The sequence below is a fragment of the Aestuariivivens sediminis genome, from assembly GCF_022662105.1.
Lineage (GTDB): Bacteria > Bacteroidota > Bacteroidia > Flavobacteriales > Flavobacteriaceae > Aestuariivivens > Aestuariivivens sediminis.
Genome location: NZ_JAKMCP010000002.1, coordinates 576,714 through 634,384, shown reverse-complemented (window position 1 = coordinate 634,384; position 57,671 = coordinate 576,714). Strand labels below are relative to the sequence as shown.

The following is a 57,671-nucleotide window of genomic DNA, read 5'->3' as shown; positions in this document are numbered from 1 at the left end:
TTCTGCAAATATAAGGCATTAAATAGTAATACAAGAATATTTTTATTAAACCGGTGGGACCAGTTATTTTCTTCCGAAATCCGCAGGAATTTCACCCCAGGCTTTGGTTTCCCATTTAACGATTTTAGTCGTGTAAGTGTTATGTTTTAACCAATGAATGGCTCTGTCAACAAGTTCAAAAAGGAATTCGTTAGCCTTATTACGTTCGAGTTTTGTATTACAGGCCTTCTTTTTCACCCAACTCATCGCCGTTTTAGAGTCGGTATAGATAAGTCGGTCGCTTTTATTTTTCTTCAATAAGGCTAAAGCATGCACTATGGCAAGGAATTCGCCTAGATTATTGGTACCCTCTTCAAAAGGACCTTGATAAAAGAGTTGCTTTTTGGTTTTGGTATCAACTCCTCGATATTCCATTTTCCCCGGATTACCACTGGAAGCTGCATCGACAGAAATGGAATGGTAGTTTGGTTTTCCTATTAGGTTCAACTCCGCTTCAGAAAGCTCACTTTTAAACGCTGCCGTTTTCCCAACATAATTCTTATAGTCTTCACCTAACGCTTTTTTTGCTGCATCAAAGGACTCAAAGGCCTTGTATATGGCACCTCGATAGTCTTTTATTTGGGCTTTACAGTCATCCCAGGATTCAAAAACGCCTGTCTTATGCCCTTTCCAAACGGTATAGAATTTTTTCTTTTTTTTAATCATTTTTTACGGTAAAAGTGACATAGGTAAAAGCATCATGTTCCGCACAATGGAAACGGCTATAGTCAACATCCTTCCTCTAATATAGCATAACATTCCATTTAAAATGCCTCATTGGTTAATAGCCCTTCAACAACCTTTGGAAAATGTTCCATTTCCAGTTCATGTATTTTAGCCGCGACATCTTCAGGGGAATCCTGAGGATCTACCTGGCATGATGCCTGAAAAATAATAGCCCCCTCATCATAATTTTCATTTACATAATGTATGGTAATTCCGGTTTCCATTTCATTATGGTCTACAACAGCTTTATGAACATGCATCCCAAACATGCCCTTCCCGCCATATTTCGGTAATAGCGCAGGGTGGATATTAATAATTTTATTTTGAAAAACTTTAATAATAGATTCAGGCATTTTCCATAAAAAGCCTGCCAGAACAATTAAATCTGGGTTACAGTTCTTCAACAGATTAAGGACATCATCGGATTTTGAAAAAGCGATACGGTTAAATGAAAAGGCACTGACATTAAGCTTTTTGGCACGATCCAATACCTTGGCCTGTGGGTTGTTGCTCAGAACATTAGTAACACCAATTTCAGGGTTGTTTTCAAAATACCTAATGAGGTTTTCGGCATTAGTGCCGCTGCCTGAAGCAAAGATGACAATACGTTTCATAAAAGGCCTGCCTTGTTAAGATTACTCGAACAAAAAAAAGAATAATTATTAACAATTAGAAAGGAAAATGCAAATACTTAAAGGTAATTTTAGTAAATTACAGACACATTTTTAAACTAAACATGTGTTTTAAAAATAAAAACCTTTATTTTTGCCAACTAATTAAAACTTAAAAATTAAAGATTATGTCAGACATTGCATCAAGAGTAAAAGCGATTATCGTTGACAAATTAGGTGTTGATGAGAACGAAGTAGTCACTGAAGCTAGCTTCACAAACGATTTAGGAGCAGACTCATTAGACACTGTAGAATTAATCATGGAATTCGAAAAAGAATTCGATATTCAAATACCTGACGACCAAGCTGAAAATATTGCTACCGTAGGTCAAGCTATTTCTTACATAGAAGAAGCAAAATAAGCAAAGTAATTTATGGAATTAAGGCGAGTTGTAGTCACAGGATTAGGGGCTTTAACACCAATTGGCAATACCAAAGACGAATATTGGGATGGCCTGGTTAGTGGTAAAAGCGGTGCTGCGCCTATAACATATTATAATACCGAAAAGTTTAAGACCAAGTTTGCTTGCGAGGTTAAAAACTTTAACGTTACCGATTTCATCGACAGGAAGGAGGCAAGGAAAATGGATAAGTTTGCGCAGTATGCTATGGTAGCTGCCGATGAGGCCATTGCTGATGCCCAGTTGAATTTAGACGAAATCGATAAATTGCGTGTTGGTGTTATATGGGGTGCAGGTATTGGAGGACTGGAAACGTTTCAGCAAGAGGTTTTAAACTATGCTGAGGGTGATGGTTCTCCACGATTTAACCCGTTTTTTATTCCAAAAATGATTGCAGATATTGCGCCGGCGAACATCTCTATTAAGCATGGTTTTATGGGACCTAACTACACCACGGTCTCCGCTTGTGCGTCCTCAGCTAATGCCATATTTGATGCCCTGAATTCTATTCGTTTGGGGCATTGTGATATAGTAGTTACCGGTGGCAGTGAAGCAGCGGTTACCATTGCAGGTATGGGAGGTTTTAATGCCATGCATGCCCTTTCAACACGAAATGATAGTCCCGAAACAGCTTCAAGACCATTTGATGCAACTCGCGATGGGTTTGTATTGGGAGAAGGTGCAGGAGCATTGGTTTTAGAAGATTATGAGCATGCCAAAGCCAGAGGAGCAAAAATCTATGCCGAAATTGCAGGTGGGGGATTGTCATCCGATGCCTATCATATGACGGCGCCTCATCCTGAAGGTATTGGCGTTATTGCCGTAATGCAGAATTGTTTGGATAATGCCGGTCTCAAAGCAGAGGATGTAGACCATATTAATACCCACGGGACATCAACCCCCCTGGGGGATGTTGCCGAACTTAAGGCAATTTCAAAAGTTTTTGGAGATCATGCCAGGCATATTAATATTAATTCGACAAAATCCATGACGGGGCACTTATTAGGTGCCGCTGGAGCCATTGAAGCCATTGCCAGTATTCTGGCCATTGAAAACGGTATAGTCCCTCCTACAATAAATCACAGTGTAGTTGATGAGAACATTGATCCGGAATTGAATTTGACCTTAAATAAGGCTCAAAAAAGAGATGTTAAAGTAGCTATGAGTAATACGTTTGGATTTGGTGGACACAACGCTTGTGTTTTATTCAAAAAAATTGATTAAATCTCGAATGAAATAAACCATAAAGACACATTAAATTTAAACTAAATGAAACATGGTTTTTTACATCTGACATTAAAGTAGACCATTAATAATCAGATGAGTATCATTCGCAACATACTAAATTCCCGTTATAAAGGTAGCGGGAATTTTTTTGTGGAATTAACAAAAATTCTTGGATTTAAGCCAAGGCAAATGAAACATTATGCTATTGCCTTTACACATCGGTCCATGAATATTAAGGATAAAAAAGGCAATGCCATAAATTATGAACGATTAGAGTTTTTGGGAGATGCGATGCTCGGTGCGGTCATTGCATCCCATTTGTATACCGAAGTCCCGAGTGGCGATGAAGGTTATCTAACAAAGATGCGTTCTAAAGTGGTGAGTAGAGAACATTTAAACGAATTAGGAAGAGAGTTAAATTTAATCGGCCTTGTCGAAAGCAAAATTCCAACCGGCCAGTTTGGTGATAATATCCATGGGAACTTATTTGAAGCATTAGTAGGAGCCATATTTTTAGATAAAGGGTATAAGTATTGCGAAAAATTTATTTATAAGCGCATTATAGTTCCTCATGTCGATATCGAAAAACTGGAAGGCAAGGTAATTAGTTACAAAAGTTTGTTGATTGAATGGTGTCAAAAGGAAAAGAAAACATTTGGGTATCATGTTTATGAAGATACAGGAAATGATGATGTGAGACATTTTTCTGTTAAGCTGTCTATAGATAACAAGGTGGTTGCAAAAGCAAGAGCGACTTCAAAGAAAAAAGCTGAAGAAAAAGCCTCAAAACGCGCGTTTTTTGCATTTCAAAAGAGTATTTCAAAGATGATCTAGTTTTTTTCAAATTATGAATTAACTATAACGTTTTAGTTTGCTTTGTTATTAACATTAAACTAAACTAAAGATGAATAAGCGTATTAAATACTATATTTACAGCCTATTAATTTATAGTTATGGCGGTTCACAAGCTTGTTCTTGATACTATTTTCGATGAGGAATTATATACCTTAATAGGAATACATTGTACCCTGGAAGATTACCGAATAGCCTATTTGCTCAATAAATCTTTAGAGATCAATTTGAAAAGGAAACCTATGGATTTGGATTTTAATAATGGGAAATCGGCATATTCTGTTTTTGAATGGAAGGATCATAAACATTTAAGAACCTGGAATTTAGTTTCAAATATCTGTAAAAGAGAGGAATTTCAAGATAGATCTGAAGCCTCCTTGTTCGACATACAGACCCCTATTATTAAAATCTTTAATTTGATCAATGAATTTAAAAAGGTGAATTATTTTTTAAAAATAGAAAATGATTTTAGTGATTCTAAGGAAAAATATATAATAAACCGTATTCTAAGAATACCGCAAGTTGTAACAGCCTATAGTATTGACATGAGTCAATTAAAATCTAAAAACAATTTAATTTTTAGCTAATGCCAACAAGAAAAAAAACCAAAATAGTAGCAACTTTGGGACCAGCGTCAAGCACTAAAGAAGTTCTAAAAGGAATGCTGGATGAAGGAGTGGATGTATTTAGAATTAATTTTTCACACGCTAATTACGAGGATGTAAAAATACGTATAGGCATCATAAGGGAGTTAAATGATGAATTTGGCTACAATGCAGCTATTTTAGGGGACTTACAGGGCCCTAAACTTCGTGTGGGAGTTATGAAGGAGGAAGTTATTGTAGCGCCTGGAGATGAAATTATTTTTGCAACAGGGAAGCCATTTGAAGGCACAAAGGAACGTGTTTATATGACCTATGATCGTTTCCCCCAGGATGCAAAACCGGGAGAACGTATTTTATTGGATGATGGCAAGTTGATCTTTGAAGTAGTCTCTACCAATAGTACCAATGAAGTTATAGCAAAAGTCATACAAGGGGGACCTCTAAAATCTAAAAAAGGCGTCAATCTGCCTAATACGAATATTTCGCAACCGGCACTTACGGAAAAGGATATTGAAGACGCTATTTTTGCCATAGAACAAGATGTGGATTGGATTGCTTTATCATTTGTTCGTCATGCCGAAGACCTCATGCAATTACGGGATTTAATAGCTGAGCATGCAGATCATAAAATTCCTATTATAGCTAAAATTGAAAAGCCCGAAGCTATTGAAAATATTGATAAGATTGTAGCCCATTGCGACGGTATAATGGTAGCTCGTGGGGATTTAGGAGTAGAAATACCTGCTCAGGAAGTACCATTAATTCAAAAGCAATTGGTACTTCGGGCTAAAAAGGCTCGAATCCCGGTGATCATTGCAACACAAATGATGGAGACCATGATTTCAAGTCTGACACCAACCAGAGCCGAAGTAAATGATGTGGCGAATTCGGTAATGGATGGTGCCGATGCTGTAATGCTTTCCGGAGAAACTTCAGTTGGAAGTTACCCGATTCAGGTTATTAAACAAATGTCCAATATATTAAAGAGTGTTGAAGATTCCGAGTTAATCCAAGTCCCTCAACTCCCTCCACATATTAGAACCAACCGTTACATTACAAAATCTATTTGTTATCATGCGGCAACCATGGCAAATGAAATTGATGCCAAAGCCATTTCAACACTGACGAATAGCGGATATACGGCATTTCAAATTTCGGCATGGAGGCCGTCCTGCCATATATTGGTCTTTACATCTAATAAAAATATACTCACCCGGTTGAATTTGTTATGGGGTGTTCGTGTGTTTTACTACGATAAATTTGTAAGTACCGATGAAACTATTGAAGATGTTAATGCCATTGCCTGTAAAAAAGGCTACCTGGGTGTTGGAGATATGTTAATTAGTCTTGCAGCCATGCCAATCCAGGATAAAGGAATGGTCAATACATTACGGGTTACGGAAATAAAGTCATGTAATTTTTAACAGGTTAAATCAACCAATTTGTTGATTCAAATCCTTATTAAGGGGAAGACTACATTTTTAGGGTCATGCTACTTTTAGGATGGCAAGGAATGTTTTAAAATTCAAACTTTAATTGAGCACTCACCATACCTTGATTTTTTTTGGTTTCCATGTCAGTATTTAAATTGGATATGGAAATTCCCAACAGACGTACCGAATTATTCAATTTGTCTTGGTAGAGCAAATCTTTAGCGGTTTCTAAAATAATACTCTTATCACTAATGAAATAGGGCAATGTTTTACTGCGGGTCTGTAATGAAAAATCGCTATACTTTATTTTGAGGGTAACCGTTTTTCCTGCAATTTTACTTTTGCTCAGGCGATGAAACACTTCATCAGCAATGTGATTTAGTTTTTCTAACATGAATATCTCACTGGACAAATTTTCACTAAATGTACGTTCGGCAGCTAAGCTTTTTCGTATACGGTCGGGCTTCACTTCGCTCTCATGAATACCTCTGACCACATGATAATAATATCGGCCGGATTTGCCAAAATTCACCTCCAAATATTCCAAAGATTTTTGTTTTAAATCTTGGCCTGTATAGATACCGAGTTGATACATCTTTTCAGCGGTAACCTTGCCAACACCATAAAATTTTCTTATATCCAATTGCTCTAAAAACTTAAGGACTTCTTCAGGATTTACGGTCTTTTGACCATTAGGTTTATGATAATCACTTGCTACCTTGGCTATGAATTTATTTACCGATATTCCTGCTGAAGCCGTTAATCCAATTTCATTAAAAATACGGGCCCTTATTTCTGTAGCTATTAATGACGCACTAGGATTGCCTTTTTTGTTTTCGGTAACATCGAGATAGGCTTCGTCTAATGAAAGAGGTTCTACCAAATCGGTATAATCGTAAAAGATTCTGCGTATGGTTTTAGAAATTTCTGTGTATCGTTCAAACTTCGGACGAACGAAAATAAGTTCAGGGCAAAGTTTAGAAGCTAAGTTGCCGGCCATGGCACTTTTTACACCAAATTTCCGGGCCTCATAACTTGCTGCACTTACAACTCCACGTTTGCCACCCCCACCAACCGCAATGGGTTTCCCTCTGAGGCCAGGATTATCCAACTGCTCAACAGAAGCATAGAAGGCATCCATATCCACATGGATAATCTTTCTTATTGGAAAATTGTAAACCATATATTGTCAAATTTACAATATAAAGTTTCACCAGGTCGTTCAATTTTTCAATCTTTGGGTATGGCAATAGAAATTGAACGCAAATTTTTGGTGACTCGCGATGTATACAAAAACGAGGCTATTCAAAAATCACGTATTATACAGGGGTTTTTAAACACCCATCCCAACCGAACTGTTCGGGTTAGAATTAAAAATGATCGAGGATTTCTTACCGTAAAGGGACTGTCGTCTCAAAATGGGTTATCGCGTTTTGAGTGGGAAAAGGAAATTTCAAAACAAGAGGCAGAGGCCCTTTTGAAATTATGTGAACCCTTCATTATAGATAAAATACGTTATGAAGTTCAGGTTGGAAATCATATCTTTGAAATAGACGAATTTTTATCTGAAAACCAAGGTTTGGTTGTAGCTGAAATTGAATTGAAACACGAGTCTGAAGTTTTTGAAAAACCGTATTGGCTGGGTGAAGAGGTAACCGGAATCGAAAAATATTATAATTCATGCTTGAGCAGAACCCCCTTTAAACATTGGTAACATAAAAATAAAGAGTTATGAAAAGACTGGGAATTATTTTTTCAATTGGGATGCTATTGTGTGGGTGTAAACAGGAGGCAAAAAAACCAACTGAGCATATTTCTGAAACCCTTAATAATCCTATAGATTCGGTAATTGAGGTTGTAGAAGTGCCTGAAAAAAAATCCATCAAACACATTAAAGAGGCATTAACAGCTAAGGGCTTTAATGTCATGGATTATGTCGACGAGACAACACAAGACACCATTTTGATGCAGCAATATTTTATAGCCTTTCTAAAAAAAGGACCAATTCATGGGCAAAATGAGGAGGAAAACGTCGACTTACAAAAGGCACATTTAGCGCATTTGACCCAAATGTACGATTTGGGCTATGCCGATATTTCTGGACCCTTTGGTGATGACGGCGATATACGCGGTATTACGATTTACAATGTCCCTAATTTAAAAATGGCGGATAGTTTGGCCCATGCAGATCCCATGGTCAAAGCCGGAAGATTGGTTGTAGAAGTTCATCCCTGGTGGGCGGCAAAGGGCTTCTCGCTGCGCTAAGCTTAAGTTCATTACTAAATATTGTAGAAGTATAGCTTCAGAGAGACATTCTTAAACATCTCATTTGAATTCGTATTCATGCTCAACTCTACAAATTTTCACATTATACCAACGGTACCACATTTCACGTCCTTTTTGTTGTGCCAGTAGATGATCGGTGTGTTGTTTCCATTGTTTTATAGCCTCCAGGCTTTCCCAATAGCTTACCGTTATGCCAAACTCATTACGAGCACTATCCATTCCTAAATATCCTGGCTGCTGCTTTGCCAGTCGGACCATTTTATCAGACATTTCCAGATATCCTTCAATAGTTTCCTTTTGGATTGAAGTAAATATAACGGCATAATAAGGAGTTCGTTTCATTTTTAAGGCTATTAATTTCTTTTTTACTAATATAGCGCATTGTTATTATTTTAATTCATCCAAATTCAAATCGCTTAGCTATTAATAAACTTGTAATGATATTGGTTGCAGTGGCTTTCTCCATCCAAGGCGGACAGGCACAGTTGGAATTTTGCAGTGGAAATTCGGGAGACCCTATTTTTACTGAAACTTTTGGATCCGGTGTTGCCAATGTTCAATTACCCAGTGGAACAACCACCTATACGTATGCAACATCATCGCCGAACGATGGCTATTATACCGTGTCGAGTAATTCTGCTTATTTTGACTGGTTCGATATTGTAGATCATACAGCAAATGATACGGACGGGAGAATGTTAATAATCAATGCCGATTTCACCGCAGGGGAATTTTACAGAAGAACCATTGACGGCCTTTGTGAAAATACGAGCTATGAATTTTCATCCTGGATGATTAATCTATTGCCGAGTTCAGGTTGTGGCGGGGCCGGAATTCCTATTAATGTTAAATTTGAAATTTGGGATAGTACAGATATGAATGTGTTGGCCAGTGGGGATACAGGAAGTATTCCCGGCACCTCTAGTCCTAATTGGGAACAATATGCCTTGCTCTTTCAGACTTTGCCTGCTCAAACCTCTGTTATTTTGAAAATGCGCAATAATGGGGTTGGAGGTTGTGGTAACGATTTGGCACTGGACGATATTGTTTTTAAGTCTTGTGGTGATACCGTGATTATCGAAGACACCATTGGAAATAGAAGTGTACATATTTGTGAAGATGATTTGCCATATTCAGCAGAACTTATGGCTATCCCGGATTATACTGTTTTCTCGACCCATTTTTATCAATGGCAATCCAGTAACGATGGAACCACATGGATGGATATAGTAGGTGAAACGAATCAAAACTACGTAACGCCTGCTCTGAGTTCAACCATTTATTATCGGGTTTTGGTTGCTGAAGCCTCAGTTAATGTAACCAATCCATTTTGCAATTCATCTTCGGAGATTTTTACAGTTGAGATCATCCCTTCTCCGAATGAACCTCTGAGTAATGGGAACTTTATACGATGTGAAAATGATATGACACCGCTTTCGGTGACCGTGGGTTCTGATGTCACAGTAAACTGGTTCGATGCTCCGGTAGGGGGCAATTTACTTCAATCCAATAGCTTAACATTTTATCCGAACGCGATTTCGGGGACCTATTATGCAGAGTCTGAAACTTTATTAGGGCAATGTGTCTCCAATGGACGGACGGCTATTCGGATAGATTATGTAGAGGCTCCGCGAGTTGCAAATGAGGTTTTGGAGTTTTGTGAAAATACAAGTCTGGTAATTCATGCAGATACAAATATTTCTACGGCAACATATTTGTGGAGTACAGGTGATACTACTGAACAAATTACGGTTAGTACACCAGGAACATATTCTGTAGAGGTAAGTAATGGAGCTTGTACTGTTATCAAAACCGTTGATCTGAACCAAATAGATAATCCCATCATTGATCAAGTGAGTTCAATCGGCAATGACATTATCGTTAGCACAACTAATACGGGGGATTTTTTGTATTCCTTAGATGGAAATACCTATCAATCAAATAACACTTTTTTTAATGTTAAAGGGGGCTTGTATACCATCTATATCAGGGAACGTAATTGCCAAGAAGTGGTTGCAATGTCTTATCTGCACTTTTATATTCCCAGATTCTTTACACCCAATAATGATGGTATTAATGATACCTTCAATTTAGCCGGAATTGAGTTTTATGATGATTCAAAAGTTTCCATTTTTGACCGTTACGGGAAATTATTGAAAAATGCCGGGAAGGGGCCATTCGAATGGAACGGGACCTACGCAGGAGCACTTCTGCCGGCAGACGATTATTGGTATGTTGTTATTATTGAAGGGCAAAAATTTACAGGACATTTTACCCTGAAGCGTTAAATAAGACCTCCCGACTAATCCATCCTCATCCTATTTATCTGTCCCATTAGGTTCTATAATCATGGTTCCAAATTAATTTTTTGAAGCTAAGATTATTAATTTTTATAAAGTCCTATATATAAGTCGTCTTTATCATTCATGGTGGCTCTGTACATTCCATCGGTATTAAATTCCATGGCCAGGTTACCATTTTTGTCAATAGCAATGACACCCCCTGTTCCTCCAAGTTTGGTAAGTTTACTTTGAATGACTTCTTTTGTTGCTTCTTGTACTGTTAGTTCCTTATATTCCATCAGTGCAGAAATATCATAAGCCACTACACCGCGAATAAAGAACTCACCCCAGCCGGTGCAGGACACAGCACAGGTATTGTTATTGGCGTAAGTCCCTGCGCCTATTATGGGGGAATCACCAATACGCCCCCAACGTTTGTCAGTCATTCCCCCTGTGGATGTGCCGGCCGCTAGATTACCATGTTTGTCTAAGGCAACACAACCTACAGTGCCGAATTTCGAATCATTTATATCACGGTTATAAAATGAATCTTTAATGTTGAATTCTGATTTGCTTATGGCTTTATCCTTTAATTTCTGAAGGGCCTGATATCGTTTTTCAGTGTAAAAGTAATGGGGATCAACAATCGCCAAACCTTGTTCTTGGGCAAAGGATTCGGCACCGCTACCAGAGAGCATGACATGAGGCGAATCCTCCATAATCGCCCTGGCTAGGGTGATTGGATTTTTTACAATTGATGTCCCTGCCGAAGCACCTGCATTTAGTGTTTTGCCATCCATAATGGAAGCGTCGTGTTCGTTGGTACCTTCATGAGTAAAAACAGCGCCTTTTCCTGCATTGAAAAGAGGAGAATTTTCTAAGACATTGATTGTTTTTTCAACAGCATCTAAACTCGTTCCTCCATTTTTTAAAATAGCATGACCTATGCGAATGGCTTCTTCTAATTTTTGACGATACGCGGCTTCTTTTTCTGGAGTCATATACTTTTTCATTATGGTGCCGGCGCCACCATGAATGATAATTGAAAATTTCGATTGCCCACTATCGTTTGGAAGGCTTAAATTTGTTTGTACTTGTGCTTTAGGATTAATTAATTTTTCATTTTTTCGGCAAGAAAACACAAGGGATAAAATGAGAAATAAAAAACATGCCTTTTTCATAATTCATTTTGATTAAATTTTCATTTTAAAGGTAAGGTTTTTAAAAAGGAAATACCATTAAATAATATTATTTTATCATTATATTCGTGTAATATTTGATAATATGTAAAAGATTTACAATTTATGAAAGCAAATACTGTTGATTTCGGAATTAAAGATGCTTTAGCACAATTAGGGATTAGACCTGTTAATGAAGGATCCTCCACCGGGGCCATCAACTTTTCAAATGGGGAAATTATGGAAAGTTACTCCCCAGTTGATGGTCAAATTATTAGTAGTGTAAAATCGACAAGTAGAGCAGATTATGAAGAGGTAATTACGGTGGCCACCGAGGCCTTTAAGAGCTGGCGAACCATCCCGGCGCCACAACGGGGGGAAATTGTAAGGCAATTTGCTGAAAAGCTGCGCGAAAAAAAGGAAGCTTTGGGTAAATTGGTGTCTTATGAAATGGGGAAAAGTTATCAGGAAGGTTTAGGCGAGGTACAGGAAATGATTGATATTTGTGATTTTGCCGTAGGGCTATCACGTCAGCTTCACGGTCTAACCATGCATAGTGAACGCCCGGGGCATCGCATGTATGAACAATATCATCCGTTAGGTGTAGTTGGTATCATTTCGGCGTTTAATTTCCCTGTTGCTGTTTGGTCATGGAATGCGGCATTGGCTTGGGTATGTGGAGATGTATGCATTTGGAAACCCAGTGAAAAAACGCCGCTTTGTGGTGTGGCATGTCAAAATATTGCGGCTGAAGTATTTAAAGCAAATAATTTACCGGAAGGAATTTCCTGTTTGGTAAATGGCGATTATAAAGTCGGGGAGTTTATGTCCAAAGATACCCGAATTCCATTAATTTCGGCAACAGGCTCTACGAGAATGGGTAAAATTGTTGCACAGGAAGTTGCTGCACGATTGGGGAAAAGCCTATTGGAACTCGGAGGAAACAATGCCATTATAGTAACACCCGATGCAGATATAAAAATGACCGTTATTGGTGCAGTCTTTGGTGCTGTTGGTACCGCAGGTCAACGTTGTACGAGTACACGACGTTTAATCATTCATGAGTCCATTTACAACACAGTTAAGGAAGCATTGGTTGAAGCCTATAAACAATTACGAATAGGGAATCCTTTGGATGAAAAAAATCATGTCGGCCCCTTAATTGATATCGACGCCGTTGAAATGTATCGTAAAGCTTTGCACGAGGTTGTTGAAGAGGGCGGTACCATGCTGGTGGAAGGGGGAGTCCTGTCGGGAGAAGGTTTAGAAAGCGGTTGTTATGTAAAACCTGCCATAGCTGAAGCAAAACCGCATTATCGTATTGTACAACATGAAACTTTTGCTCCTATATTGTATGTGTTAAAATATTCCGGCGGCGTTGAAAATGCTATAGCCATTCAAAATAATGTGGTTCAGGGATTGTCGTCTGCAATTATGACCAATAATTTGCGTGAAGCTGAACTCTTCTTATCCGTTGCGGGATCAGATTGTGGTATTGCTAATGTAAACATAGGAACTTCTGGTGCAGAAATTGGTGGGGCTTTTGGCGGTGAGAAGGAAACAGGTGGAGGCCGTGAATCGGGTTCCGATGCCTGGAAAATTTATATGCGTCGCCAAACGAATACCATTAATTACACCACGGATTTACCCCTGGCACAAGGCATTAAATTTGATTTGTAAACTAATAAAAAACCTTGTCTCGAATCCAAAAATATGGTAGAAACAAGGTTCGTATCATAAAAGATTAATAGCATAACAAATGTAGGAAAAATAAATTAACAAAAGTTAATTTAATGAAAACATTTCGTTAAGTTAATTGTATTGTACTTTTCTTAAAACCCGCAAAGATTCTTTGTATAAATCATAAAGATCTGTACTGTAAGACCTTAAATAGGGTTTAGCTTCATTAAGCTTTGCTATGGCTTCAGGGAACATGTTAAAATGACAAATTAAATAGGTTATTGGCAAATTTTTTAAATCAATTTCTTCAAATTTAGTTAGGGTAAGCCCCTTTTTAAGTTTTTCTAAAATGCTGTTATTGTTATTATAAATATGGAAAAGCATTTTTCTGTTAAACTTAGGGGGTTCAAACAAAAGTTTGGTCTCTATATTGTAATTGGCATTTTCTTCAAAATTTATTATGGTTTCTTCCAATTTATAATACTTGTTCGTATTTTGAAGCCCCAAATTGACATATTCAATTATTTTGAAGCTGTTATCATCTAAGGTAATCGATACTTCATCTAATACAGAAAAGAATAGTTTCACCTGCTCATTTATCAACTCTATATCCACTCGCGAGTAAAATGTTTCGTCCTTAACCACTTTTTTTTGCCCGGCCCAGCATACGACAAAATATTCTTTAAAAACTTTATATTTTGGATTATAATCTTTGCGCTTAACCAAAAAATCAAAAACACCATCCAGGGTATGCTCAATGCTATTTTGGGCATTATTTTCTATGGCACTAACAATGGCGGAATTAATATCCTTCACTTCAATGTCAAAAACCTTAGGCATACTCATGCTTCCTTCCCTAAAAAAAACAGACCCACCATAATATTTCCATATGTTTTTTCTAAGTGAAGTAATCTTAGGGTTTGGCCTAATGGTAACCAATCCAACAACCCTGTTGTCTGATAAGTGGGGAAAAGGAATATTTTCATATTGAACGATTGGAGGATTGTTCAAATAAGCGTTTATGAGGTTTTGGATTTTACTGTCATCAAAAAAATCAACGCCTATAATCCGATTATCTTCATCTTCAACCCCGATAACAATATAAGAGTTGTTTTTAGGGTTACTGTTGGAGAGTGCGCAGATATGTTTTAAAAATTTAGCCTTCCCTTCTTTATAGCTTATATCTATTTTTCGTTTTTTATCATAAAAGCTGTTTTCATCATTGTGGGCCAAAAGGTGTTTTATAAGTAAGCGTTTGTTAATCATGAATCTAATCCAGTAAACATTTTTACCATAAAATTAAATGTTATGTTGGAACAGTGCTAATTTTTTAACGAAAATAGATTGAGTTTAGTCGATAAGGTGTACACGTTGCATACTTTTTTTTGTAGTTCACGTACTAAACTTTTAAAGTGGCAGTTATTATCATAATATTGCAATTATAACAGTAAACGAATAATCCAATACTGTTTTTTGTTCGTAAATACTCTTGTAACTAAAAAATTATTCAAACCTATGAAAAAGTTAAAAATTTTTAAATTCATTCTTCCATTATTAGTCTTAACATTTTTATTTTCCTGTAAGGATTCGAACTCTGACGGTGCTAATAGCCTGGCTCCGACAATTTCAGTGAGATTGGTGGATTCCCCGGGCGATTATGAAGCCGTGAACGTGGAAATAGTTGATGTGATGATTAAGATGGATGATGATACTGAAGATGAAGAGGGGTGGATGTCTCTTGAAGCTAATAATGAAATCGTTAATCTATTAGATTTTACCGGGGGAATAAGTAAAGTGCTTGTAGATCGATTTCCAATTCCGGCAGGAACATTGAGTCAAATGCGGTTGGTGCTTGGAGACGGGAATACCATAGTTATGAAAAACGAAAGTGATGAAGACGAAACCTTTGATTTAAAAACACCCAGTGCCCAACAATCAGGTTTAAAAGTTAAAATTGATGCGTTGATTGAAGAAGGGTTTACTTATGACTATGTTTTAGATTTTGATGTGGAAAAATCTATAGTTCATGCTGGAAATTCTGGTAATATTATTTTAAAACCAGTGCTATACGCCAGTGCTGAAGTAAGTTCTGGAATTATTGAAGGTACGGTCGAGCCTATGGAGGCCTTGCCGGCTTTGGTCTCCGTTTTAATTAATGAGGGGATGGAAGATGAGCTTCTTGTTACTGCTCACACCGATGATTCTGGTGCCTTTGCCTTGTGGGGTGTCCCTGCAGGAACCTATGAGGTTATGGCTGAACCAACCGATGAAAATTCCGATTATGCCGCGGGTAGTGCTACGGGAATAGTTGTTGTGAATGGTGAAATTACAACCATGGATCCTATTGTCTTGATGTTGAAACCCGGAACAATTAGCGGTACCATATCTGGAGTTGCCGAGGGTGTTACCATTACCGTTGCAATCAATGATGCAGATGGAACTAGTGTTGAAGCGGATGGTGATGGAAATTATCTCATTGAAGACGTTGCGCCAGGCGATTACACTGTGACCATTTCTGCAGAAGGATATGTGACCCAGGAGTTTGACATAACTATAGATCCTGATGAGGATGAGGTAGTTGATGCAACCTTGGTTGCCGAGGCCTAATACACCTTAAAAACACAATAAATGAAAAGAGCGAAACTTTTTTGTTTCGCTCTTTTTTTTGTATTTCATAAGCCCTAAAATTTGTAATTATATTTTAACCTATTGTTAACAGCGTTTAATGAAATATTTTAACAATTTGCAATGCTCAAATAAGCATGCTATATTCGGGCTTTTAAATATTAAAAAATGATGGAAGATACAAGTACAATTGATATTAAGACGATTAACGAGAAAATTGAAAAGGAAAGTGCTTTTGTTGATTTGCTTATGCTAGAAATGAACAAAGTTATTGTAGGACAAAAACACATGGTGGAGCGGTTGCTCATCGGGTTATTGGGACAAGGCCATATTTTGCTGGAGGGGGTACCCGGTTTGGCAAAGACTCTGGCTATAAATACCCTGGCACAAGCTGTTGACGGTAGTTTCAGTCGTATTCAGTTTACGCCGGATTTATTGCCTGCAGATGTTACGGGAACCCTAATCTATAACATTAAAGCCAATGATTTTTCAATAAAGAAAGGGCCTATTTTCGCAAATTTTGTTTTGGCCGATGAGATTAACAGAGCACCAGCCAAAGTACAATCCGCATTACTTGAGGCCATGCAGGAAAAACAGGTGACTATTGGTGACGAAACTTTTATTTTAGATAAACCATTTTTGGTTATGGCTACGCAAAACCCTGTAGAACAGGAAGGAACTTATCCATTGCCCGAGGCCCAGGTAGACCGTTTCATGCTAAAAACCGTTATTGATTATCCGAAATTGAATGAAGAGCAGTTAATTATTCGTGCCAATTTAAAAGGATCCTGGGACAAGGTGAACCCCGTAGTCTCCCTTAAGCAAATTTTAAATGCACAAAGCGCCGTTAGAGGGGTTTACATGGATGAAAAGATTGAAAAATATATTTTGGATATTATCTTCGCTACACGTTATCCTGAACAATATAAACTTGCCGATTTAAAACCATTAATATCTTTTGGAGCGTCACCTCGCGGAAGTATCAATTTGGCTAATGCCGCTAAATGTTATGCTTTTATTAAACGTCGTGGTTATGTTATCCCTGAGGATGTCCGTGCAGTTGTGCACGATGTATTAAGACACAGAATAGGTATTACGTACGAGGCCGAAGCCGAAAATGTAACTTCGGAAGACATCATTAATAAAATCGTGAATGAAATAGAAGTACCATAGACTTTCAGATTTTAGAATTTTGAAAGGCGATTTATAAATCGTAAATCATAAATCTACTATCGAAAATTAAGACATGGATACTAAAGAATTACTAAAGAAAGTACGAAAAATTGAGATTAAGACACGTCGGTTGTCCGATCATATCTTTGGAGGAGAGTACCACTCGACCTTTAAAGGACGTGGTATGACCTTTAGTGAAGTGAGACAGTATTATTATGGTGACGATGTACGGAATATAGATTGGAACGTCACTGCACGTTATAATGAACCCTTTGTTAAGGTTTTTGAAGAAGAACGGGAGCTGACCATGATGCTTATGGTAGATGTGTCTGGGTCTGAATTATTTGGTACTACAGAGCAGTTTAAGAATGAGGTGGTTACTGAAATAGCAGCAACTCTGGCCTTTTCAGCAACTCAGAACAATGATAAAATAGGGTTAATCCTCTTTTCAGATCAGGTGGAGCTGTATATCCCTCCTAAAAAGGGACGATCACACGTCTTGCGAATTATTCGTGAATTGATTGAGTTTGAACCTATAAGTAAAAAAACCAATTTGACCGAGGCACTTAAGTTCCTGTCTAATGTGATGAAAAAAAAGGCTATTGTTTTTGTATTGTCAGATTTTATGGTTGATGATTATGAGCATACCATGAAAATTGTTTCGGGTAAACATGATGTAACGGGAATACGTGTTTACGATCAACGCGAAGAGGCAATACCCAACCTAGGCATGGTACAAATGCAAGATGAGGAATCTGGAGAATTAATGTTGGTGAATACCGCTTCTAAAAGAGTACGCCTTAACTATGAAAAGTTTTATCGTAATAAAGTCAATTATTTTAAAGACTGTTTTTCGCGTTCTGGGGCAGGAACCATCGATTGTAGAGTAGATGAAAGCTATGTAAAAAAACTGTTGGGTTATTTTAAACAAAGAGGATAAAACGGTTATGAATTACGATTATCGAATTTTTAGAATAAGAACTTCCATCATCGGTCTTTCTCCAGCGGTTTTTTTTGCTAAGACTCTTTTTTTGTTTTCGTTTTTATCTTTTTCGCAAGTAACCTCCTCTATAGATTCCACTGTGGTCAAAATAGGGGAACAGATCACATATGAAATCCAGGTTGAGGTTGATACTTCAAGTTTAGTGGTGTTTTCAGAAGGACAAACGTTTTCACCTTTGGAAATGATCGAGTCTTATAACGCAGATACCATAAGAAGTAATAATAATTATAAGCTGATCAAAAAATATGGATTAACCCAGTTTGATTCGGGAGCTTATACTATTCCAAGACAGAAAATACGGATAGGTGATAAGACCTTTTTCACCGATTCCATAAAGGTTGTTGTGCATAATGTGGCAGTCGACACAACCAAGCAAGGGTTATACGATATTAAGCCCATTATTGATGTCAGGAAAACAGCAGGTGACTGGTGGAAATATGTATTATTAATTATTCTTTTAATTGGTGTAATTGCATTTTTACTGTATTGGTTTATTTGGCGGCAAAAGCCTTTAACCGAAGATGAAAAAATTGCTATGTTGCCACCTTATGACCGTGCAAAACTAGCTCTAAAAAAATTAGATGAAAGCCATTATTTGGAGCAATCTGAATTAAAGGCGTATTATTCCGAACTGACTCTTATCATCAGGAAATACTTGGATGAAAAAGTATATGACCATTCTCTGGAAAGTACAACAGATGAATTGATTGAGAGGTTACGGTTACTTAAGGAAGGCCATCAAATTGATTTGAGCCCGAACACCATAGAAAATATTGAGCGTATTTTAAAACGTGCTGATTTGGTAAAATTTGCCAAATCTGCACCAAATACAGCCTTAGCTGAGTTGGATCGTAATACCATTGATGCTGAGATTGACCATGTCAAGGAAGTGCTGCCTGAACCTACAGAAGAGGAGAAGCTTTTGGATGAAAAATATAGGGAAGCCCTGGAGAAAAGGAAAAAGCGTCGTAAAATTATTATTACTTCTGCAATAGGGATAGTTATTCTCATGCTGACTTTCACCGGATTTTCGCTTAAATATGGATTTACTTATGTTAAGGACACCATTATTGGACATGATAGCAAAGAACTATTGGAAGGGGACTGGGTTACCAGTCAGTATGGATTTCCACCAGTGACCCTATCAACGCCCAAAGTGTTGAGACGTTTTGAATTGCCAATTCCTGAGGATTATAAAGGTTCAGTGAATACAACATCGTTCATATACGGTACATTGATGGATGAGTTTAGTGTAGCAGTGAATACCACATTATATGGCCAGGCACCTGAAGGGGGAATTGATATTGAAAAATCGATTGAAGGCAGCTTAAAGGGGTTAGAGGCGCAAGGCGCAAAAGATATTGTAACATTGAGCGATAAGTTTGTTACCCCCAATGGAGCTGAGGGGATTAAAACCTATGGAACTTTCAGATTTGATGGTCTTAAAACTGGAAATCATGTTGAAGCCAATTATATATTTTTACATTTCACATCAGAAAATGTATTGCAACAAATCATGTTAACCTACCCCGTTAACGATGTTTATGCCGATGCTATAATAGATCGTATTTTAAATTCAGTTGAACTTAAACCGATAACAGAATAATGTTAGAAAACATTGAGTTTGTAAATAAGGAGTTTTTTTGGGTTATGTTAATATTACCATTGGTGATTTTATGGTATATATTAAATCGGAAAAAACAAACTTCTGAACTTAAGATTTCGAGCTTAAAAGGATTTAAAGTTACAAACTCATGGCTTCCAAAATTAAAACATGGTTTGTTCATCCTTAGGCTTTTAGTGTTGATCCTTTTAATCACGGCCTTGGCAAGACCACAAACGGTGGATGTGTCAACAAAAACAAAAACAACCCGTGGAATAGACATTGTTATGGCTATTGATGTATCGGGAAGTATGTTGGCTAAAGACTTATCACCAAATAGATTGGAGGCCTTAAAAAAAGTGGCGGCCAGTTTTATAAAAAACAGGCCAAACGATAGAATTGGGTTAGTAGAATATGCCGGTGAAAGTTATACAAAAACACCAATTACCAGTGATAAAGCCATAGTCCTCCGTTCCTTAAACAGTATAAAATATAACAATGTCATAGAGGATGGAACGGCTATAGGGATGGGATTAGCCACTGCAGTGAACAGATTAAAGGATAGCAAGGCGAAGAGTAAGGTTATCATTTTGCTTACAGATGGCGTGAATAATTCGGGCTTTATAGATCCAAGAATAGCCAGTGAATTGGCGGTAGAATACGGTATTAAAACTTATACTATTGGATTGGGGACCAATGGCATGGCACTCTCACCGGTAGCAAGACTTCCAAATGGGGACTTTCAATACAGTAGGATTCAAGTGGAAATAGATGAGGATCTTTTAAAAGAAATAGCCGATGTTACCGGAGGTAAATATTTTAGGGCAACCAATAACAAGAAATTGGAAGAGATTTATAATGAAATCAATAAACTTGAGAAGACAGAAATTGAAGAATTCAAGTTTTATAATTACGAAGAGAAGTATAGGCCTTTGGTTTTATTGGCCGGACTCATATTATTTATGGAATTATTATTGCGATTTACCATTTTTAGAAGTTTTGTGTAAAAACGGATAAAATAGATTGATTTAAGCGTTTTAAAATTGGAATTTTTATAGGATGCAATTAGAAGAGAAAATATGGTTTTGGATTTTAGGGGTCATTCCTATTATGGTGTTGTGCTTTTTAATTCTACAGATCTGGAAACATAGAGTTCAAAAGAAGTTTGCCGACAGAGCCTTATTAAAAAGGTTAAGCCCCAATAAATCCGTTTTTAAATCGGTATTGAAATTGGTGGTGATTTGCTTTGTCTTTGCCTGTATAGCTATTGCCATGGTAAATCCTAAAGTCGGAACAAAACTGGAGACCGTAAAGCGAGAAGGTGTAGATATTGTTTTTGCTGTAGATGTTTCAAAAAGTATGCTGGCCGAAGATATAGCTCCCAATCGGTTAGAAAAGGCAAAGCAACTGGTAATTCAAATCATTAATAATTTGGCTAGTGACCGCATTGGAATTATTGCTTATGCCGGAAGGGCTTTTCCACAATTACCTATTACCACAGATTATGCTGCAGCAAAAATGTTTTTGCAGAATATGAATACGGATATGCTTTCTTCTCAAGGGACCGCTATTAATGAGGCTATTAAATTGGCTAAGACCTATTATGATGATGAAGAGCAGACCAATCGTGTTTTAATTATTATATCAGATGGAGAGGATCACAGTGAAGAAGCTGCAGCAGTGGCTAGGGAAGCTCATGATGAAGGGATTCGTATTTTTACAATAGGGGTTGGAGATGCAAAAGGCAGTCCTATCCCTGAGAAAAAAAATGGTATTGTGGTGAGTTATAAAAAAAATATTGAAGGAGAAACCGTCATCACAAAATTAAATGAAGAAACCCTCCAAAATATAGCCAGGGAAGCTAATGGGGCTTATATCAATGGCAAAAGCACTAATGATGTTGTTGAAGCTATAAGGGAGATATTAAGCAATATGGATAAAACTGAATTTGAGGCGAAACAGTTTTCAGATTTTAAAGACCAATTTCAGTGGTTTTTAGGGTTTGCTATTTTCTTTTTAGTGTTGGATATTTTTCTTTTGGAGCGAAAAACAGCCTGGTTAAAAAAATTGAATTTATTTAATGAAAACCTTTAGTTTCCTCTAAAATGGAAATCTCAATATATAGATTTAAGAGAATAATTTATAAATATTTTAACTAACAAAGAACAGCGGTTTTATATATTGGTTAAGACGATTTTTAAAAATGAAAAGCGCATTGATAAACTTTAGACCTGTGAAATGCACCATTATGGTGGCTTTTCTGTTTGTTACGGGCATTTTTATTGCTCAAGAAAAAGGAGACCAAGTTGAAAAATTAGCCATGAAAAAGGCTAATAACTATGTTTATGAGGGCAATAAGTTGTATGACGAAGACTTTATTAAGGCCGAGATGGCGTACAGAAAAGCGATTTCAGAACAACCATCAACGGTTATTGGCAATTACAATTTAGGCAATTCATATTATGAAAAGGGGAATTATGAAGAAGCATTATTTCGGCAGCAGCTTGCCATTAAGCATGCTACGTCGAAATTAGAAAAACACCGGGCTTATCATAACATTGGTAACATTTTGATGCAAAATAAAAAATGTCAAGAAGCAGTTGAAGCCTATAAAAATGCTTTGAGAAATGACCCTTCAGACGATGAGACGCGCTACAACCTGGGACTGGCGAAAATTTGTGCCGAGCAACAAAAAGATCAGCAGGACCAAAACGAAGACGATAAAAAGGATCAAGATCAAAACGAAGAAAATAAGGATCAGCAGCAGGATCAACAAGATAAGAAAGATCAAGAGGGAGATAATAAAGACGATAAAAAAGATCAAAACGAAGAAGAAAAGAAAGAGGGTGAAGATCAAAAGGATGAAAGTGGTGAGCCTAAGGATGAAAAACAGGACAAGGGTAAGGAAGGAGACCAAGAACCGCAGGAACAACAGCAGCCAAAACCCCAGCCGGGTCAGTTATCTCCTCAGCAAGTAAAAAGTTTGTTGGAAGCCATGAACAATCAGGAACAAAAAGTTCAGGAAAAAATTAATGAGGAAAAGCAAAAAGGCATAAAGGTTAAAAGTGAAAAAGACTGGTAAATAATGAAAGAGCAATGAAAAGTCCAAAAATATTACGTGATTTTGTCATTGTTTCATTTACCTGAGATCTATTTTGAATAGTGAAATGAAATTTAAAAAGCACATATCCATTTTATTACTACTGTTAGTGGTGTCCTTTGGCTTTTCTCAAGTAAAATTTGAAGCTAAGGTGAGCAAAAAAACACTTGGGGTAAATGAACGTTTACGTGTGGATTTTGAGATGAACCAAGATGGCGATAATTTTAATCCACCCAGTTTTTCTGGATTTGTTGTAGTTGGAGGACCCAATCAATCGGTTAGTAATTCCTGGATTAACGGGAAAAGAACCTATAAAAAAACATATAGCTATTTTTTAGCTCCTAAAAAGCGTGGTGATTTTCTCATAGAACAGGCTTCAATTAATATTGAAGGAGAAACCTATAAAACCATTCCAATAAAAATTACCGTTACTGCTGCAGTCGATAAACCGAGAGATCCAAACGATCCGGATTACCTCGTATCGGAAAATATCCATTTGGTTACGGAGGTATCCAAAACCAGTCCTTATTTAAATGAGGCTATAACGGTTGTTTATAAATTATACGTGTCTCCCAGCATCAATCTCTACGATATTGACGTATTGGATATTCCTAAATTCAATGATTTTTGGAATCAAGAAATTAAAATGAAGGAACTAAAGCTTGAAAATGGGTCTTATCAAGGAGAAGATTATAACTATGTAGTCTATAAAAAGGTGGTACTATATCCCCAAAAAATCGGGAAACTTGATATTGAGCCCTTAAGTTTAAATGTTGTGGCCGCCGTACCGACCAATAGACGGGATATATTTGGAAGCCGCATCATGACACGTGTTAACAGAACAGTTTCAAGTATTAATAGAACCATAAGTGTAAAGGCCTTGCCAGAATCCGGAAAACCTGTAGATTTTACTGGTGCTGTGGGTAGCTTTTCGTTTAAAGTAACCACATCGAAGACGCAATTGGATGCGACCGAATCCTTGCAGGCAAAGATTGAGGTGAGTGGAAAAGGCAATTTAAAATTGTTTAATCTTCCAAAAATTTCCTTACCAAGTTCTTTAGAAGTTTATGAACCGGAGCATACAGAAAATGTAAGAACCAATTTAGATGGAATGCAAGGTAGTATCGCTGATAATTATACCATAGTTCCACAGTACAAAGGTAAATATCCAATACCCAGTATTTCCTTTTCGTATTTCGATTTGGAGACCAATAGTTATAAACGGTTGTCGTCTAGCGAGATTGTTATCGATGTTCAGGAAGGACCTGTAAACTCATCCGAATCCAGTAATAGTGTTGTTTCAAGTGGTGTTAAACAGCGCATTGTTTTAAATAACGATCAGTTTAAATTCATAAAAACAAAGACCGATTTTGTAGCGATTAATGCGGCACATTTCTTTAAGACAAACTTGTTTTGGTCGTTGATCTTGTTTCCTTTTTTAGCCATTCCATTGGCTATGGTCATTAGAAAAAGGAAAGCTAGTAGAGCTGCTGATATTTATGGAAATAGAATTCGGAAAGCCGATAGATTGGCAAGAAAATATTTAAGTAAGGCTAAGAAGGAATTGGGAACCAAGGAAGCCTTTTATATTGCATTGGAGAAAGCCCTGCACAATTATCTAAAAGCCAAGTTACATATAGAAACCAGTGAGTTTAGCAAAGAAAGAATTATGACCTTGTTACACGACAAGGGGGTTGAAGCAGAGGCGATAACCAGTTTTAATTCAATTTTGGAAAGCTGCGAATTGGCACGATATACCCCCATAACGCATGTCACCATGCAAGAGGATTACAATAAGGCAGCAAAAACAATAGCATTAATTGATAAACAAGCACGTTAACATGAAACGTTTTTTATATATCATAACCGTTTTGCTTAGTCTAAGCACTTTAGCCCAAAATGAACAGTTATTTGAAGAAGGCAATACCTTCTATAATGAAGGTCAGTATGCCGAGGCCATAGATATTTACAAACGTATATTGGATACCGGTAAACATTCTGCAGAATTATACTTCAACTTGGCGAATGCACATTATAAGTTGAATAATATAGCACCGAGTATTTACTATTACGAGAAGGCCTTGCAATTATCTCCAAACGATGAGGATATCAAAAACAACTTGGACTTTGCAAAAAATATGACTATTGACGATATTGATGTCATACCTGAAACGGGTTTAACAAAACTGTTAAATACATTTACCCATTATTTGAGTTTTGATAACTGGGCAAAACTGGCAATCCTTTTTGTATTTTGTTCTGTCATATTATTTTTAATTTACTATTTTGCCTACAGTTCGTTTAAAAAACGATTGGCTTTTATTTCCAGTATCTCGTCCTTAATGTTATTTTGCATCAGTTTAGCACTGGCTTTTCACAAATACAATCTAGAGCAAAAGGATAGACCTGCCATAATTTTTGCCTCAGAATGTAAAGTTAAGACTGAACCTAATTCCAGAAGTGAAGAATTGTTCAGATTGCACGAAGGCACTAAAGTTCAGCTTTTGGATACCATAAATGAATGGAAAAAAATAAAGCTTTCTGATGGTAAGACAGGGTGGGTTGCAAACAATGATATTAAGGCACTTTAAACAATCTCATCGGACGTGTGGTGTTCTTCTTCCTCCACATTAATAATGGACGGTAAAATTAAAGGGATAAGGGATTTTATAGGTTCATAAAGGATAGATTCATTAACTTCATCGTCGTCCATAAAAGTTAAGGCCTTATTGGTTTTTTCAAAAATAATCAAGACTACACTTAAAATCAAAGCATACTTTAATCCCCCAAATAATGCGCCAAGCAGTCTATTTACCAGACCCAATGCTGCAAAATCAGCCAGTTTAGTTAAGGCCTTACCGGCAATTGCAATGGCCAACACAATTATAATGAAAGTCATAGCAAACGCTACAATATTTATGGTTTTTTCGGTCCAGTCGACTTTTTCTATTAAAAAGTCTGCCACAAAATTACTGAAATGAATGGCCCCATAAATCCCGGCAATTAGTGCAACAATTGAAGCGACTTCAACAAATAGTCCTTTTATAAAGCCGCGTACAATGCCAAATAAAAGTAATGCACTTAATAGGATATCAATAAGACTCATGTTGTAAATATAGAGATAATTCTCTTTTTTGTTCTTATACATTACTAGCTTTCTTAACTTTGAAATTTAATTAAAATCATGTCTAGGGACCAAAAATTAAAAGAACGCTGGGAATTGATAGTTAGTAAGCTATCGCATCAATTTGCTGAAGGTGATGTAATCGATCTGGATGCCATTATTTATTTAATTGGGGTACAGGAATTAGGGCAACTACATAGAGACTTTAAAAAGGAACAAAAAGTTGATTTGATGCACATAGCGATTTGCAAACTCCTAGCACCATACGGGTATTACGAGCTCGATTTTGTGGATAGTGATGGTTGGCCACATTATAAGGTCAAATCCCAATTACCCCATTTAAAAGCGGGTGAGCAGAGTGTTTTAATGAAAGAGGCCATTGTTAACTATTTTTTGGAAATTGAGTTTATAGAATAGTTCGGTATTTTTTCTACTCAAAGGACTTCATGGATTACTTTATTTATCTTACCGTTTAATGCCAATATTTTCATTAAATTTGCCCTCAGTTTTTGAATACTGAAATAATCTCGAAATCTTTCGGGACCGTCCAAGTGAGATATCATGATAGATAAGATAAAAGAACTTATAACTGAAGCAGAAACGTTCAAAGCGCAATCGATCGAAGAGGTTGAAGCATTTAGAATAAAGTATTTAGGTAAAAAGGGATTGCTTAACGAATTTTTTGCCGAATTTAAGAATGTTGCCAACGAACATAAAAAAGAATTTGGACAAACCGTTAACAAGCTTAAAAAAACAGCGGAAGATAAGGTAATTACCCTAAAAGCGGAGTTAGAGAGCAAAGAAGAGGTTAAAGGCGTATATGGTGACTTGTCCCGTCCGGGAGAGCCGATACCATTAGGAGCTCGACATCCCATATCCATAGTTAAAAATCAAATTATAGAAATTTTTTCCCGTATTGGGTTTAATGTAAGTGAGGGTCCCGAAATAGAAGATGACTGGCATAATTTTACGGCCTTAAACCTGCCGGAATATCATCCTGCACGGGATATGCAGGATACCTTTTTTATCCAAACCAACCCAGATATTTTATTACGTACCCATACCAGTTCGGTACAAGTACGTTACATGGAAAGTCATAAGCCACCGATTCGCACTATTTCTCCAGGCAGGGTATATAGAAATGAAGCTATTTCGGCCCGTTCACATTGTTTTTTTCATCAGGTGGAAGGCCTTTATATTGACAAGGATGTGAGTTTTGCCGATCTTAAGCAAACTCTACAGCATTTCACAACCGAAATGTTTGGTAAAAGTAAAATACGTTTACGGCCGTCTTACTTCCCCTTCACGGAGCCTAGCGCTGAAGTGGATGTGTATTGGGGATTGGAAACAGAAACCGATTATAAAATGACTAAGGGAACAGGGTGGTTGGAGATAATGGGCTGTGGAATGGTCGATCCGAATGTATTGGAAAACTGTGGTATAGATTCTAAAGAATACTCCGGGTTTGCTTTTGGTATGGGTATCGATCGCATTGCCTTGCTGCTCCATCAAATTAGTGATATCCGTTTACTAAGTGAAAATGATGTACGGTTTTTGGAACAGTTTAGGAGTGCACTTTAATGGTTAAATGCGTTTGTGAGGGGCTATGGTTAAATAGTCATTTTCCCAAATTTTCTTAGTGGTTTCTTGGTCCATATTGGATCCAGATAATATGATGATAATGGCTTTTTTACTTTTTTGTTTTTGTAGCCATTTAAAAGCCGCTTCCATAGGGAGCGCACTGGTGGGTTCAATACGTACTTTAAGTAAATGGGTGAGCCATTGTGTCCAGTAAATTATGGCCTCTTCAGGAATTTCATAAAAATTATCGAGTTGTTTTAAGTATTCAAAAGTAATATCTCCCACAGCCAGGGTCATGGCACCATCAGCTAGCGTCTTAGGAGCTTCTTTTAAATGTTGAATGGCATTTTTACGAAGCGATTCCGCGGCATCGTTCCCCATCAAGGGTTCAGCACCGATTACTTGTGTTGTTTTAGATAAGCCTCTCGCAGCCACCAAGGTACCAGACAATAACCCACCCCCACCGCAAGGCGCAAATATGGCATCGACATATCCTTGTGTATTTAACATTTCAAAAGCGGCTGTACCCTGTCCGCAAATTACTTGTTCATGGTTATAGGGTGGTATCCAAAAGGTATTTTTTTCCTTTGATGCTTGCTTTACTAAACTATCGGCCTCTTGTCTTGATTTGCATAAAATGACTTTAGCACCATATCCCATGGTTGCCTGGATTTTTATTTTCGAAGAATACTCAGGCATGTATATGGTGGAAGGGATATTAAATCGTTTTGAAGCCCATGCAACAGCCTGAGCATGATTGCCCGAACTATTGGCTACAATATGTTTTGGATTATGTTGGTTTTCTTTTAACCAAGCTATGGTATTACTGGCACCACGGGCTTTAAACGCTCCAATCTTTTGAAACCCTTCAGCTTTAAAATAAATGGTATGTCCTAGCCATTCGTTTAGTAATGATGAACTTAATATTGGGGTTTCACTTATTATTCCATCAATTCGAGATTTAGCCCTTATAATATCCTTTATTTTTAATGGTCCATTCATAAAAGAGAATATGTTCAGATCAATGTTATAAATATAACCTTATAACAGTTAAATAAATTAGATTTGAACCTTAATTTGTGTGTACCATGAAAAAGGATATCCAGATTCCACAGGTTGAAGGGGTTTATATTGCCGTAAAGTATGAAAATAATGAATGGTACAGGACCCGAGATTGGAACGCCTATATCATTAACGATAAAGCGGTGGATTTAGATAGGGTCATAATTGTATCGTGTGGTTATTCAAAGGATAAGATAACCTCCGTATTTAGAAAACATATCAATGTATTGCCATGGAAAAGCTATGCTAAAATTGAATTCATGCAAGAGGAGTTTTTCACTCTAAACAATTCCTTTAAGGTTTCCTTTTTTGTGGGGGATAAATTGTTTGATAAAACGTATTTGTTTAAAAGAAATACCATCACTTTAGATGCATTGCAACCTGTGCCTTTAATGCAGTCCAAAGGGATTGTCGTAAAATAAGACCAATATCATAAACTTTTGTATCCGAAATGCATTGGCAGTGGCTGAGGTTAATTCAAGCTAATCCAATTTCTCCGTTAATTTTTTAAACTCCTTTTTTGGGTTTTTATTTTCATAAAGTATACCGTAAACAGCCTGGATAATCGGTAGTCGAGTTTTCTTCAGGTTTTTTTGATTTAATACCTGTGCGCCTTTTGTGGCATAATAGCCTTCAGCAACCATATTCATTTCCATCATGGCACTTTTTACAGTGTATCCTTTCCCTATCATATTACCAAACATCCGGTTTCTTGAAAATGTTGAATACCCTGTGACTAACAAATCTCCTAAATAAGCAGAGTTATTGATGTTCCGTTTCATTTTATGCATTTTTTTTATGAATCGCTTCATTTCTCTAATGGAATTACTCATTAATACGCTCTGAAAATTATCACCATAACCTAAACCATGAGCAATTCCTGCAGCAATGGCATATATGTTTTTTAACATAACCGCATATTCCACCCCAATAATATCATCACTGATTTTTGTCTTTATGTAATCGCTGGATAGGTTCTTGGCAATAGCCTTTGCTTTGTTTTCATCAGCGCAGGAAATGGTTAAATAAGACAGACGCTCCAGAGCCACTTCTTCAGCATGACAGGGCCCGGCAATAACGGCAATATTTTCGAAAGGAATATGATAAGTTTCATTAAAGTGTTGGCCAACCAATAGTCCGGTTTCGGGTAGAATACCTTTTACTGCAGAGACCACTATTTTTTTGGAAATATCCACCTTAAGTTTTTCAAGTTCACTATACATAAAAGCTGAAGGAATCACAAAAATCAATACATCGGCATAAGTTGCAATTTCATTGATGTCGTTACTTAATTTTAACTGATCCATATGAAACTCAACCGAACTCAGGTAATTGGGGTTGTGTTGTTCTTTTAATAAGTGTTCTTTGGTATAAACGCTTCGCATATACCATCCAACCTCATCTAAATTTTCACATAACATTTTAACGATAGCCGTAGCCCAGCTACCAGCCCCAAAAACAGCATATTGTAAAGACTTATTCATAAAAACGGAATGATTGTAAGTTTCAAAAATAAACAAAATATTACTGATGTCTAAAGGAGTCTTTTATGTGGCATTTCATTTTTGGCACGTGTTTTGGATTTGTTTATACAGAAACCCATTAAATGTTTGATCATGAAGGCAGTAAAATTACTTTTAAGCGTTTCGCTTTTAACTACATTATTCACATCCTGTTATACAGAGGTTGTTGTTGACGATCCCGGAATTTCAATCCATCAATTATTGGCATCACACGAACTGTGGTATGTGGATATTAATAAAACAGTAGGCTACGGAGAAACCCCATTTTTGCAAAAAGCATTTACCATTTCATTTAGAAACGGGATCGTTTATGCCAATAATAATATTGTGGGTTTAGGGGATACCGGTAATGGGTTTGGCATTGATGTAGGCGAATATGAAGCCTACGATATGATTTTAGATGTATACCATGATATTGATGGGTTTGAGACCTTTGATGTCTATCAAATAGACAGTAATACGATAGAGCTTTACAATCCCTATAATGATACCTCTTATTTTTTAGAAGGCTACCAACGCAGTAATTTTGATTATGATTTTGTTTTCTATGATAATATTCATTATTTCCTACAGGAATATGAAGCTTGGGAAAAGACCTATACAAGTGATTTCGGAGCTATTAACGAGTTTGATAACGAAAATTATTTACAGTTCTTAGCTGGAGGTAATGACTCCACATTCCGGAGCTCACAGGATGATTTTGGGATGAATCCGGCTAATATAATATGGGATTATACCGGTGTTTATGGTGTTGGTGATGTAACAGGAAATATGTACTTAAAAACTTTAACATTAGATTATGATTATTTTGACAATGAATATTTCGAATTGAGCGTTATTAATGATGGAAAGATAGGGCTATTCCACCCTGCCTCCGAAACGCTTTATGAATTTGAAGGCCGCGGTTATATACAGTATTTAAAAACAGGTAATACCAAAGGAAATATCTCTGGCACCACGGATAAAATGCGTAAGCAAAGAAAAGATAAGGTGCCTAATCCAAGGGAAAATAAAAGAATTTAAACCTATTTTTGGTTGGTTGTTTAGTTGAAAAGAGCCGTTTAAAGCAACACTTGCTTTAGACGGTTTTTTTTGAGGATATCATTTATTAGGTTTACCGTTAAGTTTTAAGTTAAAACTACATAATGAGTTAGCACAATTAGTGGGAACTTAAGACTATATCAAGAAAATGGGATATTGCCCTTTACTTGTAAAAATTCATTTCATCCAAGTATTCCCAAACCGGTTCAGGCAACATAGGCTTTACATTTTTCCCTTCTTTAATCGATTTTCTTATAAAGGTTGATGAGATTTCCATAATGGGGGCATCAATACAATGTACCTTAGGATGTTGGTGAAATGGGGTTGATTCAGTGCCTTTTGAAATTCTGGGATAAACGTATAAATGGTGTTGCTCTAGAATCAACTCATAGTTTTTCCATTTGTGGAAACTTTTCAAGTTATCCTCCCCCATGATTAAGGCAAATGCATTATCCGGATATTTTTCCTGTAAATGTACCAGGGTATTTATAGTGTAATTGGGTTGTGGTAAATTAAATTCAATATCGCTTGGTTTAAGATTGATATAATCTTTTGTAGCGCGATAAACCAATTCCAAGCGTTGATAGTTATCCAATAGGCTGTTTTTCTTTTTAAAGGGACTATGTGGCGTTACTACAAACCAAACCTGATCCAGCACACTGTATTCCACCATGTAGTTGGCAATAATTAAATGCCCGACATGTATAGGATTAAATGAACCAAAGAATAAGCCAACGTTCATAAAGATAGAATTAAGAATTCACAAAGTCGCCAACAATTGCCTCCGCTTCTTTAAGGGCCGTTTCTAAATTATCGTTTTTTATAATGACATCAAATAGCGGAGCTGTTGCCAATTCTGCGGAGGCCTTAGCAACACGCATATTTATTCGGTCTTCGCTTTCGGTTTTACGTTTTTTTAAACGTATTTTAAGTTCGTCAATACTTGGGGGTTTTACAAATACAGCTATGGTTTGTTCTGGAAATTTGCGTTTAATTCTTAGGCCTCCAGATACGTCTATATCAAAAATAACATGTTTGCCATTTGCCCAAATGCGTTCCACTTCACTTTTTAAGGTGCCATAAAAATTATCACGATAGACTTCTTCCCATTCGAGGAACTCGTCATTCTTTATTTTGGTTTTAAAATCCTTGGCCGATAAGAAGTAATAATCCTTACCGTCTATTTCGTTCCCACGCTTTGCACGGGAGGTAGCCGATATGGAAAATTCCAAATTTAATTGGGGTATTCCCAAAAGATGTCGAACAATGGTTGTTTTTCCGGAGCCTGAAGGTGCTGAAAAGACAATGAGTTTACCTGTTTTAGAATTATTATGTGTCACTAATCTTGCTGGTTTTAGGGATTATAGAACAAGGAGCTTTTACAGTACATTCAGGAGTTGCTCTTTTATTTTTTCGAGCTCGTCCTTCATTTGTACTACAAGCTGCTGCATAGGAGCATAATTACTTTTAGAACCTATGGTGTTGATTTCCCGACCCATTTCCTGACTAATAAAACCGAGTTTTTTACCATTAGACTCTTTCGAGTTTAAACATTCAATAAAATAGTCTAAGTGGTTTTTTAGCCGTACTTTTTCTTCGGTGATGTCCAGTTTTTCTATGTAAAAAATTAGTTCCTGTTCAAAGCGGTTTTCATCAAACTTTTCCTTTAACTCTTCAACCCCTTTACTAAGTCGTTCTCTCACCCCCTCGACACGTTCGGGATCCATTTTAATGACTTCCTTTAGAATAGCACTAATGTTACTAACCCTGCTTCTAAAATCAACTTCCAAAACTTTGCCTTCATCCAATCGATGATTACTCAAATCGTCTATAGCCTTTTTTATTTCGCCTTCAATACGTTTCCATTCCGTTTCGTCAATTTCCTCACGAACCGTATTAAGGGCATCCGGAAAACGAACGGCCATTTTAAGTAACTCGGTATCATCTGCATCAACCACTTGCTTTAATTGCTGCATGTATTGTTTTACTACGGGGGTGTTTATTTGAGTGGAGGTATCTTCGGCAGTCGTTTCAACATAAATGGAAAAATCTATTTTACCGCGTACCAAAGTATTAGCAAGCAATTTCCTGATGGTCAGCTCTTTTTCTCTATAAATGGACGGCATTCTTGAGTTCAGGTCGAGGTTTTTACTATTGAGTGATTTAAGTTCAATGGTTATTTTTTTTGTTGGTAATTGCAATACAGATTTCCCATAACCTGTCATTGAATGTATCATAAGGTATCAATATTAAGTTGTACAAAAGTACATGAATTTTTTCATTTGAAATGAGCTTTGGCAAATCATGATTCCAACGGATGTGTTCATAGCCGAAACCTATGGAAGGTTCACGAGAACTTATGAAAAATGAAATAATTTTTATATGAGTAAGTCCATCTCCCCGATAATGTAAAATACATACTAACAGATGAAACCGTCACAAATGCGCTAATGAAAAAACTAAAAGGGACTGTTAGTGATTACCTAGGGGAAACTAAAATAAACAATACCGTAATGTACATCCCTAAGTTGATCCGCATTATTTTATACTTTAACTCGATTATAATTACATTTGTTCATAGTATCAGTATTTTCAAGAACCCCTTGGAAGGGTTAAAGACCTATTAAATGGGTTTAAATGAATGCCCTGGACAGGTCCCTGAGCGAACAATAATATATTATATTTTATAAAATGAATAAACATTATCTGGTTTTGGTTTCTGTTTTGATCTTTAACAATATGTATCTATTGGGCCAGGGTCATGCAGAGGCTGCTCATGTTATTAGAGTGCTATCCTATAATATTTATCACGGTGAAACAGTAGCTGCCGACAAACCGTTCGATTTAGATTTGTTAGCTAAAGTAATTGCTGATACCGAGCCGGATCTAGTGGCTTTACAGGAAGTGGATTTTAAAACTACTCGAGCTCAGAATTACGACTTAGTGACCGAATTGGGGCAACGTACAAAGATGGCCCCTTTATTTGGTAGGGCTATGGTATTTGATGGTGGAGAATATGGTGAAGGTTTATTGTCAAAGTATTCCTTTATTAGTACTAAGAAACACGAGCTTCCAGCACGTGAAGGCAAGGAATCCCGAGTGGCTTTAGAGGCTTGCATTGTTTTAAAATGTGGAGATACAATTCGTTTTGTAGGGACCCATCTGGATCATACCACAGATGATACAGATAGAATTAATCAGGCCAATAGATTAAATGAAATTTTTCGCGCCTCCGAAGTCCCTACCATTTTAGCCGGCGATTTTAATGCACAGCCGGATGACCATCCCATGCAAATTTTATATAAGGAATGGCTACCTACATTCATGGAGCCAGCACCCACCTATCCGGCGATAGAACCTGTGGTAAAAATTGATTACATTTTATGCAGACCCACCAATAGGTGGGAGGTTCTGGAGGCCAAAGTTATTGATGAACCTATAGCTTCGGATCACAGGCCTGTATTGCGTGTTTTGAAGTTAAAACTATAGATGCCGTCTTAGGGGGTTTGAAACATATGAATAACCAATGACAAAAAAATGGGCATCCATGCTTGTTAACCTGCGCATTGACCCATTACTCCATATCAATACCTAAACCCGATAAAGGACCATAAGCAGATTTCTTAATAGATGGTTTCCTCTTAATGCATAATTACAAATGGAAGTTTTGGGCATTTAAAAAATACCTATTAACTTATTTTGTTATCAATCTTATGGTTAAGGTTTATCTGCTTATTATTGATGGTTAATGAATGTTAAGAAAAACTCAGTTCATTTTCTTTTCGAAATCGGAATCATTAATCCATCCTGCTTTTACATCTTCTCCATTCATATAACGTTCATAAAAGTGTGCATTTCTGTCCGGAGGGTATTGGTCGAAAACAGCACCATTTCCAAATATTCTAGGATCTTGTTGGGTTTTTAACTCAGACTCTAAAATATGTTTTAATTCTCCTTTAATATTTTGAAGTTCTTCATTTTCTGCTAAATTATATAGACAATTCTCATCAGTGCTCACGCGATATAATTCTTCTTTGGTGTGTTTCCCGAAATTTAATTTCCAATACTCATGGTTTATACCGCTTCTGTTGAGTTCCAGTATCTCCGTTTTTGTAGGACTCCCATCTGTATTGGTATATCCTGTTTCCGGATTTCCTGCCGGCCATCGATCATTTTCGTAATTGATTAAGTAGAGAAATCCGTCTTTAACAATTCCCCTAATGGGATAACCGACATCATTAGGTCTGCCAACATCATGTCTTTCTTGCCCCAAAAGCGTATAATCCTGCTCTGGTTCTATGACATCCTCTTTATCAGAATTGAAAATAGGTTTTAAACTTTTGCCCTGAATAGGATGCATGCCTAACGCCTTGGCATCATATCCTGTTATATCTAAAAATGTGGCTGCAAAATCTATAAAACTTACGTAATCTTCTATGGTTCTCCCCGGATTTTTAATCCCATTTTTCCACATAATAGCTAAGGGCAAATGATTTGAATGCTCATAACTTAATCCTTTAACTCTTGGAAACGGCATGCCGTTATCGGAAGTAACCACGATAATGGTATTTTCCAATTCCCCTCGCTCCTCTAAAATTGCAAGCATGCCTCCGAGCTGTTTGTCAAAGTACTCTAACTCATAAGCATAATCCAAGACATCATTTTTTACCACATCGGATTGGGGCCAATAAGGAAAAACGGAATTCAATTGTGCTAATCTTTTATTTCCAAGACGAACACCGGTACCATACTCATAGCTTCTATGTGGTTCATGTCCTCCATACCAAAAACAAAAGGGTTCATCCGATGTTTTCTGATTCAGGAAACTTTTAAAATTTCCAACGTAATCAATATTTGAGATACCGGTTGTAGGCGGTTCCGTTTTCTTGTTGTTATAGGCTTTAACAAGAAGTTCTCTTTTACTTCCATCTTCATTCAAAGCCGTACCTGGAGCCCAACCTTTACCCGTATAACCCACGTGGTATCCTTTTTCTGAAAGGGCCTCATGATAGGTTTTAAACTTCGTTGGGAAATATGCAAGGTGATTAGCCGCTTCCTCAAGTTGCCATGTATTTCTTCCTGTTAAGATGATGGATCGGGAAGGACCACATTTCGCGTTAGGGGTATATGCATTACTAAATAATAAACCTTGATCTGCGACTTTATCGAAGGCGGGAGTGGCAATCCAATCTGTGCCGTAAGCACTCATATGCTTCCATGTGGCATCATCTGCCAGGCAAAATAGAATATTTGGCTTTTTAACAGGTGCTGTTTCTTTAAACTGACAAGCATATAACATACTTCCAACTATAAATGTTATAAGAGCTATAAGTGTAACTATTATTTTTTTCATAGAATATAAAATTAGTATTTACCGGAATAAGAGGTTATTCTCATTTTGAATCCCTTTGTTTTAATATATCCACTCAATCGTCAGCGTTGTCCCTAGTTCTCAAAAACTAAGTTGGTATTATTGTCTTCTAACAGAATATCATGGTCCTCAGAAAGGTCTTTTGAATTTCTTATAAATTGGTTTCCTCTCACCACCGTATTCACAGAACACTCAATAGATAAGGCTCTTTTATTATACAGGAAGATATTATTGGTGATGGAAATATTTTCTAATCCCTGCCATTTTGCTGTAGCTACCCCGGACCATTTTCCTTTGGCCTCCGGATTTTTTAACTTGGTAACACGTAATCGTATAGCGGCCGCATTGTAATCTTTAAAAAAGGTGTCGTCATAGCCACAATTGTCAAAAATATTTCTATCAATCGTTATATTGTGAGAGACAAAACCTTCACCCCAATCGACACCATTGTTCATAGAAATAGCACATTGGCTCAGGTTTTTAAAGACATTACGCTCAATGATCCCGTAAGCACTTTGTAATAAAATACCATATCGTCTTGCGTTTCTAAAGGTATTGTTTCTTATAACAAAGGATTCGTTGGACTGCGAATCCAAATAGGCAATATCGTCCTTTTTTGTCTCGCCCACTCGTAATTTTTCCTCCAGCGGCTTATCCAATGTGATTTGCATCCTGTTATTCCCCAAATACTTATTTTCTACCACCTCGTATGTGCCGAGAAACTTTCCTTCTCTGGGATTGTAGATTCTAATGATGTCCCCTTTTGCCGTATGGTATTTTACAACCAACCTGGTAGGTGACATTTGTTTTAAAATATGTCTCTTGGTCGATTTTAAGTTGATGGCATCGTCGCTATAGCCTTCAAAAAGACAATTCTCGATCCATGGACCAAATTTACCGCCATTGGCATGTACACAATCGGCATTGGCACTGTGTATTCGGCCTTCCTTAAGTTGCAGCTTACAGTCTATAATGTTCCATTCCTCCATACTGTGTGCGCCATAACTTCCTCCCGGACTTGAATAGTTGGTAATATTTAAATAGGTGATGTTCTTACTCACTTGAGACATAAAAATAGGTCTCCCATTGGTGCGTGCCAGGTGGACATATGGGTCGCCAACCTCTAAATGTTTTAACAAAGGCAGTGCATTGATTTTGATTCGGAAAACACGAGGCGACAATTCCTCAAATTCTTTCGATGCGTAGAGATTGGGCGCGCCGTCCTTGAGCTTTCCGGGAATATTGCGATCCATGACCATGCCCCATACGCGTGTAGCCTGTTGAAACATGTCGTGGCCTAAGGTTGGGAATCCGTTGTCTATCTCCAGATCGAAGCTTCTGTTCTTCAAATCAACAGCAACAATTTTGCCCTGTGTGAAAGGCAGCGGGTCGTAGTCAATAAACAGATCCTTTACGATGATATTCTTGCTTTTAAAAACAGAAAGAAACCCTTTGAGCGGGTCATGGATGATGATTTCCGCACCGTTACCTTCAATCAGGATCTGATTGGCATCTCTGAGTTCTATCAAATGGGACTTGTTGTCGTTTGTAAACAAATTGTAGGTTCCCTTTTTAAATACCAATTTAGAACCGGTTCCGTTCTTCGATACTTTCTTACAGAAATTTAAAGCTTTGGTGATCGCAGGACCATCATCTTTGCCATCATTGGGAAAACCGCCAAATTCTGCGAGATTTACCATGATCACGGCAGGCATATCAACCAGAGGCAGGTTTCTTTCGGTTCTGAAGTTATCGGGCAGGGTGAACTGGTATTGTGCTTGAGAATAAGAACAGATAAAGAATAATGAAATAATAACAGCGTAAGACTTTATCAATGTTTTAATTTTTTTTTAGTTAAGAAGTAGTTTATAATACCATACAATATCTGGATAAACTAGACTCCATTACAGGAGTATCCTTTTTTGTAATTAGGGATTTACTGTTCAACATTCAAATTTATAATTCATTGAATTATGAGTCCTTATTTCACGTAACCAAAACATATTAAAATGTAACATTTACATGATATTTAAGGGATATCACGTATTTAATCTTGAAAAAAAGGAATGGTTCCGTTTAGATAATTTAGTCTATTTCAATTCGAGCTGCTCAATGGTGTTGTAATCTTTTCCTCGAACCCTTTCAAATTTAGTAATGAGATCTTCGAGTATTTTAGTATTGGATGCGGCCAGATTATACTTTTGGCCCATATCGTTTTTCAAATTGTATAATTGATATGCATCCGAATTCCCTGTCTCAATCCCCACCTGTTCTTCAAAAGCCTTCCCTTCATATGGAGGAATCATTAACCAGTCACCGGACCTTAAGGCGGTTCTCGTGGTGGCCTCAATAATAAGGTCCTCTCGACCTTCATCACTTTGCCCAAAAAAAGTGTTTAATAAATTTTGACTGTCAGAGGCTATTTCTTCGGCCCCAATTAAATGTGCAATGGAAGCCAATACATCCAATTGACAAACCAGAGCATCGGATACCTTTGGTTTGATTGTGCCTTTGTAATAGGTGATAAAGGGGACCCTGGTTCCGGCTTCAAACAGACTGTATTTACCGCCTCTCAAACCACCATTTGGGTCATGTTCTCCTAGTTTTTCAACGGCATCATCGTAATAGCCATCGTTTAATACGGGACCATTGTCACTGGAGAGAATGATAAGCGTGTTTTCTAGAATACCTTCTTGTTCCAGTGTTTTTACAAATTCGCCAACCACCCAATCGGCTTCTACGATCACGTCGCCTCTTGGTCCTAAACCGGAGGATCCAACAAATCTGGGATGTGGGGTTCTGGGGACATGGGGTTGTTGCATGGCGTAGTACAAAAAGAAGGGTTCGTCTTTATGTTTTTTCACATAATCCTGCGCCCCTTTCAAGAAATGATCGGCCATATCGCTATCGCGCCATTTGGCGGCCTCTCCGCCTTTCATAAAACCAATCCTTGGGATGCCATTTACAATGCTGTTATTATGGCCGTGATGCCACTTCATGGTTAAGAGTTCCGGGTGGGTTATGGCCGTAGGTTCTCCTTCAAAATTAGTTTCATAATCCACTTGTATCGGGTCATTAGGATCCAAACCATCCACCTGACCATTCTCAATATAAACGGTGGGGACACGATCTTGGGTCGCTGCCATGATATACGAATAATCGAAGCCCACCTGATTGGGTCCGGGAGAAACCGTTTTATTCCAATCCACATCTCCAATTCCCAGGCCTAAATGCCATTTGCCCACAATACCGGTCTGGTACCCCTGTTTTTTAAGCAGTTTAGGCAGGGTTAACTGAGTGGTATCTATAATGAGTGGCGCCGTTCCGGGGAGGATTTTTGCCTGTTTGTTTTTCCAGGGATAGACCCCTGTTAGAAGGCCATATCGGCTGGGGGTACAGGTTGCGGAAGTAGCATACCCATTGGTGAATTTTACACCGCCATTGGCTAAGGCATCCATATGAGGTGTTTTTAAGGCCGTAGCGCCATAACAACCCAAATCGCCGTATCCCAGATCGTCAAGATAGATGATTACGATATTTGGTTTCTTTGTGTCAGGGGGAGTTTCAACCATTACACCCTGTTCATTTGCGCTGGTTTCAGGTTTTTGCTTACAATTCGTACTAATAAATAATAGACATAATAATAAAATGTAAAATTGTAATTTCATGATTTTTCGTATTTAATTTTCTAATAAACTCCGAAGCGTGAATCTTTTAATAGATTATTATTGTGTAGCAATCCTTAACAGGTATACGCTTTGCCTGATCTGGTTGTATATAGCTGCTCTTAAACAAAGGCCCTGTTAAAAAAGTTTGTCAACCAGATGCAAAATGAGCATCTAATTGACAAACACCAAACTAATACATGATTAAACTAACTCAAACTTTTTATAAGCACCTTTAGCGCAATACTTTTAAATATCTGTTTTTCTCCATCACATACAGTTATTGTATTTTAAATCCTTCCGGGTTTTGTACTAATTTACTCAGAGTAATGGACTCAAAGGGAATAGGTGCAATATACTGTGCCGCTGTGGGCATTCTTACCAAAGTTACGGGTTCCGACGGATCTCTTTTGGCGGCCATTTCGGCCACACGCTCTGAGCGCACCAAATCGAACCATCGTTTGTTCTCTGCAGCCAGTTCCCATCCCTTCTCATCGATAATTTCGTTCGGTGTTGCCGTGGCAACATCAACCGTACCGTTGGGTGTTAAATAGGGTAATCCGGCAGCTCTTCTTTTCACTTGATTAAGCGCTTCTATGGAGCTGGCATTTTCACCAACCCTGGCTTGCGCCTCAGCATAAATCAATAGGACTTCGGCATACCGATACAAATCATAAGGTCTGAAATTTACTGGTCTACTAAAAATAGTCAAGTCCTCAGCAAAAACATATTTCCTATACATGGGGTGCCCTCTATCGGAGTCTTCCCACGGGATGGTCGGTGGATTTCTGGGCGTAATCACACCCCCGGGGGCATTTCTATTGGGAATATCCAACAGGAAAGTGTAATCTTTTCTCGGACCTTCAGGAAAATCATTGAAAAAGCGCAACTCCGGGAAGCAGTCTGAAAACCCACGACCCTGGTGAAATGTAAATGCAGTACCCTGTGAACCCCATCTGCTTTCATCGGCGGGATATCTCACAGAGAATATGGTTTCGGTACTCAAAGCGCCCTCAAAGGTCCATAACTCTTCAATAGGAAGAAGGGTATAATAGTTAAAGTCAATAACTTCCTTAGCCTTTGAAGCGGCCAATGCATATTTTGAATTATCCTTAACCGGCCATCCGGCCCATGTTAAATAGAGATCTGCCAGTACCGTCTTTGCAAAACCTGCAGAGGCCCGTCCTGTGCTTTCCGATCCCGGAGCAGGTAAGGACACTTCGGCAATAAGCAAGTCGCTTTCAATTTGCTGGTAGTTTGCCAATACGGTTGCACGCTGTTCTTCACCGGTTGGCAAATAACCATCCAAAATCAATGGCACATTACCATATATTTTTACAAGATTAAGATAGGCATGTGCTCTAAAGACTCTAGCTTCAGCATCGGCCAATTTTACAAGGGCTTCAGGGGCACTGGAGGTTTTCAATCCTTCTATAAGCGTATTACAATAATAGATGGTTTTCCAATAGTTATCCCATGCTACAGGTAACCAATTGATGTCGGAGTTCTCACCGCTGCCATAGTCAAATCTGTCAAATACCCTAAGCGGGGCCTTATTTCCGGCAATCCAGGTTGTGATATCGTCGGCTCCGTAGGTCGCGGTTCTTAAAAAATGCGGATCGTTGTTGGTTCTGCGTACTGAAACATAAATGGGTGAAATGTTGGCTTCAATATCCGCTTCGCTGGCAATTTGCCCCACCTGAAGCAAACTACTCGTATCCTCTTCTAAGTCTAGGCAGGATACATTAACAAGCATCACCATCCCAAACAAAAACAATATATTATATATGCGATTCATAGTATTATTTTTTAAAATTAAAATTTAACATTGACACCAAAGGTAAAGGAACGGTTAATCGGGTAGGTGTTATAATCTATTCCGATATCGGCATCCTCATTACTTACCGATGACGTGGCCTCAGGGTCAAACCCGGTATAGTCTGTAATAATGAATAAATTCTCTGCACTTGCATACAGTCTTACGCCATCAAGCCCTAACTTGTCGAGGAAATTAGAGTCTACATTATAACTTAGTGCAATATTTTTCAATGTCATAAATGAGCCATCTTCAATAAATTGGGAGGACAGAATTTCAGTGCCATCTCTTCCCGATGGAATATTACTGGGGTTGGTTGAGGTCCATCGGTTCCTGTAATCCCCATGTACGGCATGGAACTGCTGGGCACCAAGGGCCATGAGTCTGCCACGTTGCAAATTATAGATGTCATTGCCCTGAGATCCCGTTAACAGGAAGTTCAAATTCCAGTTCTTATAACTGATGTCCCAATTCCAGCCCCAAATGAAATCGGGGTTTCCATCGCCCACAGTGACAATGTCGTCGGTTGTAATTTGACCATCACCATTGACATCTCTGTATTTTGCATCCCCCGGTGCTTTATTGAATTGCGCGGCTTCAGTTTCTTCACCCAACTGGTAAACGCCTTCAAAAACATAGCCTCTGAATGAACTTATGGGTAAACCAACCTCAACCCGGGTTGGATTTACAGGAAAGGTATTTTGCCGGATCACATCACCCACTACCAGGAACTGGACATCATCATTAAGCGATAACACTTTATTTTTATTGCTTGTGACACTTAAAGTTGATGTGATATTCCAGCTGTCATTTTGTAGAATTCTGGTATCCAAAGTGATTTCAAACCCTTTGTTTTCAACTTCTCCGGCATTTACAAATTTGGCCGTTGGTCCAACAAAAGGCGGTAATTGTGTGTCCAGTAACAAATCGGTTGTATTTTTCTGGTAATAGTCAAATGACAGATCAATAATCGAGTTGAATAATCCCAAATCCAAACCTACATTAATTTGTTTGGTTTTTTCCCAGGTTAAATCCGGGTTCGAAATCCGGTTGGATGGTGCAACACCCGTGACATCATTGCCATCAAAAGGATAATTCACCCCTAATCCAAGCACGGCACGAGACCGTGTTCCAAAAACATTGATCCCTTGATTACCGACCTCACCATAACTCAACCTCAATTTTAAGTTGTTAACGGTTTCACTATTTTTTAGAAAATCCTCTTCTGATGCCTTCCAGGCAATTGATCCCGATGGGAAATACCCCCATTTGTCCTTTTGGAATACACTTGAACCATCTGCCCTAAAAGAAGCCGTCAATAAATACTTATCCAAAAACACATAATTGACCCGTCCCAGAAAGGATTCCAATTCCCTTTGGCTCTCACTGTTATCAACCCTTTGTACATTGGCCGCGCTCAAATCCTTATAGGTCACCAGATCTGTGAAAAAGTCGGTGGCCGTAATGAAAGTGCTGTTGGACTTGTCAATTACCAATTCGTGTATGGCATCTATCTTTAAACTGTGGTCTTCTCCAATATTAGGGGTATAGGTTAGGCGATTGGTGTTGTAGAGATTTGTTCTGTAAATATTATCGACATCAGCTCTACCATTAGCACTGGAGATTAATGGGGCATAGGCATTGTTGTGGTTTTCCACTTTAATAAGACCCCCGGAGGTATTGAACACCAGATTATCCAGAATGTCCCAATTGAAATTCCCATTGAGGCTTATACGATCTCCTATGTTATACCTTATATTATTTTCGGCGGCCACCAAAGGATTGGTTTGTGATGTCGCTAAATTTTTGATTGAGTTATAATTATAATCGCCATTCTCATCAAATGCTGGTGTAGTTGGGTCGAATGACAATCCCACCCCTAAATCAGCCCTGATTCCTGTGTTTTTTTCTTGTCCTACATTAAAATTAAGACCGACTTTTATTTTTTCTGATAATTTGGCGTTGAAATTCGATCTCAGATTCATTCGTCTGATCTTTTGATGGTCCACCACGGTACCACTGGCGTCATAATATAAACCCGAAATATAGTAATCCACGGCATCACTACCCCCGCTTGCCGAGATCTGCACATTATTAAAGTAAGCTGTTTGAAACAGACGTTCCTGCCAATCCTCTCCGCCATTGGCTCTGAGATCGGCTATTTCCTGGGCAGTAAACACCTCCATGCCATCAGAAAAGTTGACCCCCTCGGCAAAATCGGCCGCATTCATCAAATCCAATTTTTGAGTTATATTGGATATTCCGGTAAATAAATTCACATCAAATTTGGGTTTGCCCGAGCGCCCGGTCTTGGTAGTAATCAAAATCACCCCATTGGCACCCCTCGTCCCATAAATAGCTGTCGAGGAGGCATCCTTCAGAACTTCCATAGATTGGATATCGTTGACGTTAATGGTATTAATACTGGCAAATTGGCCATCAATGACGTATAGGGGTTCATTGCTGCCTGTTATGGAGTTAGCTCCTCGGATCCTTATTTTAAAGTTCCCCCCCGGAGCACCGGATGTTTGGGTAACTTGCACTCCGGCAGCTCTACCTTGCAGAGCCTGGCTTCCAGTACTTAAAGGTTGCTTGTTAAAATCACTGGAGGATACCGAAGTCAAAGCACCTGTTAAATCACTACGCCTGGCTGTACCATAACCCACGACCACCACCTCATCGAGTGCGGCGGCATCTTCTTCCAGGACTATGGTCATGATTGTTTGATTACCTACTGTCAACTCCTGGGTTTTATAGCCCAAAGAGCTAATCACCAAGACATCATCGGGGGAGGCACTAATGGTAAAATTACCATCAAAATCGGTTGCCGTTCCCTGGGTGGTCCCCTTGATAATCACATTTACTCCCGGAATGGGTTCTCCATCGGCGGCAGTTGTTACTGTTCCCTGAATCGTGTTCTGCCCATACATAGCGAACACCGCAAATAGCATAATACCTGAAAATGCCGTTTGCTTCAGTAAAGCGTTTAGTTGTTTCATCTGTTATTTATTTAGTTAGTTTATCGTTTTCAAAAGTAATAATTTCCTTGTTTTGTAAAGTAGTCATTCAGACCAATAATAGGGGTGAATTAGTCAAAATGAAGGGGGATAATGTCAATTCGATAAAAATTAAGGTTTATATCTATATTCTTTAGCAAAAATTTTCTGATAAATTCTCAGTTGATAGGTAATAAGAGTTCTTGATTCTGATGAATTGATTTGTAACAGCTTGCGTCACATTTGTAACATCGTTAATTTTTACTGTTAATTTATTCTTTTACATTCTTAATGAGCTATATATTTGCTTGACTTGGTATAGCTGATTAGGGATTGTACCAGTATCCCGTGTTCATGGAAGTATGAGTAGTGAGAAAGCAATACCTATTTCAAAATGGATACTTCAAAAAACTATACTCAAGTTATTGAAGACGGAAACTATGATACGGTTATCAAAGGAAAAGGGTAAATCGAAATAGGAACGTGTTTTATGATTTGGAAGTAGACTTACTTGTAAATTAGAAGTCATTTTCCATCAAAAATAATTATCTTTTCAATAGAATTTAAAATCGGATTTATGATGGGTTATTTCAAACCAGAAAAACTGTTAGCATGTCTATATGTTTTCCTAATAGGAATTATACACCCCATATGCGCTCAGGAACTCTATTTTAAGAATTTAACGATTGAGGATGGTTTATCCCAAAATGATGTCAACTCTATTGTCCGCGATAGTTATGGTTTTGTTTGGATAGGCACTTATGATGGCCTTAACCGTTTTGACGGAAAAAATCTGGTTACTTTTCGCAGACAGACTTCTAACCCGGCAAGTCTTCCAGATAATCGAATCAGTTCGCTTTTCGAGGACAATCATAAAAAATTATGGATAGGAACAGAAGCAGGTCTTATCTCCTACTATTCACTCTTAAAAGACCAATTCTTTAGGGTAAAATCTCCCAAAAATGCAGGTATTATTTTTGATTTCCTTCTTACCGATGATGGTGTATTGTATGCCGTATCCTCTAAGGGAATTCTGAGATTGAATGAGAGTAGTGAACCTGAATTTGAATTTATTACCGGGTTTCAAAATTATCATTTCAGGGATGTCCTCCAGTTACCCGATGGGGATATCTATTTTGCAGGAAATTATGGCATCTTTCTTTTGAAGGATGATAAACTGTTAAAACTACCCAATCCGGAAAAACGCACTTTCACGAGTTTGGTATATACAGGATCATCGATACTCGTGGGTGGATACGATGGGCTTTTTATCATAGATAAAATGGATGGTTTAAAGAAACTTTTAACCTCCGAAATGCCTGAATTATCCATAAGTTCCATGACTAAAGATCAAGTGGGGAATATCTGGATTGGGACTCGAAACAATGGACTCCTTCAGTTGGACAGTTCCTTAAATTTTGTCAATCAATTTACGAGTTCCAGAACCAACCCCAGAGGATTGCTCAGCAACACGATCCTGAAGTTATATTATGACCGATTCAATAATCTATGGGTGGGGAACCGGCATGGGCTTTGTTTTACCAATCTTCATCATACCGGCTTTTATGCCATTAATTTGGACAACTATAATGGACCCAATGTCAGGTCTATTTTGGTCAATGATGACCATCTTATTCTGGGAATTAACAACGAGGGGCTCTTTAAATATGACCTTAAAACAAATAATTTAAAGTTATTGAAGGGGCCCAGAATGAGTTATGTTAATCATATAGCTAAAATTGACAATACAGTTTATGTTTGTTCGAACATGGGTCTTGATGTTTTGCAAGATGATGAAACTCTTGTGCCAGTTTTAAAAAACCAGACTGGTCTCACGAATATCAGATGTATTGAAAAAGACCCCTATGGACGTCTTTTAATCGGGACTATCGATGGAATCCTTATAAAGGAAAATAATGAGGTTAAGTGGATTTGGGAAGACTTTCCCTCGCTCCAAAGTTTAAATCAGAGTTACATATTTAGGATGTTGTTCGATACCCATTCCAATCAATTATTAGTGGGAACAATTTCAAAGGGATTAATTGTGCTCAAGATGGGAACCAATGGACAGTTTACCCACGCAAACGTTGAAAGCCTCATTGATTTAAATGGCGATCCAATTTTAAACACATCCGTATGGTGTTTTTACGAGGCCAAAGATAATACGATTTGGGCGGGCACGGATGTAGGGCTCTTTCGAAAAACGATTAACTCAGAATGGTTTGAACAAATTAACGTGGGGGGGGTCATTGATAAGAAGATCATGGGTATTGCCGAAGATTCCAATCATAATCTGTGGCTTTCTAATACACATGGTCTCATCCATTATAATCCAATGCAAAGCAAGGTAAAAACCTACACTTATGATGATGGTCTGTTGTCGAGTAGCATGACGGAATCCTCCGGATTCTATGGAGATTATTTGTTTTTTGGTACAACCAATGGCATAAATTATTTTGATCCCCTTAAGATTTCTCTAAACCCCTATAATCCTGAATTGTTGTTGTCGAACATCAAGATAAACAATGAAATTGTAAAACCGGGAGCCGAATTATTCGGATCTGTAATTTTGAACGAAAATATCAATTCAACAAACCGCTTAACCTTGAATCATTTACAAAATGATGTGTCTTTTGAGTTTAGTGGGACCAATTTCACGAACAATTCTAGAAATAATTTCAGATATCGCCTGAACGGTTATGATGATAGGTGGGTCTACACTTCAAATAACCCTATTGTATCGTATTCAAATCTTGATCCTGGAAATTATATGTTTCAGTTACAGTTAGAGGATCATGAAGGTCAGTGGACGAAAAATGGTATAGAACTCCCTATCTCTATTATTCCATCCCCCTGGAAATCTAATTTTGCCTATGTGATTTATGCCATCCTGATTAGCCTGATTATTTCAGGCTTCATTTACTTTTGGTTTCACAAACAGCGGTTAGATCACCAGATTGAGTTGGATAAAATAAAGATTCAACAGGATAAAGAACTTAGAGAGAAACAACTGCGGTTTTTCGTTGATGTCGGTCATGAATTCAAAACACCGCTCTCATTGATACTTGCACCATTTAACGATTTAATGAATCAATCCTTAAGTCGGGAACAAAAAATGATGTGTGAGGAAATTGTATCGCGTAATATCCAACGCATGAAATTTCTGGTGAATCAATTACTGGACTTTGGAAAAATATCTGAAGGGGAAAACCTTGTAAGGGTTACCAAAAAGGACCTGCGCCAGGCCATAAGAGATTATACTAAGGCATTTCAATGGCAAGTACTGCGAGAGGAAATAGATCTGCGGTTAAATCTTGATAAATGTGAGGGCTATTTTGATCGCAGTGTACTAGAAAAGGGGTTTTATAACATTTTGTCGAATGCTTTTAAATATACCCCTACCGGAGGTGTTATAGATATCTCTTTGAAAGTTGAAGAAGTAAAAGGGCTTCAGTATGCCATCATAACGGTAAGCGATAGCGGACCAGGCGTTCCTGATGAGCAAAAGGAGCATATCTTTGAACGCTTTTATCACGGTAAGGATAGAGCATCCTCCGGAATAGGGTTGCATCTTGCAAAAAGTCTTATTCAGGCTCACGGAGGAAGTATAACTGTTGAAGATAGTGAGTTGAATGGGACAAAGTTTAAGATTAGATTACCCATATCAAGTCGTTATTATTTTGAAAAGGAAGCAGACCAAAACGTTGAAGACCTTATTCAAACTGAACATCAACAAGATGGTGTGTTTGATGATGAAGCCATAGAAAAAGGAGAGACCATACTCATTGTGGAAGATGATCATGATCTTAGAAATTATCTCAAGATCAGTCTTCAAAATGATTATGCCATTTTGGAAGCAAATAATGGAGAACAAGGTTTGTTTCTGGCACAGGAAAATCTTCCGGACATGGTTATCACTGACATCATGATGCCATTGATGGATGGCATCGATATGTGTCAAAAACTAAAGTCCAATAAGGAAACATCGCATATCCCGGTGATTTTTCTAACCGCAAAAACAGATATTGAATTTCAAAAAAAAGGTCTTGCGGCGGGGGCATGGGATTTTATAACCAAACCTTTTAATTCTGAAGTTTTACGTAGAAAGGTAGATAATATATTGGAGACAAGAAACAAATTTAAAACCTATCTGATGGACCATAACATTAATGTGGACATCAAATCGCATTATACATCCTATGATCAAAAGCTCATCAAAAATATAAATCAGGTCATCGAGAGAAATATTAACAATCCTAATTTTACGGTAAATGATCTCGCATCAGATGTTGGCCTTAGCCGGATGCATTTACACCGTAAATTAAAAACACTGGTTGGTGAAACAGGTAAAAGCATCATTACAAGAATAAAAATGAAATATGCCATTGACATGTTCGATAACGGATGTGACCGTGTGCAAGAGGCCATGAATGCCGTGGGAATTACCAACTATGGTATTTTCAATAGTAATTTTAAGAAGATAAAGCGTGTTACTGCGACCGAATACATAGCTAATTTGAAGGAAAAAAGTAATTCCATTTAGAAGATTTTGATCCTCTCATTAATTAAAACCCTGCGTTATGCCCGACGGATAAGTTCAGGGTACTTGGTTCATCGGCTTTAATCTTGGTGTCACAATCCCCTTCATAACGATTTCCCTGGATTACAGTATTAGTGCAATTCGTTAATTCTATAAGCGGTGTATTGGGATAAAGCTCCGGAATCCCGAAGGTTTTAATGATCTTATTATTCTTGATGGTTAAGCCATCTACTCGATCTGCACTTACAATTCTGTTTCCGAAAGTTCGGATGGTATTATTTTCAAAACGTATATTTCGGTCATAGATGAGAGATGGATCAAATGTTTTTCCTAATCGAGGTGTGATATTGAGAACAGCATGTTCCGAACCACTGTAGGCACAGTATTCGAATGTGTTGTTTTGAATCAGGACATCATTTACCGCACCGGACTCAAACCAGAAAAAGGTCTCTCCTCTGAAAAATAGGGAGGACATCATAGAAGAGAATCGATTGTCTTCTATGATGGTTTTCAGCGGTGTTTTAAGTACCACATTTCGGGCTCTGTGGTTCCTGATAGTACAACCTCGCATGGTGAATTCAGGATTCCATGTCTTGTTTTCCAAAATATCACCGGGTTTCAATCCTGCCGGTAATGGCGCATTAAAACTAATGTCAATAAACGCATCGTTTATGAATTTTATGTTACGGACAACAGCCGTTTCACCACGCTCGGGGGACGGTTGTCTGATAAACCAGACCTCGTCACCGGGAGTTGCAAATTGAAATCCTCGCTGTTCAAAGTGCATTAACTTGGTTCGAACGGTACTAGTATCAATCACCTCATCAACCTCCACGTAGGTACCATGAACATTGGTTCCATCGTCCAGCATGTTCTCAAACCGACAGTTTTCTATTAAAATAGTGCCTTTGCAATTACAAAAATGGGTAGCATCTGCTGTACTGGATATGACGCGGTTCGTGCCTTCCCTAAGATAAATGCCACAATGGATTAATTTAATATTTTCAGAGCGCTCGAAAAGAAAGCCCATTCCCAATGCATGGTGAATGATAATGCCATCGAGTTCGATGTTTGAAGAGGTCTTAAAATCGAATGCAGGGGCATAGCGATCATGCTCCCGGTCCCCTTTTGAGCTAAGCAAAGCGCCAACCGGAGGATAATGCTTAAGGAATTCATAAAACCTCAAATTCCCATTGGGTAATTTTTCCACCCAACGCGGATGACTATGAATATCCCAGGCTCCATGTACCGGTCGTTTTTCTGATGGGTCAAATGCCAAGGTACTGCCCGGAATACTGTAACTGAAACCGTCAATATCGGGGAATTCCAATTTTCCATTTCTAATCTTCCAGGAGAAACCATCCCTGAAAGGCTTAATGTCGCGGTATCCTTCCTCCTCATTGACCGCAATAACTTCACCAAGAAAAGTAAAAGGAATATCCCAATCAATAACAAGATCACTTATTTTAACGCGTTCACAATTTTCGAAAAGGAAAGGCATGGCTTGACCATGAAAAATAAATTCCGCGCCATTACCCGTTATGCTTACCGAGCGAAATTTAGTAAAGTTGAAGATAATGCGCTTATACCCATTCCCGTGATTCGTAATGTCCAGATATTTTCCAAACGCATAATCGGGTAAAAATCTGTAGACGCCTTTTTCGAATACCAAATGGAGGTCCTTTGTTTCGGCTTCTTCAAGTATTTGAGAGATGATTGGAGTCATATCGCCATTAACCGGCTTTATCATTATGGGATCGGACGTTTTAGCCAACCCCAAAGAAGTTGACACGGCTATTATTACCAATATCATGCTTATCTTTTTCATGAATATCTGTTTATTTTAGGTGTGATCATGGTTTACAAGTCAGAACGTCTTATCAATGATAAACCGGAACCGCTCGCTTTTCCCATTTGTAAAGCTTTCTTTTCAATTTCTTTTCGATCGGAAGATCTTTTCCGATCAGGTTCTTCTTTTCAGAAACATCGTCAACCACATTAAATAATTCATATGTACCACTTCTGTATTTAATCAGTTTCCAGTTCCCTGACAGTATCGCTGCATACTGGTCCTCATAACTTCGATAAAAATACAGATCCCGTGGTTTTAACTTTTCTCCTTTCAGTTCGGACAATAGGCTTACTCCCTGGATGTTATGTGGCTTAAAAGTGTTTTTAGAGGCAATTTCTGCCAGAGTAGGGAAGACATCTATGGTTTGAATGGGGGTATCAGATTCAGATCCGGGGGTCGTTACTCCGGGATAATAAACCAAAAACGGCACCCTGGCCCCTCCTTCTCCCAAAGTATTTCCACCTATTTTTCCTCCAGACAAGGGCGCATTACTAAAGAAACCACCCTGATCGGAGATGAGCAGTACTATGGTATTTTTATCAATTCCTTTATGTTTTAACGCATCTCTAACCCTTCCTACAGATTCATCCATGCTCGCTACCATGGCCGCATAGATTGCTTCCTTATTGTCGTAACCCTTTTTCAGGAACTCATCAACCAGATCTTTCCTGCCTACATGGGGTGAATGTACATTATAGTACCAAAGCGACATCATAAAAGGTTCTGTCCGATCGTAGTGATCTATAAAATTAACGGCTTTATCCGTTAGGACGTCTGTCAGGTATTCATCCGTATAATCTTCCAGTAAATTATCCTTAAAAAAATCGGGGTAATAACTTTTTGGATGCCCCCAGTTACCTGTCCCAAACATGGCGTCAAACCCCTGATAGATTGGATAATACGGTTCGTGTCCCAAATGCCATTTTCCAATGAACATGTTGAAGTACCCCTGATCTTTCAAGACCTCGGCATAGGTCACTTCCTCAAGGGGGAGCCAATTGATGGAAGGCATATGGGCGGGATCGTTTTTCCAGTAATTGTATTTCTCATCATTCGTCCCATCCTTGTTTTGATGTTCGATGTGTCGGGGCATTTCCAAGCGAATGGCCTCTTTACCCGTAAGCAGGCTTGCCCTGCTCGGACTGCAGGTGGGCGTGGGAACATAAGCCCTTGTAAACTCCATCCCATCTCTTTTTAATTGGTCGATGTTAGGAGTGTAAAATCGATCATTTCTGAAACCGACATCGGACCATCCCCAGTCATCGACAAATAGCAGAACGACATTGGGTTTTGACTGTGCCGAAAGGGTTGTCAACATCAGTAAAATAAACAGTATGAAATGGATGATCAGGCTCTTTTTCATTTTGATTTTATCACACATTTAAAAGGAGCTATGTCAGACTTGTTAATCCATCCCAACATAGCTCCAATGACTAACTCAAAAATAATTAGTGTTCTAGTAACCGGGATTTTGAACTAGATTTGAATTTAAATCAATTTGTCCCAATGGTATTGGATACCAAACCTTCTCCGATTTCCAGTTTTGCTGTAACAGGGTGACATCGCCATTGTAAAAGCCATTGTCCGGATCGAGAGAACTTATCGTCTCATCATAGATATTGAATCGTGCCAGGTCAATCCGTCTCCAGATCTCGAAGCACAGCTCTCTTGAACGCTCTTCCTGCAATTCTTTAACAAAATCTGCGTTGAAATAGGCCGTGTTCAGATCATCAACGGTTGCAGGAGCCATGACGGAGCGTTGACGCAGTTCGGTCAATACAGCCCTGGCTCCGGACTCATCTCCGGTATAGTACAGTGCCTCAGCACGAAGCAGAAGAATATCTCCATATCGTAATAGCGGGAAAGAAATTCCTGATGCCCAAGGGGCATAGCTTTTCTGTGAAGGGTCTTTCATCCGGTATTTGCCCACACTCATCGTCCCATTATTTTTCCCGGGGAGCGTTCTGGGCTGGTAATATCGGACCCCGTCAATTTCTATAACATCCAGTATATTGGCATTTCCACCTATATTTCCTGATACATTATGACTGAAACGGAAATCGGCTGAATGATACAAATCATAGAGTTCCCCTGTTGGACGGGTCCATCCTGAGCCACCGCCTAATCTTGGTGCATTTCCCTGAGGAATAAAGTTATTTACAACGATGGTGATCACCTGTTGTGAGGCATCAGATGAACCTTCAGCGGACAGCATGACCTCCTCAGCCTGTGCCGTTTTGGTCGATTCCCTGAACAGACGATCATAATTTGCTGTCAGGGTATACCCGCTATTAGCGACTATGTCTGCAGATATGGTCACTGCCTTCGTATAACTGTCTGTGGCGTTAACCCAGTCAAAACTATTGGGAGCATACCCAAAATCACTCAGCCCGTTGGTTTTCATACTGGCCAGATAGGTATGAGCCTTTACCAGTAGCCCTGCGGCAGTCCATTTATCTACTGCACCTCCCCTTAGTCCTCTGTGCTGAAGATTTTGATAAGCAAATTCATAATCTGAAAGGATCTGGGTATAGACCTCCTGAACAGATTTTCTCCCCATAAGAGGATCATCACCCGTTTTTGTGTAAACCGGGATGGCACCGTGCATCATAGAGAGCATCATGTGATAATAGCCCCTCAGGAGTTTCGCTTCACCCTCAATTTCGGCTTTCCGGGTATTCGAAAATTCTGCATCGGGTATACTTGGTAAATTTTCAAGCAAACTGTTGGCGCGACCAATGCCAGCGTAGAGAAAAAACCAGGCATTATTAATCTCGCCTGTACTGCTGGAGAACTGTCCTGTACCCCATTCTGCACCTCTTCTATTAGCGAATCTTGCGGGTATAACACCTTCACCTGTTCCGCCTACCAGCATCTCAAACAGGTCTCTCCTGAATGAGGAAGCATTACCTCCTCCCTGAATGCTACCAGCTGTTAGTGTATTGTAAACCCCTACCAGGGCGATTTCGGCATCCTGAGCAGATTTATAGAAATTTTCAGGTGCTGTGAACGAATATGGTGTTGGTTCCAAGGTATCTTCACAGGATATAACTGCAAGGAACAACACCAAAAAGGATAGATTTTTAATATAAGTTTTCATATTGAATATTTTTAAAATGTTGCTGTAAGACTAAAGGTAAAATTCCTGGCTCTTGGATAGGCTATACGATCAAATCCTGTAAGCAATGGGTTGTTAAAATTAACTTCCGGATCCCATCCTGTGTAATTGGTCCAGGTCGCTAAATTATTCCCAATAAGATTAAATTTTAAGGAGTTTATCCCCAATTTATCGGTGATCTCCTTTGGAAGTTTATAACCAATTGAAACCGTTCGTAATCTGAGATAGGAGCCATCCTCTACATAATAGGAAGAAGCAATTTGCTGATCGATCGCACCATAAGCCGGATAAGAATTGTTAGGATTCTCTGGGGTCCAGTGATTCTCAAAATAGGCCTGATCGATGTTCATCCAAGGTTGAACCCCATTAAGTCTGACTTTGGTTGCATTGTAAATGTCATTGCCGTAGGACCATTGGAAGAATACCGACAGATCCCAGTTCTTATAGGTGAAAGTATTGTTAATACCACCGAAATGATCGGGGTTGCTATCACCAATGACCTTCCTGTCATCATCATTAATAAAGCCATCACCATTAACATCTTCATACTTCATTCTACCGGGAAGCGCGGTTCCGGTATACACTGGGAGGCCTTCCTTGAGGACATAGGTTCTGTCGTCGTGAGGGATGCTTGGGTCACTGTTGTTATCCCATGTAAAATCGTCGATTTGATAAATACCATCAAACTCAAGGCCGAACATGGTTCCGATAGGCTCCCCTACAATGACTCTTCCAACACTATTTTGCCAACCGCCACCGGTTCCCACGGGAATAGCACTAGCCCCCCCGAGATCTTTAACCTCATTGCGGTTAAAGGAGATATTAAAATCGGTTCGCCATGAGAAATTATTTTTACTGATGTTAAACGAGGTAATTTGCAGTTCCAAGCCCTCATTGTCAATCCGACCAATGTTCTGCCACTGGGAGTTAAACCCGCTTTGTGACGGAATAGGGGCATTTAATAAGAGGTCTTCAGTGATTTTTTTATACAAGTCTGCACTTAAGGTTAAGCTGCCTCCAAAAAGCCCGAGGTCCATACCTGCATTATACTGGTTGGTGGTCTCCCACTTCAGGTCTGGGTTGGGAATTGAGGACGGGGCAAGACCAAAAATAAGATTGTCATTACTCGCGTAAAAGGTCGGATCCAGTTGTGCCAGGTAGGTGTAAGCAGGAATACGTTCATTTCCGGTCTCACCATAGCTTAATCTCAATTTTAGGTTAGAAATGGGTGTGATGTTTTTCATGAACGCCTCATCAGACACTTTCCAGCCTATGGCTCCGGAAGGGAAGTATCCCCATCGGTTGCCTTCACCAAATTTATCTGACCCGTCCGCTCTGATACTGGCAGTGAAGAGGTACCTGTCGAAGAGGGCATAATTGACTCTGCCCAGATAGGAGAGTCTGTTGGTGTTCCATCTTTGAGTGGTATAGTTACTTACTGAGGTTCCTATACTGATATTGTTTACACCGGTGGTCTGATTTTCGAAGCCTGTCACCTCGTTTTCGAAGTCCTCGAAATTATAATGATAAATTTCAAATGCAGCCATGGCATCAATGCGGTGATCAGAACCTAAGGTTTTGTTGAAATGCAACTGAGAGGAATGGTTATAGGAGTAGGTATTGACTTCCTTTACCCTAGCCCGGCCATTTTGAAGGCGACCCCATGAGGTTTCGGAGCTGTAAAACTCCTTTACTTTGGAGTGGCTGATGTTTCCACCGGTGACCGCAGTGTATTTTAAATCATCCGATATCTTATAGTCTAAATTCATGCTTGAGAATATTCTAAAGATACTGGTTGTTTTATCGGTATCCTTAATCAATGCCAGTGGACTAATAAATGCATCGTCTGTGACATCCACATCGTCTGTTCTAATATCCCAGGGGTTAGCCATAAGAATTTGCTGGGTAACTCCTGTAAAACTGGTAGGTCCCCCACTGTTGGCAACCCCGCCAAGAACCGAATAGGAGGCATTGGAGCTAAACCCCAGGGATAGCCTGTCGCTGGCATCACTGTTAATCCTTAACCTTAGATTGTATTGGTCATAATCATTATTCACTATAATACCATCCTGGTCGAGGACACCCAGACCTGCAGAAAAATTCGTTGTTTTATTGCCGCCTCTGATGGACACCTGATGCTGTTGGGTGATAGCCAGTCTTAAGGCCTCATCCTGCCAGTCGTATGATTGCAGTTCATTAAAATTCCGAGGGGTTTCAAAAACACCATCATTATCCGTATCCTGGTTTAAAAACTGCGTGTTACCGCGTTCCTCCTGGTAGACAATATATTCCTGCGCTGACAACATCGGCATTTTCCTAATCGCATTTGAAGCGCCTAAATTATAGGTGTAATCGACATTTAAACGGCCATCTGATCCCCTTTTTGTGGTCACAATAATAACGCCATTGGCACCTCTAGACCCATAAATAGCCGTTGCAGAGGCATCTTTCAATACTTCAATAGACTCGATATCGGCCGGGTTAATACCGGTTAAGGGATTGATCCTGGCTTGCGAAGAGCCAGTAGTGGCGACTTCATCATAATTCACATCAATTTGAACGCCATCTATTACAAATAGGGGAGATGACGAGGCGTTTATCGAGGTCTGCCCTCTAACGGTTAGTTCGATTCCCCCTCCCGGCTGTCCTGAATCTGAAGATATCTGAACACCGGCCATTCGGCCTTGCATTGCCGAAAACACATCGGTAGTTTGAGATTCCATGAGAGTCTCTGATTTTACCCCGGCCAAAGAACCGGTCAAATCGCTTCGCTTTTGGGTACCGTAACCAATAATCACCACTTCGTCCAATTTGCCAATATCCACATTTAAATTGATCTGGAGATTGGTCCCCGCTTTAACTTCCATGGTTTTATACCCCGTATAAGAAATCACAAGCATAGCATTCTGGTTTTCAACAGATAGATTAAATGCACCATCCAAGTCGGTAATGGTTCCATTACTGGTTCCTTTAATGAGCACCGTTGCGCCTAATAGCGGATCTCCGGTTTCATTGTCCCGTACAACACCACTTACTTCCACCTGAGCTACGACATCCATTGCCGCAGTCAGTATAAACAGCATAAAAAGTAATAATTT

The 57,671-nt window shown here is 38.5% G+C and carries 45 protein-coding genes (1 of these 45 only partly in view); 24 read left to right on the top strand and 21 right to left on the bottom strand.

Annotated features, from left to right (window positions below):
- Positions 1-63 precede the first annotated feature (63 nt).
- A complete protein-coding gene (locus MR054_RS07055; protein ID WP_242157152.1) occupies positions 64-705 on the bottom strand; it encodes a ribonuclease H1 domain-containing protein in 642 nt (213 codons plus the stop codon).
- A 98-nt stretch (positions 706-803) separates the two neighbouring features.
- Positions 804-1,379 (bottom strand): phosphoribosylglycinamide formyltransferase, encoded by a 576-nt coding sequence (purN, locus tag MR054_RS07050; protein ID WP_242157151.1) that lies wholly within the window; start codon positions 1,377-1,379, stop codon positions 804-806.
- Positions 1,380-1,564: 185 nt separating this feature from the next.
- On the opposite strand from purN, the gene MR054_RS07045 reads away from it, so the two are divergent.
- From MR054_RS07045 to pyk, 5 genes are all read left to right on the top strand, one after another.
- Positions 1,565-1,798, top strand: a complete 234-nt coding sequence (locus MR054_RS07045; RefSeq protein WP_008269813.1) for an acyl carrier protein — start codon at positions 1,565-1,567, stop codon at positions 1,796-1,798.
- A gap of 12 nt (positions 1,799-1,810) precedes the next feature.
- The gene (gene fabF / locus MR054_RS07040) at positions 1,811-3,061 is read left to right on the top strand and encodes a beta-ketoacyl-ACP synthase II (protein ID WP_242083326.1); all 1,251 of its coding nucleotides are present in this window, start codon (positions 1,811-1,813) and stop codon (positions 3,059-3,061) included.
- Positions 3,062-3,157: 96 nt separating this feature from the next.
- The gene (gene rnc / locus MR054_RS07035) at positions 3,158-3,898 is read left to right on the top strand and encodes a ribonuclease III (RefSeq protein ID WP_242083324.1); all 741 of its coding nucleotides are present in this window, start codon (positions 3,158-3,160) and stop codon (positions 3,896-3,898) included.
- 119 nt (positions 3,899-4,017) lie between these two features.
- Positions 4,018-4,503, top strand: coding sequence for an IPExxxVDY family protein (locus MR054_RS07030; RefSeq protein WP_242157150.1), 486 nt, complete (start codon positions 4,018-4,020; stop codon positions 4,501-4,503).
- On the top strand, positions 4,503-5,945 hold the full coding sequence (pyk, locus tag MR054_RS07025) for a pyruvate kinase (RefSeq protein ID WP_242157149.1): 1,443 nt from the start codon (positions 4,503-4,505) through the stop codon (positions 5,943-5,945). The genes MR054_RS07030 and pyk overlap by 1 nt, the downstream gene beginning before the upstream one ends.
- A 94-nt stretch (positions 5,946-6,039) precedes the next feature.
- Here the strand turns inward: pyk and dinB are convergent, their stop codons facing one another.
- Entirely contained in the window at positions 6,040-7,137 is a 1,098-nt protein-coding gene (gene dinB, locus MR054_RS07020; RefSeq protein WP_242157148.1) for a DNA polymerase IV, read from the bottom strand.
- A gap of 60 nt (positions 7,138-7,197) precedes the next feature.
- Here dinB and MR054_RS07015 point away from each other — a divergent pair, with 60 nt between their 5' ends.
- On the top strand, positions 7,198-7,668 hold the full coding sequence (locus tag MR054_RS07015) for a CYTH domain-containing protein (RefSeq protein WP_242157147.1): 471 nt from the start codon (positions 7,198-7,200) through the stop codon (positions 7,666-7,668).
- A 17-nt stretch (positions 7,669-7,685) separates the two neighbouring features.
- Positions 7,686-8,219, top strand: a complete 534-nt coding sequence (locus tag MR054_RS07010; RefSeq protein WP_242157146.1) for a YciI family protein — start codon at positions 7,686-7,688, stop codon at positions 8,217-8,219.
- Between the two features lie 60 nt (positions 8,220-8,279).
- Here MR054_RS07010 and MR054_RS07005 read toward each other — a convergent pair whose 3' ends face one another.
- On the bottom strand, positions 8,280-8,582 hold the full coding sequence (locus tag MR054_RS07005; RefSeq protein ID WP_242157145.1) for an antibiotic biosynthesis monooxygenase family protein: 303 nt from the start codon (positions 8,580-8,582) through the stop codon (positions 8,280-8,282).
- 95 nt (positions 8,583-8,677) lie between these two features.
- Between MR054_RS07005 and MR054_RS07000 the strand changes: the two genes are divergently transcribed.
- Positions 8,678-10,528: a T9SS type B sorting domain-containing protein gene (locus tag MR054_RS07000; protein ID WP_242157143.1), complete on the top strand. Its 1,851-nt coding sequence runs from the start codon at positions 8,678-8,680 to the stop codon at positions 10,526-10,528.
- Between the two features lie 95 nt (positions 10,529-10,623).
- Here the strand turns inward: MR054_RS07000 and MR054_RS06995 are convergent, their stop codons facing one another.
- Positions 10,624-11,703, bottom strand: coding sequence for an isoaspartyl peptidase/L-asparaginase family protein (locus MR054_RS06995; protein ID WP_242157142.1), 1,080 nt, complete (start codon positions 11,701-11,703; stop codon positions 10,624-10,626).
- Positions 11,704-11,826: 123 nt separating this feature from the next.
- On the opposite strand from MR054_RS06995, the gene amaB reads away from it, so the two are divergent.
- The gene (amaB, locus tag MR054_RS06990; protein ID WP_242157140.1) at positions 11,827-13,380 is read left to right on the top strand and encodes an L-piperidine-6-carboxylate dehydrogenase; all 1,554 of its coding nucleotides are present in this window, start codon (positions 11,827-11,829) and stop codon (positions 13,378-13,380) included.
- Between the two features lie 132 nt (positions 13,381-13,512).
- Here amaB and MR054_RS06985 read toward each other — a convergent pair whose 3' ends face one another.
- Positions 13,513-14,646, bottom strand: coding sequence for an ATP-binding protein (locus MR054_RS06985; RefSeq protein ID WP_242157139.1), 1,134 nt, complete (start codon positions 14,644-14,646; stop codon positions 13,513-13,515).
- A gap of 249 nt (positions 14,647-14,895) precedes the next feature.
- Here MR054_RS06985 and MR054_RS06980 point away from each other — a divergent pair, with 249 nt between their 5' ends.
- The 9 genes from MR054_RS06980 to MR054_RS06940 all read left to right on the top strand — a co-directional run bounded on the left by MR054_RS06980 (position 14,896) and on the right by MR054_RS06940 (position 25,475).
- Complete coding sequence (locus MR054_RS06980; protein WP_242157138.1) at positions 14,896-15,987, top strand: DUF4382 domain-containing protein; 1,092 nt, start codon at positions 14,896-14,898, stop codon at positions 15,985-15,987.
- A 189-nt stretch (positions 15,988-16,176) separates the two neighbouring features.
- Positions 16,177-17,178 carry an AAA family ATPase gene (locus MR054_RS06975; RefSeq protein WP_242084465.1) on the top strand — a complete coding sequence of 334 codons (1,002 nt, stop codon included), beginning with the start codon at positions 16,177-16,179 and terminating at the stop codon, positions 17,176-17,178.
- 73 nt (positions 17,179-17,251) lie between these two features.
- The gene (locus MR054_RS06970; protein WP_242157136.1) at positions 17,252-18,118 is read left to right on the top strand and encodes a DUF58 domain-containing protein; all 867 of its coding nucleotides are present in this window, start codon (positions 17,252-17,254) and stop codon (positions 18,116-18,118) included.
- Between the two features lie 7 nt (positions 18,119-18,125).
- A complete protein-coding gene (locus MR054_RS06965) occupies positions 18,126-19,787 on the top strand; it encodes a BatD family protein (RefSeq protein WP_242157134.1) in 1,662 nt (553 codons plus the stop codon).
- Entirely contained in the window at positions 19,787-20,791 is a 1,005-nt protein-coding gene (locus tag MR054_RS06960) for a vWA domain-containing protein (RefSeq protein WP_242083305.1), read from the top strand. The genes MR054_RS06965 and MR054_RS06960 overlap by 1 nt, the downstream gene beginning before the upstream one ends.
- Before the next feature lie 52 nt (positions 20,792-20,843).
- A complete protein-coding gene (locus MR054_RS06955) occupies positions 20,844-21,878 on the top strand; it encodes a VWA domain-containing protein (protein WP_242083303.1) in 1,035 nt (344 codons plus the stop codon).
- Positions 21,879-21,987: 109 nt separating this feature from the next.
- A complete protein-coding gene (locus tag MR054_RS06950; protein ID WP_242157132.1) occupies positions 21,988-22,866 on the top strand; it encodes a tetratricopeptide repeat protein in 879 nt (292 codons plus the stop codon).
- Positions 22,867-22,951: 85 nt separating this feature from the next.
- Positions 22,952-24,724, top strand: coding sequence for a BatD family protein (locus MR054_RS06945; RefSeq protein ID WP_242083299.1), 1,773 nt, complete (start codon positions 22,952-22,954; stop codon positions 24,722-24,724).
- 1 nt (position 24,725) lies between these two features.
- Positions 24,726-25,475: an SH3 domain-containing protein gene (locus MR054_RS06940; protein ID WP_242157130.1), complete on the top strand. Its 750-nt coding sequence runs from the start codon at positions 24,726-24,728 to the stop codon at positions 25,473-25,475.
- Here the strand turns inward: MR054_RS06940 and MR054_RS06935 are convergent.
- Positions 25,472-26,032, bottom strand: coding sequence for a CvpA family protein (locus tag MR054_RS06935; protein WP_338081511.1), 561 nt, complete (start codon positions 26,030-26,032; stop codon positions 25,472-25,474). The two genes, MR054_RS06940 and MR054_RS06935, sit on opposite strands and share 4 nt — an antisense overlap.
- A 36-nt stretch (positions 26,033-26,068) precedes the next feature.
- On the opposite strand from MR054_RS06935, the gene MR054_RS06930 reads away from it, so the two are divergent.
- Together MR054_RS06930 and pheS are read left to right on the top strand one after the other, a co-directional pair.
- Entirely contained in the window at positions 26,069-26,425 is a 357-nt protein-coding gene (locus tag MR054_RS06930) for a hypothetical protein (RefSeq protein WP_242157129.1), read from the top strand.
- 144 nt (positions 26,426-26,569) lie between these two features.
- Positions 26,570-27,589, top strand: coding sequence for a phenylalanine--tRNA ligase subunit alpha (gene pheS / locus MR054_RS06925; RefSeq protein WP_242083293.1), 1,020 nt, complete (start codon positions 26,570-26,572; stop codon positions 27,587-27,589).
- Between the two features lie 3 nt (positions 27,590-27,592).
- Here the strand turns inward: pheS and MR054_RS06920 are convergent, their stop codons facing one another.
- Complete coding sequence (locus MR054_RS06920) at positions 27,593-28,591, bottom strand: serine/threonine dehydratase (RefSeq protein WP_242157128.1); 999 nt, start codon at positions 28,589-28,591, stop codon at positions 27,593-27,595.
- Positions 28,592-28,677: 86 nt separating this feature from the next.
- On the opposite strand from MR054_RS06920, the gene MR054_RS06915 reads away from it, so the two are divergent.
- Positions 28,678-29,073, top strand: a complete 396-nt coding sequence (locus tag MR054_RS06915) for a hypothetical protein (RefSeq protein ID WP_242157127.1) — start codon at positions 28,678-28,680, stop codon at positions 29,071-29,073.
- A 60-nt stretch (positions 29,074-29,133) separates the two neighbouring features.
- Here MR054_RS06915 and MR054_RS06910 read toward each other — a convergent pair whose 3' ends face one another.
- Positions 29,134-30,135, bottom strand: a complete 1,002-nt coding sequence (locus MR054_RS06910) for an NAD(P)H-dependent glycerol-3-phosphate dehydrogenase (RefSeq protein ID WP_242083287.1) — start codon at positions 30,133-30,135, stop codon at positions 29,134-29,136.
- Between the two features lie 132 nt (positions 30,136-30,267).
- Between MR054_RS06910 and MR054_RS06905 the strand changes: the two genes are divergently transcribed.
- Complete coding sequence (locus MR054_RS06905; protein ID WP_242157126.1) at positions 30,268-31,197, top strand: nicotinic acid mononucleotide adenyltransferase; 930 nt, start codon at positions 30,268-30,270, stop codon at positions 31,195-31,197.
- Positions 31,198-31,378: 181 nt separating this feature from the next.
- Here MR054_RS06905 and nadD read toward each other — a convergent pair whose 3' ends face one another.
- The 3 genes from nadD to MR054_RS06890 are packed head-to-tail and all read right to left on the bottom strand — an operon-like array spanning position 31,379 to position 33,452.
- On the bottom strand, positions 31,379-31,957 hold the full coding sequence (gene nadD, locus MR054_RS06900; RefSeq protein ID WP_242157125.1) for a nicotinate (nicotinamide) nucleotide adenylyltransferase: 579 nt from the start codon (positions 31,955-31,957) through the stop codon (positions 31,379-31,381).
- Between the two features lie 10 nt (positions 31,958-31,967).
- On the bottom strand, positions 31,968-32,555 hold the full coding sequence (gene gmk / locus MR054_RS06895) for a guanylate kinase (protein WP_242083281.1): 588 nt from the start codon (positions 32,553-32,555) through the stop codon (positions 31,968-31,970).
- A 39-nt stretch (positions 32,556-32,594) separates the two neighbouring features.
- Positions 32,595-33,452: a YicC/YloC family endoribonuclease gene (locus MR054_RS06890; RefSeq protein ID WP_242083280.1), complete on the bottom strand. Its 858-nt coding sequence runs from the start codon at positions 33,450-33,452 to the stop codon at positions 32,595-32,597.
- Between the two features lie 454 nt (positions 33,453-33,906).
- On the opposite strand from MR054_RS06890, the gene MR054_RS06885 reads away from it, so the two are divergent.
- Complete coding sequence (locus MR054_RS06885; RefSeq protein ID WP_242157124.1) at positions 33,907-34,704, top strand: endonuclease/exonuclease/phosphatase family protein; 798 nt, start codon at positions 33,907-33,909, stop codon at positions 34,702-34,704.
- A 277-nt stretch (positions 34,705-34,981) separates the two neighbouring features.
- On the opposite strand, the gene MR054_RS06880 is transcribed toward MR054_RS06885, so the two are convergent.
- The 5 genes from MR054_RS06880 to MR054_RS06860 form a co-directional block, all read right to left on the bottom strand.
- Positions 34,982-36,568: a sulfatase family protein gene (locus MR054_RS06880; protein ID WP_242157123.1), complete on the bottom strand. Its 1,587-nt coding sequence runs from the start codon at positions 36,566-36,568 to the stop codon at positions 34,982-34,984.
- Positions 36,569-36,660: 92 nt separating this feature from the next.
- The gene (locus MR054_RS06875) at positions 36,661-38,421 is read right to left on the bottom strand and encodes a right-handed parallel beta-helix repeat-containing protein (protein WP_242157122.1); all 1,761 of its coding nucleotides are present in this window, start codon (positions 38,419-38,421) and stop codon (positions 36,661-36,663) included.
- A gap of 255 nt (positions 38,422-38,676) precedes the next feature.
- Complete coding sequence (locus tag MR054_RS06870) at positions 38,677-40,254, bottom strand: sulfatase family protein (protein ID WP_242157121.1); 1,578 nt, start codon at positions 40,252-40,254, stop codon at positions 38,677-38,679.
- Between the two features lie 277 nt (positions 40,255-40,531).
- Entirely contained in the window at positions 40,532-42,049 is a 1,518-nt protein-coding gene (locus MR054_RS06865; protein ID WP_242157120.1) for a RagB/SusD family nutrient uptake outer membrane protein, read from the bottom strand.
- Positions 42,050-42,066: 17 nt separating this feature from the next.
- Positions 42,067-45,066, bottom strand: a complete 3,000-nt coding sequence (locus MR054_RS06860) for a SusC/RagA family TonB-linked outer membrane protein (protein ID WP_242157119.1) — start codon at positions 45,064-45,066, stop codon at positions 42,067-42,069.
- Between the two features lie 574 nt (positions 45,067-45,640).
- Here MR054_RS06860 and MR054_RS06855 point away from each other — a divergent pair.
- Positions 45,641-49,606: a hybrid sensor histidine kinase/response regulator transcription factor gene (locus MR054_RS06855; protein WP_242157118.1), complete on the top strand. Its 3,966-nt coding sequence runs from the start codon at positions 45,641-45,643 to the stop codon at positions 49,604-49,606.
- A gap of 22 nt (positions 49,607-49,628) precedes the next feature.
- On the opposite strand, the gene MR054_RS06850 is transcribed toward MR054_RS06855, so the two are convergent.
- The 4 genes from MR054_RS06850 to MR054_RS06835 all read right to left on the bottom strand — a co-directional run.
- The gene (locus MR054_RS06850; protein ID WP_242157116.1) at positions 49,629-51,431 is read right to left on the bottom strand and encodes an alpha-1,3-galactosidase-related protein; all 1,803 of its coding nucleotides are present in this window, start codon (positions 51,429-51,431) and stop codon (positions 49,629-49,631) included.
- A 52-nt stretch (positions 51,432-51,483) separates the two neighbouring features.
- Positions 51,484-52,818 carry a sulfatase gene (locus tag MR054_RS06845; RefSeq protein WP_242157115.1) on the bottom strand — a complete coding sequence of 445 codons (1,335 nt, stop codon included), beginning with the start codon at positions 52,816-52,818 and terminating at the stop codon, positions 51,484-51,486.
- Between the two features lie 93 nt (positions 52,819-52,911).
- Positions 52,912-54,555, bottom strand: coding sequence for a RagB/SusD family nutrient uptake outer membrane protein (locus tag MR054_RS06840; protein ID WP_242083260.1), 1,644 nt, complete (start codon positions 54,553-54,555; stop codon positions 52,912-52,914).
- Between the two features lie 11 nt (positions 54,556-54,566).
- Positions 54,567-57,671 carry the 3' portion of a SusC/RagA family TonB-linked outer membrane protein gene (locus MR054_RS06835; RefSeq protein WP_242157114.1) on the bottom strand. The gene runs 9 nt beyond the window's last position, so 3,105 of the gene's 3,114 nt are visible here — the last part of the coding sequence; its start codon lies off the right edge, out of view; its stop codon occupies positions 54,567-54,569.

Coding starts and splice junctions, on each gene's coding strand:
- MR054_RS07055 (WP_242157152.1), bottom strand. CDS start 705: ATGATTAAAAAAAAGAAAAAATTCTATACCGTTTGGAAAGGGCATAAG.
- purN (WP_242157151.1), bottom strand. CDS start 1,379: ATGAAACGTATTGTCATCTTTGCTTCAGGCAGCGGCACTAATGCCGAA.
- MR054_RS07045 (WP_008269813.1), top strand. CDS start 1,565: ATGTCAGACATTGCATCAAGAGTAAAAGCGATTATCGTTGACAAATTA.
- fabF (WP_242083326.1), top strand. CDS start 1,811: ATGGAATTAAGGCGAGTTGTAGTCACAGGATTAGGGGCTTTAACACCA.
- rnc (WP_242083324.1), top strand. CDS start 3,158: ATGAGTATCATTCGCAACATACTAAATTCCCGTTATAAAGGTAGCGGG.
- MR054_RS07030 (WP_242157150.1), top strand. CDS start 4,018: ATGGCGGTTCACAAGCTTGTTCTTGATACTATTTTCGATGAGGAATTA.
- pyk (WP_242157149.1), top strand. CDS start 4,503: ATGCCAACAAGAAAAAAAACCAAAATAGTAGCAACTTTGGGACCAGCG.
- dinB (WP_242157148.1), bottom strand. CDS start 7,137: ATGGTTTACAATTTTCCAATAAGAAAGATTATCCATGTGGATATGGAT.
- MR054_RS07015 (WP_242157147.1), top strand. CDS start 7,198: ATGGCAATAGAAATTGAACGCAAATTTTTGGTGACTCGCGATGTATAC.
- MR054_RS07010 (WP_242157146.1), top strand. CDS start 7,686: ATGAAAAGACTGGGAATTATTTTTTCAATTGGGATGCTATTGTGTGGG.
- MR054_RS07005 (WP_242157145.1), bottom strand. CDS start 8,582: ATGAAACGAACTCCTTATTATGCCGTTATATTTACTTCAATCCAAAAG.
- MR054_RS07000 (WP_242157143.1), top strand. CDS start 8,678: ATGATATTGGTTGCAGTGGCTTTCTCCATCCAAGGCGGACAGGCACAG.
- MR054_RS06995 (WP_242157142.1), bottom strand. CDS start 11,703: ATGAAAAAGGCATGTTTTTTATTTCTCATTTTATCCCTTGTGTTTTCT.
- amaB (WP_242157140.1), top strand. CDS start 11,827: ATGAAAGCAAATACTGTTGATTTCGGAATTAAAGATGCTTTAGCACAA.
- MR054_RS06985 (WP_242157139.1), bottom strand. CDS start 14,646: ATGATTAACAAACGCTTACTTATAAAACACCTTTTGGCCCACAATGAT.
- MR054_RS06980 (WP_242157138.1), top strand. CDS start 14,896: ATGAAAAAGTTAAAAATTTTTAAATTCATTCTTCCATTATTAGTCTTA.
- MR054_RS06975 (WP_242084465.1), top strand. CDS start 16,177: ATGGAAGATACAAGTACAATTGATATTAAGACGATTAACGAGAAAATT.
- MR054_RS06970 (WP_242157136.1), top strand. CDS start 17,252: ATGGATACTAAAGAATTACTAAAGAAAGTACGAAAAATTGAGATTAAG.
- MR054_RS06965 (WP_242157134.1), top strand. CDS start 18,126: ATGAATTACGATTATCGAATTTTTAGAATAAGAACTTCCATCATCGGT.
- MR054_RS06960 (WP_242083305.1), top strand. CDS start 19,787: ATGTTAGAAAACATTGAGTTTGTAAATAAGGAGTTTTTTTGGGTTATG.
- MR054_RS06955 (WP_242083303.1), top strand. CDS start 20,844: ATGCAATTAGAAGAGAAAATATGGTTTTGGATTTTAGGGGTCATTCCT.
- MR054_RS06950 (WP_242157132.1), top strand. CDS start 21,988: ATGAAAAGCGCATTGATAAACTTTAGACCTGTGAAATGCACCATTATG.
- MR054_RS06945 (WP_242083299.1), top strand. CDS start 22,952: ATGAAATTTAAAAAGCACATATCCATTTTATTACTACTGTTAGTGGTG.
- MR054_RS06940 (WP_242157130.1), top strand. CDS start 24,726: ATGAAACGTTTTTTATATATCATAACCGTTTTGCTTAGTCTAAGCACT.
- MR054_RS06935 (WP_338081511.1), bottom strand. CDS start 26,032: ATGTATAAGAACAAAAAAGAGAATTATCTCTATATTTACAACATGAGT.
- MR054_RS06930 (WP_242157129.1), top strand. CDS start 26,069: ATGTCTAGGGACCAAAAATTAAAAGAACGCTGGGAATTGATAGTTAGT.
- pheS (WP_242083293.1), top strand. CDS start 26,570: ATGATAGATAAGATAAAAGAACTTATAACTGAAGCAGAAACGTTCAAA.
- MR054_RS06920 (WP_242157128.1), bottom strand. CDS start 28,591: ATGAATGGACCATTAAAAATAAAGGATATTATAAGGGCTAAATCTCGA.
- MR054_RS06915 (WP_242157127.1), top strand. CDS start 28,678: ATGAAAAAGGATATCCAGATTCCACAGGTTGAAGGGGTTTATATTGCC.
- MR054_RS06910 (WP_242083287.1), bottom strand. CDS start 30,135: ATGAATAAGTCTTTACAATATGCTGTTTTTGGGGCTGGTAGCTGGGCT.
- MR054_RS06905 (WP_242157126.1), top strand. CDS start 30,268: ATGAAGGCAGTAAAATTACTTTTAAGCGTTTCGCTTTTAACTACATTA.
- nadD (WP_242157125.1), bottom strand. CDS start 31,957: ATGAACGTTGGCTTATTCTTTGGTTCATTTAATCCTATACATGTCGGG.
- MR054_RS06890 (WP_242083280.1), bottom strand. CDS start 33,452: ATGATACATTCAATGACAGGTTATGGGAAATCTGTATTGCAATTACCA.
- MR054_RS06885 (WP_242157124.1), top strand. CDS start 33,907: ATGAATAAACATTATCTGGTTTTGGTTTCTGTTTTGATCTTTAACAAT.
- MR054_RS06880 (WP_242157123.1), bottom strand. CDS start 36,568: ATGAAAAAAATAATAGTTACACTTATAGCTCTTATAACATTTATAGTT.
- MR054_RS06870 (WP_242157121.1), bottom strand. CDS start 40,254: ATGAAATTACAATTTTACATTTTATTATTATGTCTATTATTTATTAGT.
- MR054_RS06865 (WP_242157120.1), bottom strand. CDS start 42,049: ATGAATCGCATATATAATATATTGTTTTTGTTTGGGATGGTGATGCTT.
- MR054_RS06860 (WP_242157119.1), bottom strand. CDS start 45,066: ATGAAACAACTAAACGCTTTACTGAAGCAAACGGCATTTTCAGGTATT.
- MR054_RS06855 (WP_242157118.1), top strand. CDS start 45,641: ATGATGGGTTATTTCAAACCAGAAAAACTGTTAGCATGTCTATATGTT.
- MR054_RS06850 (WP_242157116.1), bottom strand. CDS start 51,431: ATGAAAAAGATAAGCATGATATTGGTAATAATAGCCGTGTCAACTTCT.
- MR054_RS06845 (WP_242157115.1), bottom strand. CDS start 52,818: ATGAAAAAGAGCCTGATCATCCATTTCATACTGTTTATTTTACTGATG.
- MR054_RS06840 (WP_242083260.1), bottom strand. CDS start 54,555: ATGAAAACTTATATTAAAAATCTATCCTTTTTGGTGTTGTTCCTTGCA.